The organism is Bacteroidales bacterium, from assembly GCA_013314715.1.
Lineage (GTDB): Bacteria > Bacteroidota > Bacteroidia > Bacteroidales > GWA2-32-17 > Ch61.
This window is the reverse complement of the sequence record JABUFC010000009.1, coordinates 1-47500: the sequence shown is the minus strand read 5'-3', so window position 1 is coordinate 47500 and position 47500 is coordinate 1. Positions and strand designations below refer to the sequence as shown.

General features: G+C 34.8%; 44 protein-coding genes (1 of these 44 cut by a window edge). 26 read left to right on the top strand and 18 right to left on the bottom strand.

What is annotated here, in order from left to right:
* Positions 1 to 889, top strand: the 3' portion of a protein-coding gene (locus HPY79_03475) for a DUF2079 domain-containing protein (protein NSW44874.1). The gene continues 596 nt to the left of window position 1, outside the view; only the last 889 of its 1485 coding nucleotides appear in the window; its start codon lies beyond the left edge, outside the window; it ends in the stop codon at positions 887 to 889.
* Between the two features lie 22 nt (positions 890 to 911).
* Positions 912 to 1964 carry a dehypoxanthine futalosine cyclase gene (gene mqnC, locus HPY79_03470; GenBank protein NSW44873.1) on the top strand — a complete coding sequence of 351 codons (1053 nt, stop codon included), beginning with the start codon at positions 912 to 914 and terminating at the stop codon, positions 1962 to 1964.
* Between the two features lie 2 nt (positions 1965 to 1966).
* On the opposite strand, the gene HPY79_03465 is transcribed toward mqnC, so the two are convergent.
* Both HPY79_03465 and HPY79_03460 read right to left on the bottom strand, forming a co-directional pair.
* Positions 1967 to 2872 carry a hypothetical protein gene (locus tag HPY79_03465; GenBank protein ID NSW44872.1) on the bottom strand — a complete coding sequence of 302 codons (906 nt, stop codon included), beginning with the start codon at positions 2870 to 2872 and terminating at the stop codon, positions 1967 to 1969.
* Between the two features lie 72 nt (positions 2873 to 2944).
* Positions 2945 to 3793: a peptidoglycan DD-metalloendopeptidase family protein gene (locus tag HPY79_03460; protein NSW44871.1), complete on the bottom strand. Its 849-nt coding sequence runs from the start codon at positions 3791 to 3793 to the stop codon at positions 2945 to 2947.
* Between the two features lie 200 nt (positions 3794 to 3993).
* On the opposite strand from HPY79_03460, the gene HPY79_03455 reads away from it, so the two are divergent.
* Together HPY79_03455 and HPY79_03450 are read left to right on the top strand one after the other, a co-directional pair.
* Positions 3994 to 5535 carry a YifB family Mg chelatase-like AAA ATPase gene (locus HPY79_03455; GenBank protein ID NSW44870.1) on the top strand — a complete coding sequence of 514 codons (1542 nt, stop codon included), beginning with the start codon at positions 3994 to 3996 and terminating at the stop codon, positions 5533 to 5535.
* 162 nt (positions 5536 to 5697) lie between these two features.
* Positions 5698 to 6399 carry an OmpA family protein gene (locus HPY79_03450; GenBank protein ID NSW44869.1) on the top strand — a complete coding sequence of 234 codons (702 nt, stop codon included), beginning with the start codon at positions 5698 to 5700 and terminating at the stop codon, positions 6397 to 6399.
* A 30-nt stretch (positions 6400 to 6429) separates the two neighbouring features.
* Here HPY79_03450 and asnB read toward each other — a convergent pair whose 3' ends face one another.
* The 3 genes from asnB to HPY79_03435 all read right to left on the bottom strand — a co-directional run bounded on the left by asnB (position 6430) and on the right by HPY79_03435 (position 11485).
* Entirely contained in the window at positions 6430 to 8283 is a 1854-nt protein-coding gene (gene asnB, locus HPY79_03445; GenBank protein ID NSW44868.1) for an asparagine synthase (glutamine-hydrolyzing), read from the bottom strand.
* Between the two features lie 2 nt (positions 8284 to 8285).
* Positions 8286 to 10733 carry a tetratricopeptide repeat protein gene (locus tag HPY79_03440; protein ID NSW44867.1) on the bottom strand — a complete coding sequence of 816 codons (2448 nt, stop codon included), beginning with the start codon at positions 10731 to 10733 and terminating at the stop codon, positions 8286 to 8288.
* Between the two features lie 116 nt (positions 10734 to 10849).
* Positions 10850 to 11485 carry a peroxiredoxin gene (locus tag HPY79_03435; protein NSW44866.1) on the bottom strand — a complete coding sequence of 212 codons (636 nt, stop codon included), beginning with the start codon at positions 11483 to 11485 and terminating at the stop codon, positions 10850 to 10852.
* 495 nt (positions 11486 to 11980) lie between these two features.
* Here HPY79_03435 and HPY79_03430 point away from each other — a divergent pair, with 495 nt between their 5' ends.
* The gene (locus tag HPY79_03430; GenBank protein NSW44865.1) at positions 11981 to 13222 is read left to right on the top strand and encodes a cation:proton antiporter; all 1242 of its coding nucleotides are present in this window, start codon (positions 11981 to 11983) and stop codon (positions 13220 to 13222) included.
* A gap of 615 nt (positions 13223 to 13837) precedes the next feature.
* On the opposite strand, the gene HPY79_03425 is transcribed toward HPY79_03430, so the two are convergent.
* The gene (locus HPY79_03425; protein ID NSW44864.1) at positions 13838 to 15925 is read right to left on the bottom strand and encodes a C10 family peptidase; all 2088 of its coding nucleotides are present in this window, start codon (positions 15923 to 15925) and stop codon (positions 13838 to 13840) included.
* A gap of 3 nt (positions 15926 to 15928) precedes the next feature.
* Positions 15929 to 17176: a peptidase C1 gene (locus tag HPY79_03420; GenBank protein ID NSW44863.1), complete on the bottom strand. Its 1248-nt coding sequence runs from the start codon at positions 17174 to 17176 to the stop codon at positions 15929 to 15931.
* A gap of 325 nt (positions 17177 to 17501) precedes the next feature.
* Here HPY79_03420 and HPY79_03415 point away from each other — a divergent pair, with 325 nt between their 5' ends.
* A complete protein-coding gene (locus HPY79_03415) occupies positions 17502 to 18260 on the top strand; it encodes an FkbM family methyltransferase (GenBank protein ID NSW44862.1) in 759 nt (252 codons plus the stop codon).
* Positions 18261 to 18318: 58 nt separating this feature from the next.
* Here the strand turns inward: HPY79_03415 and maf are convergent, their stop codons facing one another.
* The 5 genes from maf to HPY79_03390 all read right to left on the bottom strand — a co-directional run bounded on the left by maf (position 18319) and on the right by HPY79_03390 (position 21998).
* A complete protein-coding gene (gene maf / locus HPY79_03410) occupies positions 18319 to 18912 on the bottom strand; it encodes a septum formation protein Maf (protein ID NSW44861.1) in 594 nt (197 codons plus the stop codon).
* A gap of 2 nt (positions 18913 to 18914) precedes the next feature.
* Entirely contained in the window at positions 18915 to 19862 is a 948-nt protein-coding gene (locus tag HPY79_03405; GenBank protein ID NSW44860.1) for a geranylgeranylglycerol-phosphate geranylgeranyltransferase, read from the bottom strand.
* Positions 19863 to 20011: 149 nt separating this feature from the next.
* Positions 20012 to 20527 (bottom strand): HAD hydrolase family protein, encoded by a 516-nt coding sequence (locus HPY79_03400; GenBank protein ID NSW44859.1) that lies wholly within the window; start codon positions 20525 to 20527, stop codon positions 20012 to 20014.
* Positions 20524 to 21303 (bottom strand): DUF2520 domain-containing protein, encoded by a 780-nt coding sequence (locus HPY79_03395; protein NSW44858.1) that lies wholly within the window; start codon positions 21301 to 21303, stop codon positions 20524 to 20526. Before HPY79_03395 ends, HPY79_03400 begins: the two co-directional genes overlap by 4 nt.
* Before the next feature lie 2 nt (positions 21304 to 21305).
* A complete protein-coding gene (locus tag HPY79_03390; protein NSW44857.1) occupies positions 21306 to 21998 on the bottom strand; it encodes a Crp/Fnr family transcriptional regulator in 693 nt (230 codons plus the stop codon).
* A gap of 324 nt (positions 21999 to 22322) precedes the next feature.
* Here HPY79_03390 and HPY79_03385 point away from each other — a divergent pair, with 324 nt between their 5' ends.
* From HPY79_03385 to HPY79_03325, 13 genes are read left to right on the top strand one after another with little or no spacing between them, the layout of a single operon-like run.
* Positions 22323 to 22820: a Na+/H+ antiporter subunit E gene (locus HPY79_03385; protein NSW44856.1), complete on the top strand. Its 498-nt coding sequence runs from the start codon at positions 22323 to 22325 to the stop codon at positions 22818 to 22820.
* A complete protein-coding gene (locus tag HPY79_03380) occupies positions 22813 to 23073 on the top strand; it encodes a cation:proton antiporter (GenBank protein NSW44855.1) in 261 nt (86 codons plus the stop codon). Before HPY79_03385 ends, HPY79_03380 begins: the two co-directional genes overlap by 8 nt.
* Positions 23074 to 23083: 10 nt before the next feature.
* On the top strand, positions 23084 to 23419 hold the full coding sequence (locus HPY79_03375; GenBank protein ID NSW44854.1) for a Na+/H+ antiporter subunit G: 336 nt from the start codon (positions 23084 to 23086) through the stop codon (positions 23417 to 23419).
* 2 nt (positions 23420 to 23421) lie between these two features.
* The gene (locus tag HPY79_03370) at positions 23422 to 23670 is read left to right on the top strand and encodes a DUF4040 domain-containing protein (GenBank protein NSW44853.1); all 249 of its coding nucleotides are present in this window, start codon (positions 23422 to 23424) and stop codon (positions 23668 to 23670) included.
* Complete coding sequence (locus HPY79_03365; GenBank protein NSW44852.1) at positions 23663 to 24358, top strand: sodium:proton antiporter; 696 nt, start codon at positions 23663 to 23665, stop codon at positions 24356 to 24358. The genes HPY79_03370 and HPY79_03365 overlap by 8 nt, the downstream gene beginning before the upstream one ends.
* Entirely contained in the window at positions 24358 to 24729 is a 372-nt protein-coding gene (locus tag HPY79_03360; GenBank protein ID NSW44851.1) for a cation:proton antiporter subunit C, read from the top strand. Before HPY79_03365 ends, HPY79_03360 begins: the two co-directional genes overlap by 1 nt.
* Positions 24723 to 27857 carry an NADH-quinone oxidoreductase subunit F gene (locus HPY79_03355; protein NSW44850.1) on the top strand — a complete coding sequence of 1045 codons (3135 nt, stop codon included), beginning with the start codon at positions 24723 to 24725 and terminating at the stop codon, positions 27855 to 27857. The genes HPY79_03360 and HPY79_03355 overlap by 7 nt, the downstream gene beginning before the upstream one ends.
* Positions 27854 to 28756 (top strand): NADH-quinone oxidoreductase subunit H, encoded by a 903-nt coding sequence (locus tag HPY79_03350; GenBank protein ID NSW44849.1) that lies wholly within the window; start codon positions 27854 to 27856, stop codon positions 28754 to 28756. The genes HPY79_03355 and HPY79_03350 overlap by 4 nt, the downstream gene beginning before the upstream one ends.
* Before the next feature lie 10 nt (positions 28757 to 28766).
* A complete protein-coding gene (gene nuoB, locus HPY79_03345; protein ID NSW44848.1) occupies positions 28767 to 29429 on the top strand; it encodes an NADH-quinone oxidoreductase subunit NuoB in 663 nt (220 codons plus the stop codon).
* Between the two features lie 4 nt (positions 29430 to 29433).
* Positions 29434 to 29961 carry an NADH-quinone oxidoreductase subunit C gene (locus tag HPY79_03340; GenBank protein ID NSW44847.1) on the top strand — a complete coding sequence of 176 codons (528 nt, stop codon included), beginning with the start codon at positions 29434 to 29436 and terminating at the stop codon, positions 29959 to 29961.
* Positions 29954 to 31147, top strand: a complete 1194-nt coding sequence (locus HPY79_03335; protein NSW44846.1) for an NADH-quinone oxidoreductase subunit D — start codon at positions 29954 to 29956, stop codon at positions 31145 to 31147. Before HPY79_03340 ends, HPY79_03335 begins: the two co-directional genes overlap by 8 nt.
* A gap of 16 nt (positions 31148 to 31163) precedes the next feature.
* Positions 31164 to 32945 (top strand): FAD-dependent oxidoreductase, encoded by a 1782-nt coding sequence (locus tag HPY79_03330; protein ID NSW44845.1) that lies wholly within the window; start codon positions 31164 to 31166, stop codon positions 32943 to 32945.
* 50 nt (positions 32946 to 32995) lie between these two features.
* Positions 32996 to 33451: a ferritin family protein gene (locus HPY79_03325; protein ID NSW44844.1), complete on the top strand. Its 456-nt coding sequence runs from the start codon at positions 32996 to 32998 to the stop codon at positions 33449 to 33451.
* Positions 33452 to 33459: 8 nt separating this feature from the next.
* Here HPY79_03325 and HPY79_03320 read toward each other — a convergent pair whose 3' ends face one another.
* Positions 33460 to 33801, bottom strand: coding sequence for a hypothetical protein (locus tag HPY79_03320; protein ID NSW44843.1), 342 nt, complete (start codon positions 33799 to 33801; stop codon positions 33460 to 33462).
* A 26-nt stretch (positions 33802 to 33827) separates the two neighbouring features.
* Complete coding sequence (locus HPY79_03315) at positions 33828 to 34556, bottom strand: T9SS type A sorting domain-containing protein (protein ID NSW44842.1); 729 nt, start codon at positions 34554 to 34556, stop codon at positions 33828 to 33830.
* A gap of 60 nt (positions 34557 to 34616) precedes the next feature.
* Between HPY79_03315 and HPY79_03310 the strand changes: the two genes are divergently transcribed.
* The 5 genes from HPY79_03310 to HPY79_03290 are packed head-to-tail and all read left to right on the top strand — an operon-like array spanning position 34617 to position 39164.
* Positions 34617 to 36101 (top strand): T9SS type A sorting domain-containing protein, encoded by a 1485-nt coding sequence (locus tag HPY79_03310; protein NSW44841.1) that lies wholly within the window; start codon positions 34617 to 34619, stop codon positions 36099 to 36101.
* An 8-nt stretch (positions 36102 to 36109) separates the two neighbouring features.
* Complete coding sequence (locus tag HPY79_03305) at positions 36110 to 36613, top strand: TlpA family protein disulfide reductase (protein NSW44840.1); 504 nt, start codon at positions 36110 to 36112, stop codon at positions 36611 to 36613.
* 44 nt (positions 36614 to 36657) lie between these two features.
* Positions 36658 to 37326 carry a hypothetical protein gene (locus HPY79_03300; GenBank protein ID NSW44839.1) on the top strand — a complete coding sequence of 223 codons (669 nt, stop codon included), beginning with the start codon at positions 36658 to 36660 and terminating at the stop codon, positions 37324 to 37326.
* An 18-nt stretch (positions 37327 to 37344) separates the two neighbouring features.
* On the top strand, positions 37345 to 38313 hold the full coding sequence (locus HPY79_03295) for a hypothetical protein (protein NSW44838.1): 969 nt from the start codon (positions 37345 to 37347) through the stop codon (positions 38311 to 38313).
* 11 nt (positions 38314 to 38324) lie between these two features.
* A complete protein-coding gene (locus tag HPY79_03290; GenBank protein ID NSW44837.1) occupies positions 38325 to 39164 on the top strand; it encodes an Omp28 family outer membrane lipoprotein in 840 nt (279 codons plus the stop codon).
* Between the two features lie 12 nt (positions 39165 to 39176).
* Here the strand turns inward: HPY79_03290 and tilS are convergent, their stop codons facing one another.
* The 3 genes from tilS to HPY79_03275 are packed head-to-tail and all read right to left on the bottom strand — an operon-like array spanning position 39177 to position 43327.
* A complete protein-coding gene (tilS, locus tag HPY79_03285; GenBank protein ID NSW44836.1) occupies positions 39177 to 40517 on the bottom strand; it encodes a tRNA lysidine(34) synthetase TilS in 1341 nt (446 codons plus the stop codon).
* Positions 40518 to 41795, bottom strand: coding sequence for an anthranilate synthase component I family protein (locus tag HPY79_03280; protein NSW44835.1), 1278 nt, complete (start codon positions 41793 to 41795; stop codon positions 40518 to 40520).
* 23 nt (positions 41796 to 41818) lie between these two features.
* The gene (locus HPY79_03275; GenBank protein ID NSW44834.1) at positions 41819 to 43327 is read right to left on the bottom strand and encodes an NAD(P)H-hydrate dehydratase; all 1509 of its coding nucleotides are present in this window, start codon (positions 43325 to 43327) and stop codon (positions 41819 to 41821) included.
* Positions 43328 to 43412: 85 nt separating this feature from the next.
* Between HPY79_03275 and HPY79_03270 the strand changes: the two genes are divergently transcribed.
* Both HPY79_03270 and HPY79_03265 read left to right on the top strand, forming a co-directional pair.
* The gene (locus HPY79_03270; protein NSW44833.1) at positions 43413 to 44948 is read left to right on the top strand and encodes a peptide MFS transporter; all 1536 of its coding nucleotides are present in this window, start codon (positions 43413 to 43415) and stop codon (positions 44946 to 44948) included.
* Between the two features lie 79 nt (positions 44949 to 45027).
* Positions 45028 to 45942 (top strand): TIGR01212 family radical SAM protein, encoded by a 915-nt coding sequence (locus HPY79_03265; GenBank protein ID NSW44832.1) that lies wholly within the window; start codon positions 45028 to 45030, stop codon positions 45940 to 45942.
* Between the two features lie 56 nt (positions 45943 to 45998).
* On the opposite strand, the gene HPY79_03260 is transcribed toward HPY79_03265, so the two are convergent.
* On the bottom strand, positions 45999 to 47500 hold a 1502-nt coding region (locus HPY79_03260; GenBank protein ID NSW44831.1), incomplete at its 5' end, for a hypothetical protein.

Here is a 47500-nt window from a genome sequence, read left to right as displayed (position 1 = left end):
CAGAACGATTCGTGAAAAATTAAAACTAGAAGTTCCCTTAATTATTTTCTCTTTTATTTATTTTGTAGTTATTTCATTTTATGTAATGAAATATTTGAATCAAGGTTTAGGTACAATTCAAACAGATAAATATATTTATTTGGGTTCATCGCTTAGCGAAATTATTACAAATATATTTACTGAACCTAAATATGTGTTTTCGTTATTATTTGAATCTCCTGATACGAATCCCGAATATTTTGGCATTAAGTCTGAGTTTTATTATATGTTCTTAGTGTCAGGTGGATTTTTAGTTTTAATCAATCCAAAATATTTAATCATGATTATTCCATTAATTGCACAAAAAATGTTTTCGAATTCTGAAAGTATGTGGGGAATAAAATCTCATTATAGTATAGAATTTGTGCCAATTATTATTTTAGCAGTTATAGATTTTATTCAAAAATTTTCATACTACAAGCAATTATTTTTAGTTTCTGTATTTTCGCTTATTACTATATTAGCAACAATATCAAGCATCGATAATTCAAGGGCATTGTATTACGATAAAGTAAATGTTGCTTTTTACAATTCCAAACATTATAAATCTGACATTAACTTTAAAGATTACGAGCAATTTGAAAACGAAATACCCCAGAATGCTATTTTATCAGTATCTTCCAATTTAGCACCTCGATTGGCTTTTAGAGATAAAATATATCATTTCCCAAATATTAAAGATGCAGCTTATGTTTTTGTTTATAAGAAATCTTATTATCCTTTTCATTCTTCTGATGAGCTGAATTCATGTATAATGGGATTAATTAATTGTCGTGAGTTTATTAAAATAAAAGAATCGACCAATTTTGTTCTTTTAAAAAGAGTTAATTATAAATATACATTTTTATAGGAAATAATTATAAAGAGAATAAATGAAATTAGATACAGTTACAAGTATTTTAAATTTTTGTGAAAGATACGATTTGTCTTCCATCATGCAAATAGCTCATGAAGTACGAATGCAAATAAACCCTTCTAATGAAGTAACTTGGCTTATTGATAGAAATATAAATATCACAAATGTATGCACGGTTCAATGTTCTTTTTGCAATTTTTGTAGAGGTTCTCATAGCAAAGATGCATACATAACAACAATGGATGAGTATAGACAAAAAATTGAAGAACTTTTTGCAATGGGAGGTGAACAGATTTTGCTTCAAGGGGGCTTACATCCACGATTAGATTTAAACTATTATCTTCAACTGTTCAGTTTATTAAAAAAAGAGTTCCCAAAATTAAAGTTGCATGCTTTAGGACCGGCCGAGGTTTTTTATTTAGCAAAACAAGAAAAAAAAAGTATTGAATATATATTAAAAGCGCTTATCGATGCCGGACTCGATAGTTTACCGGGTGCCGGAGCTGAAATATTGAGCAATCGGGTACGAAAAATAGTATCGCCAGCGAAGTGTTCTGCCGATGAGTGGCTTCAAGTTATGAAAGTAGCACATAGTCTTGGGCTTGTTACCTCGGCAACTATGATGTTTGGCCATGTAGAAACCCTATCAGAGCGTTTTAAGCATCTTTTAGCATTGCGTAAATTGCAAGAACAAAAGCCACCAGATGCTCCCGGATTTTTAAATTTTGTGCTTTGGCCTGTACAATTAAATGGTACTCGTTTAGAAAAAAAGTATCGCCTTAATAAAGTAACAGCAACCGAATATATTCGTATGTTAGCTATCAGTAGAATTGTTTTAGATAATATACCTCATATTCAACCTTCTTGGCTAACAGTTGGTAAAGATGTTGCACAGGTTTGTTTGCATGCGGGTGCCGACGACATGGGCTCGATAATGATCGAAGAAAATGTGGTTTCGGCTGCTGGAGCTCATAATACAACCATTGCTATTGATGGAATGAAGCAAATGATTACTGAAGCAGGATTTATTCCTCGTCGTAGAAATCAACGATTCGAAAAGATTGATTAAAATTACTTTAGCATAAAGGTATCGCTACCAATTTGCTTCCCATCGCAAAAAATATCAACATTGTAAACTCCTTCGGTTAGGCTACCATCATTGGTCCAATATATACACATGTCGATGTCTTTGTTTTGGTAGTCAATTTCGCGTTTGGCAGAGTATAGTATAGTATTTCCCATAAACGAGAATAATTCTCCATCAGGATTTGGAAGAATTTCTTTATTGGGGCGAGCAATTCTAATATATACAAAACGATTACCAGGTTTTACAATTGCATTTTCGGTGAGTGTGAAACATACCCTAATTTTGGTGGTGCGTTTTGCTTTACTTACTTCTTTGGCTTTGTCGTTAACGGCTACTGAAGTAATGTTGATAGCTCTTAAAGTGCTGGCAATATCAACTTTTTGTTCAAGTTCTTGTTTCTTTAGAGTTAAATCTTCTTTTTCGGTTACTACTTTTTGGTAGTCGGTTTTAACTTTTCGATTTTCTTCAGTTAATAATTTATTGCGAGTATTGAGCGAATCAATTTGTACAATATAACTTCGCATAATTTCTCGAAGGGTGCCTAATTCTTTTTTATATTGGTTTATTTGATATGCATTCGCCGATTTAATGTTTTTTATCTCTTCTAATAATTCTTTTATTTTATTTTTTTCTTGTTCTAGTTCTGCTGATATTTTTGAATTATCTGTTTTAAGTGTATTATATTGATTGAGCATATCTTTGAGTTGTTCTTCAATTTGTTGTTTTTCATTCTCGGTGTCTTTGAGTTCTACTTGCACATAGACCTTTTCTTTGCGCATGGTGTAGAATTTATAAATAAAGAAAATGTTAGATAATAGTAGAAGAATGATTGTGATTAGCATCAATAACGATGCTTTTGATTTAGGATTATGATTGATTTCGTTTTCCATATTTTTTTTTGCAAAAATAGAATAATTAAACGTTATTTTGAATTAAGCATAACGTTAAAAAAAACTAACAAATTATGTATATCGAATTTTTCTACCTGGACGTAAAATGGTTTTTCTACTAATTTTATTGAGCTTACACAAGCGGGTTATTGAAACGCCATATTTACGAGCAATTTTTCCTAAGTTGTCGCCCTTGCGAACAGTATGGTAGCGTGCTTTATGAATTTCGGTAAGATAATTAAAGAGGCATTGGTCTAAGGTTATTGACGTGTATTTTAAGGATTTATTTTGAAAGTTAATGATTTCATTAGGGTTAATAGGACCTCCTAAATATCGTATTTCAAAATGTAAGTGAGGACCGCTTGAATGTCCGGTATTGCCACCAAGTGCAATTATTTCACCCGATTTAACTTCTTGATTAGGGCTTACTAAAAGCTTCGATAAATGTGCATATAGTGTTTCTAAGCCGTTGTAATGCCTCACAACAACAGTATAGCCATATGACTTGCTATATTTAGCAATCCGAACTATACCATCAAAAGCAGAAACAATGGTATCACCTATATTTAGTCCAACGTCAATTCCATAATGATATCTCCAGCGACGCCAACCAAATTCAGAAGTAATTCTATTCGATGTAGTTGGAAATGTAAAAAAATGTTCATTATTTACTAATTCAACGGTTTTGTTATTATCAAATAGGTTCATCTTACTTTTGTAGGGATGGATGTTAATCGTATCCCAAAAGAAATATTGGTTGTATGCGGGTACGTCAAAATAATGGTCTATTGTATGGGGTTGGTAATATACATTTATATTAGCGTTAAAAATGTCTTCTTCTTCATATTCTTCATCATTAATAGGTCCGGCCGAAAAAGTATCTACCGACAATGGCAATACTAGTGAGTCTTGTGCATTCATTAAAAAGGCACAAAAAATTAGAAACATTAATATTAAATGACTTACTTTCAAAATAATAAAATTATAAGGTGATAACGTAAAATCTATGTTCACAAATGTAGCTATATTTTATAAAAATTCAATAGCTTATTCAAATATTTAGATTATTTTTGTTAAAAACTATTTGTTAATAACTTTTTTAATGAAATAAGAAATATGTTATGCTGGTAAAAGTTTATGCAAGTGCTGTTTATGGAATAAATGCAACTACAATAACGATTGAGGTAAATGCTATTCAAGGTATAAAATATTATCTTGTTGGTTTGCCCGATAATGCTGTAAAAGAAAGTTTACAACGTATAGAATCGGCGTTGAAGGTAAATAATTACCGTATGCCAGGTCAAAAGGTTATTATCAATTTAGCTCCTGCCGATATTAAAAAAGAAGGATCATCGTACGATTTGCCCATTGCCTTAGGCATTTTGGCTGCAAGTGGACAAATTCATGCACCTAAATTAGATGAATATGTGATTATGGGGGAACTTTCGCTCGATGGCAAAATACAGCCCATAAAAGGAGCTTTGCCCATTGCCATTCAATCGCGTAACGAAGGCTTTAAGGCTTTAATCTTGCCTAAGCAAAATGCTCGTGAAGCAGCTGTGGTGAATGATATCGATGTATATGGTGCCGAAACGCTTTCAGATGTTATCGATTTTATTGAGCAACGAAATCCACTCGAGAAAATATCGGTCGATTTAGAGCAGGAGTTTTATGCTAATTACAATAATTATCAAATCGATTTTGCCGATGTAAAAGGGCAAGAGAATGTAAAACGGGCATTAGAAATCGCTGCTGCAGGTGGGCATAATATTATTTTAATAGGTCCACCGGGTGCAGGAAAAACAATGTTGGCTAAACGAATTCCTACCATATTACCACCACTTACTTTAGACGAAGCTTTAGAAACAACAAAGATTCATTCGGTTGCTGGTTTGCTCGATAAAAATTCATCGCTGATGACGGTACGCCCCTTTCGTTCACCTCATCATACGATTAGCGATGTTGCGTTAGTGGGTGGTGGTACTTTTCCGCAACCGGGTGAAATTTCACTCGCTCACAACGGAGTGCTTTTTCTCGACGAATTGCCGGAGTTTAAGCGTACTGTGCTTGAAGTAATGCGTCAGCCACTCGAAGATCGTTTGGTAACGATTAGCCGAGCCAAATTTAGTATTGAATATCCGGCAAGTTTTATGTTAGTGGCTTCGATGAATCCTTGTCCTTGTGGATATTACAATCATCCCGAAAAAGAGTGCGTTTGTTCGCCGGGTGTGCGTCAAAAATATTTAAGCCGTATTTCAGGACCTTTGCTCGACCGTATTGATATTCATTTAGAAGTGGTGCCGGTTCCTTTTGATAAATTAGCAGGGTACAAGCAGAAAAACGAAACAAGCGAGCAAATTCGTGAACGCGTGATAAGGGCTCGGAAAATTCAGGAAGAACGCTATAAAGAAATAACCGGTGTTCATTGCAATGCACAAATAAATAGTAAGCAAATACAAAAGTATTGTGTACTTAACGATGTAAGTAATACCTTATTGAAAAATGCAATGAATCGTTTAGGACTTTCTGCGCGTGCATACGATAGAATTTTGAAAGTGTCGCGAACGATAGCCGATTTAGAAGGAGCAGAAAATATTATGCCCGAACATGTAGCAGAAGCTATTCAATATAGAAGTCTCGATAGAGAAGGATGGGCTGGATAGGTTGTTTTATTGATGTGATGATTAGTTGATGTGATGATGAATTGATTTGGTTAAGTTTGATGAATTAGAAATCATGATATGTGTTCTTTATTAAAATTTTTTCTAAATAATTAGATGTTGATAATTTGATTATTTTTGAAAGAATTTTATTTTTTAAAATTTATGATGAAACGCAGTTTATTAGTACTTATTGGTTTATTATTCACTACAAATATTTTTTCACAAGGGAGTCAAGCGGTTGTTTTAATTTCGGGTAAGGTAGTCAACGAGCGAAATATGCAACCGGTCGAAGCTCGAATTGTTTGGGAGTTGTTACCCGAAGGCAAAGAAGTTGGCATTGCTCGTTCAGACCCCAGCAATGGAAATTATAAAATTATACTCCCACACGGTAAAAAGTATGGTTACATGGCGCTTGCCGAAGGATATTATTCGGTTACAAAATTCCTCGATTTAACTAACTTAGAACAATATACCGAAATTGACGAACAAAATTTGTTTTTAGCTCCGGTAATGGAATCGCAGGTTGCACGCTTAAATAATGTTTTTTTTAAAGATGGTAGCGATGAATTTTTGCCTGAATCTATTTGCGAATTGGATAGGTTTGTATCGTTTTTAAAGGTAAATAAAAAAGTTACAGTTGAAATAGCTGCACATACCGATAATGTTGGCGACGATAATAAAAATATGGAATTGTCGCAACGTAGAGCCCAAAAAGTAGTCGATTATTGCATAAGCAAGGGCATTAAGAAAGAGCGATTGGTAGCCAAAGGGTATGGCGAAACCCAACCCATTGCTTTTAATGGTGACGAGGACGGAAGAGCGATGAACCGTAGAATTGAGTTCAAGGTTCTTTCGGTTAAGTAATATCAGTTAGTCAAGATGGGTATAAATCTTTTAGAGCAAGGTTAAGTTAGTGTTTTTCTCCAACCACATTTGAAGTATCAGCAAATTCCAAACTCTTCCATAAAGATAATCGTTCCCCGAAGCATAGTTGTTTAATAATTGTTTTACAATATGAGGATTTAATATGCCTTGTTGTTCAATTTTTTCAAGATTCAAGTAATCGTTTATTAGAGGTTTAAGCTCTTTTTTGAGCCAATGATTGAGCGGAAGGGCAAATCCCCATTTGGGTCGGTCAAAGTAGGAAGGGGGAATATAATCGAATAATACTTGTTTGAGCAGATATTTATCGCAACCCTTTTTGTGTTTAAGTTCCGGTGAAAGATTGAAAGCGAATTCGGCTATTCGGTAGTCAAGCAGTGGTACGCGAACTTCTAAGGCATATTTCATCGAGGCTCTGTCAACTTTTACCAATAAATCGTCTTTAAGGTAATAACAAAAATCAAACATAGCTTGTTGTTCAACAATATTTAAGGCTCGATGGGTAATGTTAGGCTTGCGAAACGATGCTGACGAATGATAATCGAGGCGAAGCAAGGAACTTATTTCTTGTGTTCTAAAAAAATATTGTTCTTGTGATAAAATATGTGCTGGTAAAAAATCGTTGTTTGAGTAGCGGAGCATTTCTGCGATTCTTTTTTGTCGGCTCTTTCCTAATGCTAAGCAAGCTGCTAATGGATAACGTAGGCTTTTAATCATGGGATTGGAGAGCCTTTTTGCCCAGTGATAAGCACCGTAGCCCCAAAAGAGTTCGTCGCCACCATCGCCGCTCAATACCATCGAAACTTCGTTTTTAGCAAGTTTTGATACAAGCATGGTTGGTATGGCCGATGCATCGGCAAAAGGTTCATCGTATTGGGTAATAATATCATGAATCAGCAAAATCGCATCGTTGTGCGTAACAGTAAATTCGGTATGCTGAGTGTGTAAATAATCAGCAACTGCTTTAGCATAGGGAGCTTCATTGTATTTTGCTTCTTTAAATCCTATGGAGAAGGTTTTGATATTGCCGGTTAATTGTTGAGCGATGGCTGCCACTACCGACGAATCGATACCTCCACTTAAAAATATACCATAGGGAACATCGCTAATGAGCCTTTGTTGTACAGAACTAATGAGCAATTCCTTTAGTTCGCTTTTTGCTTGCTCTACATTTTGAATGCTTTGTTTTTTTATTTGTTCACTGATATTCCAATATTTTTGAATGGTAAAATTTCCTTTTTTTAAAATACCAAAGTAGCCTGCCGGAAATTTATAAATATTTTTATAAATGGTATGAGGTTCGGGGATAAAACCAACATGTAAATAGTCGGTAAGTGCTATTTTGTTTATCGTTAATTTGCTTTTAATAAAATCGAGGGTGAGCAATGCCTTCAATTCCGAAGCAAAAGCAAAATGGTTCCCATCCCAAAAATAAAACAAGGGTTTTATTCCAATCCTGTCTCTGATAAGGGTAAGCGTTTGTTCGTGCCTATCGTATAGGGCAATGGCAAACATTCCATTGAAACTATGAATGGCTTCTATTCCTTGGTTAGCAAGGGTCTCTAAAACAACCTCGGTGTCGGAATGTGTGTGTTGTTCAATACCAAACTGTTGTGCTATTTCGTTGTAGTTGTAAACTTCTCCGTTAAATGCAATAACATATCGTTGGTTGTGCGAAAGCATAGGTTGATTGGCATTTTCTGAAAGGTCGATGATGCTAAGGCGGGTATGTCCAAGTGCTACGGTATTTTCAGAAAAATGCCCTGTGGCATCGGGTCCACGATGTTTTAGTGCATCGGTCATTTTTTTTAGGGAATCAATCGCTAAGGGCTGATTGAAAGAAAAATACCCACAAATACCGCACATGTTTAAAATAGAATTTTAATGCCTATTACTGTAATATCGTCTGTTTGTTCGTAGCAATTCGACTCGCAATGTTGCCATTGATAAACAGCTTGTTCTAATGATTTTTTCTGTTCATTCATGCTTTGGTGAGCATGGGCAAGTAAAACGTTTTCGTATTGTTTTGCTAAGAACTTTTTGCCATGAAGTCCGCCAAATTGGTCTTTAATACCGTCGGAGTTAAGGTAAATAATATCGCCTTGTTTGATTTCGATGACATGGTTGGTAAATGATTGCATTCGCTCGTATATAGCAACTGGCATTTTGTCGCCACAATATTTGATAAGTTGATGGGTTGTTGGTTGTTCGTTTTCACACGTTCTAACTAAGTAAATAGTATTATTAGCTCCGGCAAATTGCATTTCGTGTTTGTCTTTGTCTATTGCAATAAATGAGATGTCCATGCCGTCTTTTTGTTCACCTTGTTTGCCCTTTTGATGCAGTGCATGAATAATGCCTTTTCGTAATTCTTCGAGGACTTGTGAGGCGGTAGTTACTTCTCTTTTTCGAACAATTTCGTTTAAAAGACTAATGCCTAACATACTCATAAAAGCGCCGGGAACTCCGTGCCCGGTACAATCGGCAACAGCAAAAACATAAATATTATCGATATTGGTAAACCAGTAGAAGTCGCCTGAAACAATATCTTTGGGTTTGAAGAATATAAACAAGTCAAATAGTTCGTGCAAACGTTCAAGAGCATACGATGGTTCGGGCAAAACGGCCTGCTGAATATTCGAGGCATATTCGATGCTGTCGGTTAACTTTTTGTTAATGATTTCAATTTCTTCTTTTTGAGCTGTTACAATATCGCGTTGGGTTTCAATTTCTTCTTTTTGCTTGCGAATTTCTTCGTTGGCAGTTTGCAGTTCTTCGTTCTTGAGTTCAATTTCCTTTTTCTGTTGATTTAATAAAGCATGCGATTTTTTGAGTTGCAGATATAGTTTCGATAGGAAAAATGAAAATACCACAACCGTGAAAAAAATGGCTAAAATAAAATAGATGATGATTTTTTGTCGTTTTTGTTGTAGTTCGCTTTTTTCGAGCTTAATTTGTTTTAATTCATTTTCTTTATTTAATTTTTCTATCTGTAATTGTTTTTTTTCTGTTTCGTATTTAGTTTGCATTTCGGCGAGTACTTGAGTACTGTGCTCGGAGACTAAGCTATCGCCAAGCTTCATTACTTTATCAGCATAATCGATGGCCATTTTGTAATTGTTTAAACATTTGTTAGCTCTATAAATATAAATATATGCTTCTAAACGTTCTGCATTTACCTTAGATAGTATTGAGAGTTTTTCGAGTTTTTTAGCATATTCCAGTGCTTTTTGTGAATATAATTTTTTTTGAGCATCGTTTTTAATAGAATCAGCTAATATAAGATAAGCATTTGCAATACCTCCAAGGTTATATAAATTACCAATTTTATCGCCTATTTCATGGTCAATTTTATCTGATTTTAGATAATATTCAAGTGCTCTTTCATAATTTTTCAATTGTGAATATATGGCTCCTAAATTGGAATAGCAGGTAGATTGACCTTGTTTGTCGTTTAATGTTTCGTAAATGCTCAATGCCTTAAAAAAATATGTGATGGCTTTAACTAAATCGTTTTTTTTGTAATAAACGCTACCTATGTTTGCTATAACATTGGCAATTCCTTGTTGGTCGTCTAATTTTTCTTTAATAGGAAGTGCTAAATGGTAATAACGAAGTGCCTCGTTGTAATTTTTTTGGTCTTTATAGAGGTTACCTAAATTTATATAGCAAGCCGATAATCCTTTGGGGTCATTTGTACTTTCGAGCAATTTCATTTGTTTGATATAAAACTCCATGGCTTTTTCATATTCACCTTGACGATGGTATATGATGCCTATATTGGAGTAAACGTTTGAAAGTTGGACTGAATCGCGAGTGGCGATGGCAAAATTCATCGAATACTTGTAATATTTGATAGCAAGATCGTAATTGCCTTGGTAGTAGTAGGCTATGCCAATATAACGAAACATGGCAGCCATGCCTTTTTTGTCGTCAATAAGAGAATAGGTTCGCAAGGAATGAAAATAATATTCTAAAGCCTTATCGAGTTCTGAATGAATGGTATTAATGATGCCAATATTTTTGAGTGCTATTGCCTTAAGTTGAAAGGCTCTTTTTTGGGCATCGAATTGATGAGAACTGTAATATATAACATCGGCGTAACGAATAGCTAATAAATTGTATTTGGTAGCACTATCGTATGATACATTTTCGTATTCATCGGCTATTTGAATTAAGTTTTTGACTGTATTGGTGTCAATTTTATGGCTTTTTATTTTATTAAATAAAGAATCAATTTTTTTATTATCTTGAAATGAATATGCTTTGAAAGCTACGAAGACTAAACACAATACAGTAAAGTAAACTTTTTTCATGCTTTTCAATTAAACGCTTTTTATACGGAAAAAAGCATGTAAAGTTAGAATAAAAATTTAATGAAATAAAAAAGGTTGACTTAAAAGCCAACCTTAAAAAGTGATGAATTTGTTTTTTACTTGTGTTCTGCTAAATAGTTAGCAATGCCATCGAATGTGGGTTTTAATGCTTTTTGTCCTTTGTGCCAATCGGCAGGGCATACTTCGCCGTTTTCTTCGAAGAATTGCCAAGCATCAACAATGCGGAGTGCTTCTTCGATACTACGTCCTAATGGAAGGTCGTTTACTACCTGATGGCGAACAATACCTTCTTTATCGATGAAGAAAAGGGCACGATAGGCCACTGGTGCACCATTGAAAATAGCTTTGCCGTTTTCGTCGTAATCGTATTCACCTGCAAGTATGCCATAGTTTTCGGCAATGGTTTTGCTCGAATCGGCTACTAATGGATAAGTTACGCCCTTAATACCACCGTCTTTTAATTCGGTATTGAGCCATTTCCAATGCGAAAATTCACTATCGGTTGAACAACCTACAACAGCTACGTTGCGGCTTTCGAATTCTTTTAGCTTGTCCTGAAAAGCAATGATTTCGGTTGGACATACAAAGGTAAAATCGGCGGGATAAAAGTAGAAAATAACATACTTTTTACCTAAAAATTGGTCTAAGCTAAAATCGTTAACAATTTCGCCACCGTTTACTACGGCTTTTGCTTTAAAACTGGGAGCTTTTTTTCCTACTAATACTGACATAATATTTGATATTTAATTAGTTAAACATAATAATTGATTCAATCTAAATCGGTACTAAATTACTATAAATTATTTTTTCCACCAAATTTCCAACCATGTTTTAAAGAAAAATTAACATATGTTAGTAGAAGCTTGTTTAGTTTTTTTTTATGTAATGAAGTAAAAAGTGCATTATTGTGAATAAGCGTTCATCCATTCTGTTATAGCTATGCGTCAATTAAAGAAGATACTATTATTTTTTTATCGATTAACAATTTTTGAATAGTTGAGCAATTTGACCGATGTTGCAACTAAAGGAAATGACAAGAGGTTAATGTATCTTTAGCCAATATACTATATGTTTCAATTGAGGTTTTTCTAAAATTAAATTGGTTATAACGGTAATCATTATTTAGAAGAATAATTTATACCTTTGTGCCCACTTTTGGCGATGGAGTTCGCCCTTAATTGCAATAGTGCTGATAACTCCTACTTCTTATATTTATTAGCATTTTTATGATTAGTATTTATTTAATTGCTGCTTTTTGGTTTTTAGCCGCGGTGCTATCTACCATTATGGCTAATCGCTTAAAAATCTCTATGGCTTTAATGGAGATTTTAGTAGGTTCGGTAATAGGCTTTTTTGCTTATAAGTTGGGCTTTTTCGATCATCTTTCATTACAAGCCGATTGGTTAAAGTTTTGCACAGGTTTAGGTGCCGTGATGCTTACTTTTTTAGCTGGAGCCGAACTCGATCCCGATACCATAAAAACTAAAATTAAAGAAGTTTCGGTGGTGGGCTTAGTGGGATTTTTTGCGCCTTTTGTGGGTAGTTTTTTAGTCGCTTATTATTTAATAGGCTGGGATATAAGAGCTAGTTTGTTGACAGGTATAGCCTTATCAACTACTTCGATGGCAGTAGTTTATGCTGTTATGCTGGAGTATGGTTTTAATAAAACCGAATATGGTAAAGGCATTTTAGGTGCTTGTTTCATAAACGATTTGGGTACCGTTATAGGATTGGGAATTATTTTCGCACCTTTTACATACAGAACGCTTGTTTTTGTGGTAGTTACGGTGTTATTGATTTTTATACTTCCTATTTTTACCGATTTTTTGATAAAACATTTTGCCTATAAAACGGCTGAGATAAGAGCCAAATGGATATTGTTTGTATTGCTTTCGATGAGTGTGCTTGCTTTATGGTCTGACAGCGAGCCAGTATTACCGGTATATATCATTGGAATGGTGCTTGCGAGAACAATGGAAAAAGATGGGCATTTTGTACGAAGACTTAGAACTTTAACGGTAGGTTTTTTAACACCATTATACTTTTTAAGAGCCGGTGCGTTGATGTCGTTGCCTGCACTTGTTGCTGCTCCTTTTGTATTTGTTTTACTCTTTGCTGCAAAAGTAACTTCAAAAATATTTGGTTTATATCCTACAATTCGTATTTTCAGGCATCATCAGAAAGAACGCTGGAATTATAATTTCAAAAAGTTTACACGTGAACGGTGGTATTATACACTGCTGATGTCAACTGGTTTAACTTTTGGAACCATATCAGCATTATTTGGCTTATCGCATAATATCATCAGTCAGGAACAATATTCGTTAATTGTAGGCACTGTTATTGCCAGTGCCGTTATTCCTACACTTATTGCCAATAAATTTTTTATGCCTACACATTTACTCAAGAAGCCGCGTGTTTTTGATGATCAAGTCCCTGATGAAAAAGATATTAAACGCGATTTCTAAGCTTAAAGTCAATATTAAGCATTTATTTGATCGAATCTGAGTTTTATATAGGCATAGTCTTAATATCTTATAAAGACCATTTCAAAAATAAAAAATAACGAACCCTTTGCAAAACTAAAAAACGTACTCGTTTATTGTGATAAAAATTTCAAATTTATTTTAATTATTTGTATTGCTTTTTATCTATTACATTAGAACAATCTAAATGATAAAAAAGAAGCAATGTGTAACTTTCACGTCATGGCGAGCGAACGCATCCCCTTACCGTCTTTGCGATTCTTCTCTTAAAAAAGAGAAGAAGAAGCAATCTCCACCACACACACAACACAATGAAAACGTGCATCGGAAAGATTGCTTCTCCCGATTTCTCGGGACCAAAACACCATGCCAACCCTTCATTCACAATGACGAGAAGGGATGGCAATAACAAAAAAGAGTTTTGCAAAGGTCTCATAATGTTATTCCTTATTGCGATGAGTGGAGTGACGAAGCCATCTTTTTCAACGTTCTTTGTCATTTGTCGATTGTGAATGGTGGGCAGTTTAGATTGCTTTGTCTGATTTCATCAGTTTCGCAATAACAAAAAGGAGTTTTGTAAAGGTCTTGATTAAAGAATTAATATTCTTTCGTACAAATTATCTTAATTGTGCCAAGGTTGGTTTTGCAAAAATAGATGCCGGCTTTAAGATGAGGGCATAGGGAATTCAGATTGATTTGTTGACTTGATGCAAGTTGCTGTTGGGCAATGATTTTTCCTGTTATATCCGAGACAATGATTTGATGAATGGGAGAATCGGAAGTGATTATACTTTGCTCATTTACAGGATTGGGAAATATATTTAACAAAGAATATTTTTGTGGTACTATGTTGGTAACATCTGCGTAGGTAGCTGTCCATCCAGCATCCGTAACCGAATAATTCGAAATAAAGCGAACGATGGCTTTACCTGCATCTACATATATGGCATTGGTGGGTGGGTTGTTTGCATTTAAGTTACATATTAAGTTAGAAGAAGAAATGGAGTTTTTGTAAATAAGTATGTAATCATTGGTAGTGCCTGCAGGGAGTTGAAAATCGGTGAATTGGATACTAATTGCTTGGGCATTGGGTGGCGCAAGTATCCAACGGCAGTTGGTATTGTTGTTGTAATCGCAATCGCCACTTCCATCCGAAAATACCCCCGAAGGAGCTGTAAGTGTATCTATGCCGCAGTATTTAGACGAAAAGGACAAGTTAAAACCATTACCTTCTGTAAAGTTGTCGGTTGTAAATTTTATGAATGCATGATTGGATGTTGTTTTTAAAGTAGTTGGCGATGATTCAGATGTGAGTATAGGTTGATGTTGTTGAGTAAAAAATTGCAATAGGTTGCTTTGTTCGCTAGTTCCATCGAATATAAACAAGGTATCGCCTTGAGCAAGGTCAAAAGTATTGAATTGCAACTGAACACTCGAGCCACATTCGGGATTGATAAGCCAGCTGCAGTTGCTATTGGGCAAATAGGGTTTTATGCCATTTCCTGCTGTAATTGTTCCGGCAGAATAGGTTATGGTGTCTTGTTGGCAATATAAAGGGTAATTGTAGGCAAGTGTGTCGGGAAAAATATCCACAATAAGCTCTTGACTTATATTAAAGTTTGAACCGCCCGGATTAAGTTGATTGGAATAGAAATAACCATCTAAATAACCACCCCAGCCCCAGTTAAAATGATAATAACCACTGTCTTGATAGCCATCGCATACGAAAGCATGCCCCATGGTGTAGGTAGTATCTTCCCAACCGGCATAATAAAGAGGTTTGCGAGCATCGAGGTTTGTCCTAACAAGGCTGTCCCAATGGAGTGTTGTACTATCTCTGAATATATAACGTGTTTCGGGACAATATTTAAAATATGTTTTCATAGAATTAGCGACTGAATGATTCCAAACGCCGGAGCCATCGGGACCATATACCATATCGAAACTAATACCAGTAGTAAATAATAATAAAGATGCAGAATGGTTATAATTTGTTAGTACAGGTGTCATTTCGTTGTAATCGTAATGACAAGTATCGAAGTTGGCTTCAATAAATCCGTAATTAGGGTGTGAATACCCATGGTATCCTGTTCCCGATAAGGGCCAGCGGTGGTAATACATAAGTTGAGAAACAGCGGTGGCAACGCAGCCAGTTACGCAATGTCCATCGGGACCATTTGGGTCGGCAGGACAGGCACTGTTGTAATATTTGCCTTGATCCCATTTTGTAATGACAAGAGGTGCAACAGCTTTGGTTGTCTTAATATTCTGTTGGGTCATAAATTCTTGCCATTGCTTGTTAAATGGTAGTTTTTTATTTCGATTGGATGCAATTTCGTTGGTTCGGTGTTTCATCCACCAATCAAAAGCGGGGTTATGCATGTCGCGATTAAATGAGGATTCGAAGCCATAAGCGATGATAGGAATCGAAGTGTAGTCGTTGGCTACCACTACAAATCCCTTGGGATTCATGTTCAAAATGTAATAATCGGGAATGCTTTTGTGAGAAGCATTGGGAATGATGTCTGTAATTGCAACATTTTTTGCTTGAATGTTTTGAAATGCTTGTGCTTTAGCTTTAAAAAAATTTAAAGCTACTGTTTTAATGGTGTCGGTACTAACCTGACTATATAAAAACAGTTGCACTAAAAAGTTTAATGCAACTGTTAATAAAAATCGCTTCATTTTTTATTTTGTTTTAAATTTTGAAAGCAAATCCTTAACGGCATCTTTATGAACGGTAAAGTTCATCATTTTAAGCTTTACGTAATCTTCTCTAAAAAAGTAATAGCCAAATTCTTTTGCAGTGGGATTATTGTTGCGTGAGCCAGCACCAGAATCTTTAATAAGATACCAGCGTGAACCTTTGTAATCGGTATAGCCTACTAAATGAACCCCATGGTCGTCGGTAGTAGTCTTATTAGAGAATCGAAACTGTCGTGCTTCGTCGGTTATGAAGTTTGACGGAATATCGAAAGTAGGAATAATAGCACATTGTGTTTCGGGGTCGAAGCCGGGTTCGCTTACATCGCCACCAATAGCAACAGTATAACCATTTTCTACGGCTTTATTTAAGGCTTTCATGAATTCATCTAAAGGAACATTGTAATATTCGGTACTTTTCCACCAGTTGTCGGGTACATCGTATAATACTTTTTGATAGAAAGGTTCTTGCATATACGAAAGAATGTCAACATAATTATCGGGATTGATTTTTAAGATATCGCTAGCAAATTGTTGAGGTGTCATGGTTTTACCGTTCCAATTTACTTGAGTTGGAGGTTCGCCAATATGATAATTCATGATAGATTTTACGGTAGCTACAACAGCTTCTTCGTTCCATGCATTAGCTTCTTTGACCCATTTTAAATAATTATCCATTTCGCTTTTCATTTGTTCGTGTGTGTGGTATTTTCTACCATGGATAAGTCCATTGTATTGTTCCCAAGGTACAATGCCATATTTTTTAATCATTCGAGTTACAGCATTGGCTTCGCTGCCTTCTTCTACAATCGATTTGCCACGGGTGCGAACAAATTCTTTAACTTTTTCTACATATTCCCAATATGCAATGTAAATTTCGCTTAATTTAACTTTTTGTTGTGTAAGACGATAGACTTCTGATTCGAAATAAGAAACAGTCGAAAAAGCCCAACATGTTCCTGCATTCCCTTGCGAAATGGGAGCATTATGCCATTGTTGTTTGTACAAATCTACTTTATTGGGTAAATCTTTGCCGGTCATATCGGCTTTAAAACGTTTATATGTTTGGGGCGGAGCAAGTTGCTCGTTTACTTGTTGAATGTCTTTCATTATAACATTCTGATAAAAACCCGGTTTTGATTCTTTAAAAATAGCTTTATCGGGTTGAACTTGTGCTGTTGATAAAACAGCTATGGTTACTAAACTTGAAAAAATTAACGATACTTTTTTCATATATTTTTTTTTCGCAAGGTAAAGCTTTTTTTTGATAGAAAAAATATCTTTTAAACGCTAAATCACTACCTTTGTACTAAAATTGAGTTATGTTTATTTTTAATCTTATATTGATTCTATTTATAGTTGTAGTAACTATTTTACTCATTGCTCTTGTTATTGTTCGGAGAATTATGTGGAAAGTTAAACGGACGGTGGGCAAGGTATTTACATCTAATGAAAGATATTATGAAGATAGAAATGATAGTATAAATGTGCATTTTAAAAATAAGAGAATAGTTAAGCAAGATGATGGAGAATATGTTGATTTTGAAGAAATAAAGGAATGAAAACAATAAGAAAGATTATTTATTCAATACTCGGTCTTCGAGGTTATTTAAGGCTTATAAGCAAGGTTTATATTTGTATGATTCGATGGGGGATGTTAAAAAGCAAGTACCCTGAATTGTTTTTTCTAAAAAAAATAGTAAAAAGGGGTGATACTTGTTTGGATATAGGCGCTAATGTAGGCTATTATTCACATTTTTTATGCAAATATGCTGGTGTTGAGGGAAGAGTTTATGCCGTTGAACCTATACCCGATTTTAGGGTGGTGTTGATGAAAAATATTCCATCAAATTGCCGTAATCATTACGTTTTATTTCCTTATGCACTTGGAAGCGAAGAAAAGAAAATACAAATGGGTTTACCGGTTGTAGGTGGGGTAATTCATCACGGAATGACCCATGTGCTTGATAAAAACGAAGGACAAACGATAGCTAAAACGTTTGAAGTGGAAATGAAAGTCCCTGATAAACTGTTTAGCGATATTCAAAAATTGGATTTTGTTAAGTGCGATGTCGAAGGGTTTGAATATTATGTTTTTTCGAATATGCAAGAAACTTTCAAGAAACACAAGCCTGTTATTCAGTGTGAATTGGGTGGTGAGCAAAAGAAGGCAACACTGAATTTAATGAAATCATTGGGATATTTAGTTTATGCTTTAGATAATGACCAGTTAAAACCATTGTCCGATAGCGAGGCTTTGCAATATTCTAACGATGTGTATTTTGTGCATCATGAAAATCGTCCGAAAACTTTTTAATGTTTTAAAAATTAAATCAGCTATTTGCTTTTTGAATAATAAGAAACCTTAAGGTTTTTTAGACGGTAAGCAACTTTTCTAATTCTGTGTAGAGCATTTGAATAGGTAATCCCATAACATTAAAGTACGAACCTTGTATCTCTTTTATTGCAATGTAGCCAATCCATTCTTGAGCTCCGTAGCTACCTGCTTTATCGTATGGCTTATATTGATCAACGTAATACTCTATTTCTTGTTGACTTAAAGCACGAAATTTTACTTTTGTTTCAGCAAAGAAACTTTTATTTTTTTCTTTCATTTTAATGCAAACACCTGTGTAAACAATATGTTCGTTATCTGAAAGAGCATTTAGCATTTGTATAGCATCGTTGCGGGTTATAGGCTTACCTAAAACTTTTTCATTAAGCCAAACAATGGTATCGGCAGTGATTAAAATAGTTTTATCGTCTGTTATATAATTTTGATAAGCGTTAGCTTTTAATTCTGCCAAAAAAATAGCTATTTCTTGTGCTTTTAAATGGGGAGGATAAATTTCGTCCACCTCAAGAGGTTCAAGTAATTGAAACTTAAATCCGGCTCCCTCCATTAATTGACGGCGGCGTGGTGATTGTGAACCTAATAATAATTTGTAGTCGTTTAATTTTTCGAGCAACATTACAAAAGCAACCAAAGAAATGAGACAAATAAAATTCCAGCAAACATTACCCACTTAAGTTGTTGGCTAATTTTGAAAAACTCTTTTTGAGCTTGGGCTTTCGATAATTTATACATTAAATAAATAAGAGGAAAAATAATGGTTAGCGTAAAATAAGTGATGGAATATATGTCTTTAAGAAAAATAATATAAATAAAAACAATACTTAAAATCGTAATCATCGATAAAGCATATACAAAAAGTTTCGATTTGGGAATGCCAAAAGTTAAAGGTATAGTATTGCGATTAAGTTCCATATCGCCTTGAACATCTTCCATATCTTTGATTATTTCGCGGATAAGCGTTAATAAAAAGGCAAAATAGGCATAACCCAAAGCAAAAAAGAAAATAACACTGATGGTTTTGGCTTCAACGGGTGGTCTTTTAGGACCGATAAGGTCGTTCCAAAGAGGAATTTCGAATAAGACGGGCATGAGAGGGACTAATGCAGCAAAAGCAGCAACAATAATGTTTCCCCACAACAGCATTTTCTTAAAATACGAGGAGTAAAACCATAGTAAACCCGAAACTACAAGGAAAATAAAGCCTAATTTGGTTAAATGAATATGGTAGGCAACATAAAATCCTAAAGCAACGCCGATAAAGTTAAATAAATTATTGATGGTGAGGGCAGTGCGACGAGGTATTTTAGTCCCTACAATTACACTATCGGGATGATTGGTAATATCGGAACGGATGTCGAAATAATCGTTGATGGCATAACCGGCAGCAGCAATGGAAACTGTGGCAATAACAAGTAATATGAAATGTAGTTCGTCTAATTGAATTTCGTAGGCTATACTATGTAAAAAGGGATAAATAATACCATAGCGAATGGCATACATTGTAAGTGCAATAATCAAAAGATTTTTATAACGGATAAGCTTAAGAATATCTGATATTTTCATACAAAAAAGTTTATAAAGTTGAAAGTACAAAATTTGAAAAATAAAGATTTGAAGATAAGATAAAAAAATCTTGAAAAGTTGGTACTGAATATTATTAACAGGATGATTATTATAATATTTTCAAATTTCCACATTTCCAAATTATTTTTTTACCAATGGAACGATTCGTTATCAAACCACTTGCCTTGTGCACGGAGCACTTGTTCGATAACATCGCGAACGCAACCCTCTCCGCCTTTGATGTGCGATATATAGTTGGAAATAGTTTTTATTTCTACTGCTGCATCGGCAGGACATACCGGAATGCCTACTTGCCTCATAACTTCGTAGTCGGGAATATCATCGCCCATGTACATAATGCTTTGGGGATCGAGCTGATAAGAGTTGATAAAATGCGTAAACGCTTCTGTTTTTTTACTTGAACCCATGTAAATATTTTTTACTCCTAACCCTTCGAAACGGAGACGAATACCATCGCACATGCCTCCTGTAATGATAGCAATGGGAAATCCTTTTTTTATGGCTAACTGAACAGCATAGCCATCTTTTATGTTCATCGAACGCCATTGTTTGCCATTAGATGATAAAAAAATATTGCCCGAAAAAACGCCATCAACATCAAAAACAAAGGCTTTTACGTTTATAAGTTTCTCTTTAAAATTCATTCTTTTTTTAAATTTGACATGATACTTTGAGTTACAAAGCTATATAAATTTTTTAGTTCATCGTAATGTTCGAGTGTTTTTAAATGTTTTTCAATGGTAATTTGGTCGTTGCGAATAGCAGGTCCTGTTTGCGATTGGCGAGATCCTTGCTCCATAGCTTTTTGTATGGTTTCTGTAATGAGCGGTTTTAATAAATCGAACCTTAGCTGATGAATTTCGAGCCAATATTCTGCCTGTGCTATCATATGGTTTACAAAATTGCAGGCAAAGACAGCTGCAATGTGATATTTTATTCTGTCGGCTGAGGTGCAAAAATAACTTTGTGTTTGCAGTTTCGTTGTCCAGTTTTCCAAAATGTTTTTTATGTCATCATTGGAATATTCGATTAGGATTGGAATCTGATTAAAGGCGACATCCCTATGTTTGCTAAAAGTCTGTAACGGATAAAAAACACCTGCATGATGGTGCGTTTGGTTTAATATATCGATGGTGGTGCTTCCCGAAGTATGAATGATGCCAGCCTGACGATTTATTTTTTTTGCTACCGGTTCTATTGCTGCATCAGAAACTGCAAGAATAAAAATTCCGTCTAATTGGCTAAGATGATTTTCTTCTATAATAGGAATGTTGAATGTTTGGGATATCTCGAGAGCAGCTTGATGGTTTCGGCTCCATATTCCACGAATGCTGATTTGGGCATTTGTGAATGCTTTAGTCAAGTTCCAAGCAATATTACCTGAACCAATAATATAAATAGGTGTGTCGAGTGTAAACATGATTAGCCGTATTTACTGTAACTCTCGAGCTTAGCTTTGTCGAGTATTTTAAAGATGTTATTGCTTTCTTCGGCAATGATTTTGTTTTGAGCAAAATCTTTAAGCGTTCTTACAACACTCATAACGCTCATGCCGGCAAGCTCAGCCAGTTCTTTTCGGGTCATAGAAAGTGTAAAGGTATCACTATGGTACACTTGATTGGCAAGATGTAAAAGAGCATCGGCCATACGCCCGTTGAGTTGTTTTTGTGAGGCTGAGATAAGACGGCGATAATGAAAAAGTGTACAATTATTAAGGGTTTGAATAATGGTCTTTGCAAATTGCCCGTTTTGAAGAACAAGATTTTCAATGACCGTTTTATCGATAGCACAAATAATGCTGTCTTCAATAGCTGCTACACTGTATTGAAGGGGAGCATTGGTAAATAAATTGGGTAAGCCAATATAATCGCCACCTCTAAATATGTTTAAAATAATGTCGTTTTCTTGTTCCGTTTCTATGTATATTTTAATAAGTCCTTTTTGTAAATAAAGTACATGGGTTACAAATGAACCTTGTTTCGCAATATGTTCACCTTTTTTATATTTTAATTCTACTCTGTGAGCATCGGCAAGTTCTAGTTCAAGCAGTGAAAGTTGCTTGAAACATACCGACTTGGCACCACAAATGGCACAACTCTTTTCGTTTACGTCCATAGTTTCTTTTTAGAGAATGTAAAAATAGTGAATTTTATTAAAAAGTATGATATCTATAGGCTATTTATAATTATCAGTTATTCAGATAAATATATTTATATCTATAAAAAAATAAACTTAGGATTATTGTTATTTTAATGTCGATATATATTTTTATTTTTCATTTTTAAGTACCAATAAAAAAAATGACCTAAAAAGTAATGTACTTTTGAAACAACAAAATATAATTGTTTTATGAGAACTCTAAACATTCTAAAATGCTCGATTTACGCAATGCATAGGGATGTTTTTTTTATGCTTAAAACGAACAATAAATTATAGTATATGATGAATTATAAAAACATTTTTTTAACTTTTGTCTTATCTTTTTTGACGTGGCTTTTGCTGAATGGTTCGCTGGATAGGGATATTTTAATTTCGGGTTTTGTCATAGCAACATTTATTTCATTTGTATTTTGCCGTAAATGCGATGTAATGCAATATGTAAATTTAAGCCCGAAAGGTTTTCTTTATGCTTTTGCATATGTTTTTGTTTTTGGATGGGCTTTAATAAAATCTAATTTGGATGTGGCATTTAGAGTTATTAAACCTTCGTTGCCCATTAATCCGGGTATTGTAAAGGTTAAAACCAAACTCAAAACACCGATTGGCAAAATGATGCTTGCCAATTCTATTACCCTCACTCCGGGTACTATAACGGTCGATATAAAAGACGATACTTTATATATCCATTGGATTGATGTTACCAGTACGGATATAGAAGAAGCTACTAAAAACATTGTTTCATCATTCGAAAAATATTTGGAGGTAATGTATGGTTAATACAATTTTATACACAGCAGGCGGCTTAATACTAATAGGTATGCTTTTATCGCTTTGGCGATTTTTAAAGGGTCCGCATATGGTCGATCGTGTTTTAGCTTTCGATGTTATGACGGTTTCGTCTATTGGGTTGATTGCGTTGATTGCCTTTTTTAGCAATCGCATCATATACATGGATGTTGCTTTGGTTTATGGTCTTTTAAGTTTCACCGGCGTGCTGGTTATAGCTCGCTATATAGAGAAAGGGCTTTAATATGGAAAATATAGTAGATATTATTGGAAGTCTGGTAACACTGCTTGGAGCTATTTTTGTTTTTCTTGGCTCCTTGGGGATTGTACGTATGCCCGATTCATATAACCGAATGCAAACAGGTACTAAGGCAAGTACATTAGGAACAATGCTAACCCTACTCGGACTGGGAATTATAGCTCCATCGTGGTTGGGTAAGGTTTTTATATTGATTATGTTTGTTATGATTACAAATCCCGTGTCGTCGCATACATTGGCAAGAGCTGCACATTTTATCGGAATTAAACTAACCGATAAAACTGTTTCAGACGTTTTAGCCGACGATGAAAAAAATAATAAGGAGGTATAAGCATGAATATTACCATTGTTTTTGCATTAATACTTGCAATAATCATAGTTACCATGGCAATAGCTGTATTAGTGGTAAAAAAAATTAAAACAGCCGTACTTGTTTCGGGAGTTGTGAGCCTTTTAGCTTCAATTGTTTATTTATTATTAGCATCGCCCGATGTGGCCATGACCGAAGCTGCTATTGGAAGCGGTTTAACAACCATTATATTTTTCTATGTTTTAAATAAAATGAGGAGTTCCGATGTTTAAGAAATTATTTGTCATAGCATTAGTGGCAGGATTTGCCGTTTTGCTTTGGTCGTATCTGCGTCATTATTCCGAACGCACTACGTTGAACGATTTATCAACTTATTATGTTGATAATACAGCTCGCGAAATTGGAGCTGCCAATGTGGTAACTGCTATTGTGGTAACCTACCGTGGTTTCGATACATTGGGCGAAGTTACTATTTTATTTGTAGCTGCAAGTTTAATAGCTATGTTTTTAAAATCAATGGGAAAAGAAAAATCGCGTAATGCTCGTCCTGCTTCGCTTATTTTAGTTACTGCACAAAAACTGCTTTTCCCTCTTATATTGTTATTTGGTGTGTATATTTTCATCAATGGGCACTTAACACCAGGTGGCGGTTTTCAAGGAGGTTCAGTCATTGCAACTGGATTCCTTTTGTGGCTAATGGCTAATCCCGAAGGGCATGCACCTCAAAGTTTGTTAAATACGATTGAAAGTATTTCGGGTTTTGGATATGTAGCTGCCGGATTATTTGGTTTGATTTTAGGTTTGGGCTTCCTCGATAACCGTTTTATGGGTCTGGGTACTTTAGGGCATCTTTTTAGTGCTGGCGTTATACCTATTATATATTCTTTTATTGGATTAAAAGTAGGCGCCGAGCTTTCGAATGTATTGCATCATTTAAACGAAATTCAAAACGAAGAATAATGGAACTGTTAACTTTACAAAATATCAGCATTGTTACGGCTTTTTTGCTTATGCTGATTGGGCTTTATGGAGCATTGACTACGAAAAATATTTTACGAATCATTATTGCTTTCGATGTGTTCGATAGCGGACTTAATTTGTTTTTAGTAGCCCTTTCGTATATGAATAATCGTGTAGCTCCAATTATCGATGCTACTACAGGCACCGAAAATTTGTCGTCAAAATTTGTTGACCCCATACCTCAAGCATTGGTTCTTACTTCAATTGTGATTGGTGTTGGTGTTACAGCTGTTATGCTGACCTATGCCTATAAAATGTACAAATATAAAAATACACTGAATATTAACGAATATAAAGACGCAAGATGGTAAATCCAATTTTTATTGTAGCGATTGCATTGGGTGCAGCTTTTCTTATTGGCTTAGGCACCTCTAAAATGCTAAACATTAGCAGAGGATTTATGCTATTGGCAGTTGCCGCTATGGCAGCTATTTCAGGGTCATGGTTGTATGGGCTCTACAACGGAAGCCTTCAAGGAATCGATGTGTTTACAGCAGGGTTTAAGCCACCTTTTGCTATTAACCTTAGAATGACCATGAATGAAGCATTTCTGACTTTTATGATTAACTTCTTTGGTTTAATGTCGGCTATTTATTTGTGGGATTCATTGAAAGCAGCCGGAAAATATGCACATTCCATATTCCTGATATTTTTGTTAGGCTTGAATGTAGCTGTGATGACCAGAGATATTTTTAATTTATTTGTGTTCCTCGAAATTACTTCTATTGCAACATCGGCAATGGTTATTTACACACAAACATTAAAATCTACTTCGGCAGGTTTTAAATATATGATAGCTTCATCGATTATTTCAGGATTGTTGCTTTTGGGAATTGTGTTTGCTTATACTTTTGGAGGCACATTGAATATTGATTTTATGGGCAATATCCAAATGATAAAAGGTGGATTTATTGCTTTGTTCTTAATTTTGATAGCACTTGTTTTAGAATCAAAACCCTTCTTGGCTAACGGTTGGGCTTTAGACATGTACGATTCGGCTAATCATGCTGTTGGAGCCATGTTTTCGGCTATTTCGGCACCTGCTATTATTTTTGTAATTTATAAAGTGATGCCGATTATGCCAACTCCTTGGCATACTATTATAGGATTGTTGGGAGTTGTAACTTTTATCGGTTCTAACTTTGTTGGTATTCGCCAGACTCAAGTTCGTCGAATGTTGGGATATTCATCTGTTGCACAAGCTGGCTTACTTTTAACCGTTGTATCTATAAGCGAATATCTTGGCGATAAATTTATGTTCATTGTTCTTGGGTTATTATTAACGAATTATTTTGCAAAAGCAGGCTTATTTTGGATTGGAGGAGTGATTGGCTCCGATAACTTTAAAGATTGGACATTGCTTCGTTCTAAACCTATTATGTTTTTATTATTTGGTGTTTTTGTTTTTGCTTTAGCTGGCTTTCCTCCATTTCCTGCATTTTTTGCAAAATGGGATTTAATTATGCAATTAGCAGCTTCAGGTGGATGGTGGTGGATAGCATTAATTTTATTGGGAAGCATTTTCGAATTGGTTTATTTGCTACGTTGGTTTAATACTGTATTTCGTCAAGATGAAACAACTCCCGAATCATTTCATTGTACATGGAATAAACGCTTTACTATTTTGTTATTAGGTGCAAGTTTCTTGTTTGTTTCTGCTCTGTTTATTTATTATCTGCATTTCGATTTTCTTTTAGTTGTCTTACCTCTCATTGTTATTGCTGCTTTGTTTGTTATAGATGTGATGCCAATTTTTGTTAAAAATTCTATAACAATTGCATCGATTGCTATTTATGCATGGAAAGTATATCCTTTAATTGCCGATGATTGGTTAAAAATGATGTTTGCAGCAATTTTCTTGATAGGTGGTTTATTAACACTTATCCCCGGTTATAGTTTTAAAGGCAGACGTTTGGGCTTTTATCCTTTTGCTGCAATGACCATATTTGGACTTTTTATGCTGGTATCGGCTCAAACTAATTTGATTTTCTTTATGGGTTGGGAGTTAATGGCATTAGGTTCATTTATTTTGATACTAAGAGGCAAAAATGCTGAAATTCCTGCGTTTAGATATTTAATGTTTTCCGCAGGCGGTGCTTATTTACTTTTAGCAGCTTTTGCACTAATTACAGCTTTTGCAGATGGAACTTACTTCGCTGCTATCAGCGGACATTTTACACACGTTAGCATCACTTTTGTATTGCTTATCTTTGGTTTTCTAACTAAAGCTGCTGCTATTGGTTTGCATATTTGGATTCCCGATGCTTATGCCGAAGCCGAAGACGATGCCACTCCTTTAATATCGGGTGTTTTAATAAATGCTGGAGTTTTAGGGTTAATTCTTACTGTATTTGCTTTTGGGAGAATAAACATTGGACATATAAATCTATATTATTGGTTAGGTTGGATGGGTGCATTAACGGCAGTCGCCGGTAATATGCTTGCTATATACGAAGAAGATATGAAACGACTTATAGCGTATTCGAGTATGGCAGCTATGGGTTATATTATTTTTGCATTGTCAATCAATACTAAGTTGGGTATTTTAATAGCTCTGTATTATACCGTTCTTCATTTCTTGTATAAAACTTTGTTGTTTTTATCGGCAGCCGGAGTTGCTTATAGAACTAAAACGCATTTGATGTATCAAATGGGAGGCTTGATAAAAACCATGCCAATATCGTTTATAGCTGTTCTAATAGGTATTATTGTTGCTGCAGGTATGCCTCCATTAGCAGGATTTGCAGGGAAATGGATGTTTTATAATGCTGTTGTGATGAAAGGATGGTATTTACAAGGTTTGTTGGTATTTTTCTCAGGAATAGTTGCTTTCTTATATTTATACAAACTTATAGCCTCTGTCTTTCTTGGACAAATAAAAGATAATTTGCGTAAAGTAAAAGAAGCACCCATGGGGTTTATCATTCCTCAAGTTGTGTTGTTGGTGGTCTTAATGATATTATCGGTTCAACCTAACTTATTATTGCAACCTTTATCACAAGTTATTCCTGATAAAGTTATAGGCGAAGGCTTACAGTGGGATGGTAATTTGGCATTTACAACTTTTGGTTATTGGAATGCATTTGCCATTATGTCTGTTGTAGTTATAATGTTTGCAATTTTATTCTTGTGGTTATATGTTAATAGTCGTAAAGCTCAGAAAGTTAAGCAATTTAATATTGTATTTGCGGCCGAACGTCCTTTTAGACCCGAAACTACCCATGTTTCATATAATATGTTTGCAGGCTATAACAAGGCGTTAGGTTTTATGGTTCATCCATTGGCTACAAAATTTTGGAATGGTTTATCGAATTTATGCGAAGCTATTGCCGATAAAGTACGTTCATGGTACAATGGCGATGGCCAAGTTTATGCCATTCATTTATTAGTATATGCTCTTATTGTTTATTTAAGCTTATTTGGAGGAAATATTCTATGACATTCGATTGGACAAAATTGCTTTATACCTTATTAGGTTTGTTTATTGTAATTAATTGGGGACTTTTACAATATGGCATAGTTAGACGAATAACTGCCCGTGTCGCTAAACGTATAGGAATGAAAGTATATCAGCCTTATATCGATTTAGTAAAAAATTACAGTATGAGAAGCCAAATTTCTCATGGTGTTATGTATTATTTAGGTCCTGTTTTTCGTTTAGCTGGTGGTTTAGGAATATTTTTATTTATGCCATTAGTTTTTAATTCACCTTTTAGCAATTATTCGTTCGCCGGCGATGTGATTCTTATTTTGTATTTTATGTTTTTTGGAATGTTAGGAATGGCTTTAGGTGCTAGTGAAGGTGGTCATCCTTATTCTTTTATAGGTATTAGCCGTGGATTATCGCAGTTTACTACAATAGAAGTGCCTTTTACCTTAGCTGTTTTAGCCATTGCTGCACAACATCATACTTTTTCCGTTACCGGAATTGTTGAAGCACAGCAAGGCGGTTTTTTGCATTGGAATGTATTTACCAATCCATTTGCAACTGCTGCAGCTATGTTAGCATTTTTAGGTATGATGGGAGCTTCTCCTTTTAATGTTGTTATGGCTCCGCAAGAAATTCCTATTGGACCTCCAACCGAATATCATGGAACCTATTTAGGTGTTTTACAAACTAATAGAGCAATACTGTATGTCAGTGAATCTATTTTAATGGTAAACTTGTTTTTTGGAGGTGCTACAAGCTGGCCTGAACTAATTATTAAAGGTTTTCTGGTTTATATGTGGCCTGTTTTTGTAGGACAAGTATTCCCACGTTTTAGAATTGATCAAAGTGTGCCCTGGTTTTTAAAATTACCTTTATTATTAGGCGTTCTTGGTTTATTATTTATTTAAATCAAATGTTATGAGCGAAAAGAAACAATTTATAGATCCCGATTTGCAGCCAAGAACCGTAATTGGTCCTAATGGCGAAGAAATAAACATCAATCCGTTAGAAGATTATTTTTGTTCGGAGCGTCCAAAAGTGCACGAACCTAAAAGATGGAAGATTTTTGAAGATTTTGTGAATTGGGCAAGGGCAGAATCTATATGGGTGCTTGGATTTGGTACAGGTTGTGGAAGCATCGAGCTTTACCCTTTATTAACACCTCGTTTCGATGCCTACCGTTTTGGAGTTCAGATGCGTCCTACACCTCGACAAGCTAATTTGATGATTATTTCAGGTTATTTAAGTGTAAAGACCTTAAAACGAGCTATTCGCAGTTACGAGCAAATGCAAAATCCTAAATACGTAATGGCTTTAGGCAGTTGTACCATTAATGGGGGCATGTACTTCGATAGTTACAATACCATTAATCGCCTTGATAAATACATGCCAGTTGATGTATATGTAGCTGGTTGTATGCCACGTCCCGAAGCTATCTTAGCTGGTTTTGAAGCATTAAAAAAGAAAATTAAAGAAGGAAGAGCCGAAGGTGCTAACGAATATGCAAAAAATTTTGATTACTATAAAGCCAATCAAAAAAAGATTATAAAAGATTGGAATATGCCCGATTATAATTGGTAAGATTATGGAAAATATTATAAAGAACATAGAAAAAATAGCGTCAGTTAAAAATGTTAAACACCAAAGAGCTAATCTTTCTTTTTTAACTGTCGACAAAGATCAAGCCATTTCCGTAGTTACGTATTTACGCGATTACGAAGGTTTTTCACATTTCGTTATGTTGAGTGTAGCCGATTGGATCGAAGAAGGAGAATTTGAGCTAATGTACCTACTTAATAATCCTACAAAGAGGATCGATATTGGTGTTTGTACTCGAATTTCGCGTGAGAACGCTACTATGCATACAGCTCATCATTTATGGGAACAGATATGGTCGTATCAACGCGAATTAAAAGAAATGTATGGTATTGATTTTCCCGGTAGTCCACGCGTTGATGAGAGCTTCTTGCTCGAGGGGTGGGATCAAATACCTCCTATGTGTCGTGAATTTGACACATTAAAATATGCTGAGGAAACATATTTCCCCCGTCCTGGAAGGGAAACACATGACCCAGCGACTTATATGAAACAAAAATTATATCCCAATGAATAGTAAGTTTAAAATAGAACCCGATAGAAGTTTATATCCATCAGTGGGTGCCGATGGAAAACTTGAAATAGATTTGAGTTCAGGCAAATATATTAAAATATGGCATGGACCTAATCATCCCGGAGTTACGGGTAATATGTCATTGGAATTGACTATTTGCGGAGATGAGATAGTAGAAGCAAAAACACATGTTGGTTATTTGCATCGTGGCTTCGAAAAAATATATGAGCGTAGAACATGGATGCAATGTTTTCCTACTGTTGTTCGTATGTGTGTGCCCGAACCCGATACGAATGAGTATTGTTTTTCAGCAGCATTAGAAGAATTAAGCGGTATTGAAGTCCCTGAGTATGCACAATGGATGCGTACATTAGCACTCGAAATGGCTCGCTTGACTAATCTTTTGCGAACAGTCCCAGGGTTAGGAGGAACCATGGGTTTGGGATTAGGTGTGCAGTGGGGAGTTTATCTTCGCGATTTATTGCTCGATCGTTTCGAAGAACTTACCGGAGCTCGAATTTATCATATGTATATGATTCCCGGTGGTGTTCGAGGTAAAATGCCTCAAGGCTTTAAAGAACGATTGCTCGATAATTTGAAACAAATTGACGATTTTTCTGTTCGAATAAAAAAACTAATTTTCGATAATGCAGTAGTAAAAAAACGTGCGGTAGGAACTGGATATGTTCCGGTTGAATGGATTGATAAATTTGGAGTTGTTGGCCCCAATGCTCGTGCTGCTGGTGTAAATCGAGATGTACGAAAAGATTACCCTTATTTAAAATACGCTGAATTAGATTTTGAACCTTACGTTGATGAAAAAAAAGGTTCTGATGTGTATTCACGATTCTGGGTTCGATATATGGATATGGTGAATACGGTTGCTCTAATACGACAAATACTCAATAAAATGCCCAACGATGGCGAAATATTGGCACGTATTCCCAATGCACTGCATTGGAGTGTTCCTAAAGGGCAAACTTATGTCCGTTGCGAATCATCGCGAGGTGAATATGGTTTTTATGTAGTGAGCGATGGTAGTGAATACCCACGACGAATAAACCTCAGAGGACCAAGTTATACTCATGCTATAGCTTTACTCGAAAAATTATTAATAAACGCTAATATTTCTGATGTTAGCCCAATTATGGTGTCGCTAACAACTTGTCCACCCGAAATAGAACGTTAAAAAAAGAGTGTACATTATGATGAAATTTAAAGATATTCTTAGCCCCTTTTCTGCTTGGGGAAACATTAACAGAAAACCTGTTACAGTCAAGAATCCATTTACTGAACGACCAGGTGCCGATCGATATAGAGGTTTTCATAAAAACGACATAACTAAATGTATTGGCTGTGGAACTTGCGAAGCCATTTGCGAAAATAAAGCTATCGATATGGTACCTGTTGAAGGAATTGAAACCAAAAAAGGTGATAGTGGATTGCGTCCGTTAGTAGATTATGGCAGATGTTGTTGGTGCGCCCTATGTGTTGATGTTTGTACAACCGGTTCATTAACGATGTCGAATGAATATACCTGGGTTTCTGAAAATCCCGATGATTTTAGATATATACCCGGTGTTGATAATAAGCCTTGGGATAAAAGCGAAAAAGGGTGGACCAATCCAGGTTATTCTTTATACAATCCCGAACGGGTAAAAATGGAAGAACTTGAACCCAGCGAACGTATCTCAAATTTTCTTGAGTTGGTAAAAGGTTATTCTAAAGAACAAGCAGAAAAAGAAGCCGATCGTTGTGTTAGCTGCGGTATTTGTATTGCTACTTGCCCTGCCCATATGGATATTCCAGGATATATAAAAGCCATTCGCGATAATAATCTTGAACTTGGTTTAAAACTCTTATACGATACCAACCCATTGCCCGAAATATGCGGTAGAGTCTGTACACATCGTTGCGAAGAAGTATGCTCAATCGGTGTCAAAGGCGATCCTTTAGCAATTCGTTGGCTTAAACGTTATATTGCCGATAACGTTCCATTTGAAAAATATAAAGAAATCCTTGGTTTAGACTCTCTCCCAGAAGGGAATAAGCATATTGCTATTATAGGTGCAGGACCTTCGGGAATTAGTGCTGCATATTATTTAAGAACCTTGGGTTATAAGGTTACTATTTTTGAAGCCAAATCGCGTCCAGGAGGAGCAACGATGTACGGTATTCCGAAATATCGCTTGCCTATGGAGATTTTGGATAAAGAAATTGGTATGCTCGAGGAAATTGGGGTAGAATTTCGTTTTAACACCATGATTGGTCGTGAAGTTAAATTTGACGAACTATATACCGCTTTTGATGCTGTATTTATGGGAATTGGATTTGAAAAGCCATACCTACTCGCAATTGAAAACGAGGGAGCCAAAGGTTCATTACAAGCCATCGACTTTTTGCGCGAAGTAAACGAAGGCAAGAAACCAGAAATAGGGAATAAAGTGGTTGTGATTGGCGGGGGTAATGTTGCTATGGATGCTGCACGTGTAAGCCGTCGCTTGGGTGCCGAAGTTTCCATACTTTATCGTCGTCGTATCGAAGATATGCCTTCAGACCCTGAAGAAATCGAGGGGTGCGAACAAGAAGGCATACATATTATCACTCAGGCCATTCCTACCAAAATTATGGTCGATGCTAACAATGTGGTAACTGGTATAGAATATCTTAAAGCCAAAATGGTACCCGATGAAAGAGGTGGACGCCCCAGACCAGAACCTATTGAAGGAAGTGAGACCATAATAGAAGCAACGGCAGTTATCGGCGCTATTGGGCAAGAAGGTGCATATGAATTTTTAGGCAATGAATGGCTTCAAAAATTGAATATTAAAAAAGGTCGTATTGTAGTTGATGATGCTATGCAAACATCCATACCTCGATTATTTGCTGGAGGCGATTCTGTTAACCCAACTGCCGATGCAATCAGCGCTATAGCCGATGGACATAAGGCCGCACGAGGAATTGATAAACTTTTGAAAGGAGAATGAACTTTTGTTATAACAATTTTTTAATTAGAAAAAATAAAAATATTACTATGATAAACCAATTTAATTCAACTAATGATATTCTCGAGTTTGCCATAAATCGAGAACAGGAAAGTATAGATTTATATGAAAATCTTTCTAAACAGGCACCAACGCCACAAATGAAAGAAGTGTTCAGCTCTTTTGCAGCAGAAGAAAGAGGGCATAAAAAAAGATTGCAAAACATTAAAAGTAGTGGACAATTTAAGTTAATGGAAAGAAATATTAAAGATTTAAAAATAGAAGATTATCTTGTAGATGTTAGCGAAACGGTTGGGTTAACCTATCAGGCAGCTCTTATTCTTGCCATGAAAAAAGAAAAGGCAGCCTTTAAATTGTATATGAATTTAGCATCGAAAGTAGATGATCCCTTAATGAAATCGCTTTTCGAATCTTTAGCCCAAGAAGAATCAAAACATAAACTTCGTTTCGAGATAGAATATGACGAAATGATTAATAAAGATAATTAAAAGCGATATTATTGGTTGCTGTAATTATTTTTAAGGTAATATTCTAAAATTCCACGACCCACTTTAAAAAGTTCATCGTCGAATTTTAACCCTCTTAAAGGTGAGTTAAATGCTTGTTGATTCCCTTTTATAAAGTCTATAGTTTTATTAACCCATTCAAAATTTTTCAATTTTTTTTCAACTATTGCTTCTACTCTTTTTATATATTCAAAATCTTTTTCTGATAAGTAACTCGTATCGGCTTGACTATAATCAGAAGGATTAACTCCCAATTCTATTTCTGCTTCGTATTGAGCGTAACGAATTATTTTTTTGCAAAGACGTTCTAAACTGTTATATTCGTCAGGCATGTTTGTAAAGCATAATTATTATATTACTAATGCTTTACAATGATTTTTTCAGTGCTAATGGAGTTCCCATTAACCTTCAATTGTAAAAAGTAAATTCCATTATTATATGCATTTACTGGAATGGTTATCATGTTTTGCTTGGGATTTAAGGCAATAGAAGTCTTTAGCTTTCCTATCATGTCATATATTTCTATGCTTCCTTTTTGCGAAGAACTTAAATAATAGGGAACATTAACAACCGAGTTTGCTGGATTTGGGTAGGGGGTAGAAAGTTTTGCAAAATTATATGAATTAATTCCCGAACCAGTAGCATCGTATTTAATAACAATCCAAGCCGAATCGCCATGGTAAACATTAAAAGTATAACGTATGTAACTAATACCAGCATTACCTGTGGGATAATAATCGCCCGAAAAATCGGTTACAATTTCTTGTGGTGCAATAGTCTTCATAGGCGATGTAAAGGTGTTAGGAGGATAGCAGTTGTTAGCCCAACAAAATGTATTGCTACTACCTGGTACTATATAAAGATATGACTTAGTACAAGAGACCTGAATAGTATTACTTGAGATGTTTTTAACATGTACGTGTCCGATAAGCTCCGATGATTGAGGTGTGCCACTTACAGTAATGGTATCACCATATTGAAGTAAATTACCACTAGTGGTATATAGCTCCAATGTTTGAGCATTTAAATATAACGAAAAACAACTGAATGCTGCTAGATATAAAAAAAATATAAAAAATTTTTTCATAAACTTTTTTTTTACAAAAATACATCATATTTTTGAAACTACAAACTAAAACGGTTTAGCATGAAAAAAAATTTATTAACATTAGCAATTAGCTTTTTAGCTATAACTGGTATTGTAAGCACTTCGTTTGCTCAATTACCAAATGGCAGTATTGCTCCAAATTGGACCTTAAAAGATATTAATGGTACCAATTATACTTTGTACGATTACCTTAATCAAGGTAAAAAAGTAATAATCGATTTCTCGGCTGTATGGTGTGGTCCTTGTTGGAGTTATCATACGAGTGGTGCCTTAGAAGGTGTATATAATTCGTATGGTCCAACCGGAACAGTTAATCAAACAATGATGGTTTTCTTTATCGAAGGTGACGAAGGCACTTTGGCACAATTAAATGGAGGCTCTGGCTCACAAGGGAACTGGGTTACAGGTACACCATATCCTATTATTGCAACTTGTGCTGCTCCCGATGGTAATGGCTCTACTGGTTTAGCTACGGTTTCTGCTTATAATATTCAATATTTCCCTACAGTTTATACAGTGTGTCCAGATAGAACCATTTATGAATCAGGTCAGCTAACCACATCACAGCATTATTCTTTTGCCAATAGCCATTGTGCAGCTCTTACTACAAATGTTAATGACGTAAAAGCATTTAGTAGTACATCGCCTGCCGGAACTTATTGTGTAGGTAATGTAAGTCCCAATTTGACTATTCAAAATTATGGAACTGCAAATTTAACCTCTTGTACTATTCTTGTAAAACTCGATGGTACTACAATGCAAACAATTAATTGGACAGGTAATTTGGCGATGTACGAAGTGGCTAATATTTCTATAAATCCATTAACTAATATTCCCGATGGTAATCATACTTTAAGTTTTGAATTACTTGATCCCAATGGACAAACAGATGAAAATCTATCCAATAACACCATAAATAATCCTTTTATTGTTAATTCAAATGGTGCTGTGGTTCATTTTGATTTATATACCGATGTTTATCCCAGCGAAACAAGTTGGAATTTAAAAGTACAAGGAACATCAACGATTATTGCTGAAGGAGGTAATTATACTTCCGGACATCATCACTATACCGAAGATTGGTGTTTAAATCCAGGTACTTGCTATACATTTACTATTTTAGATTCATACGGAGATGGTATGAATAACAATTCTTCATCAACTTCAGACGATGGCAATGTTACTATTACCTATGGTGGTCAAACTTTAGCAACTATAGCTGGTGCTACCATCGGTAGTTCTAAATCTGTAAACTTCTGTGTTCCTTCGGTTGGTGTTGATCCTAATTCATTAAATGGTAGATTAATGGTTTATCCTAACCCTGCTACTACCGAAATTAATATTGCTAATGTCCAAAATGCAACGATTCAGTTAATTGACATGTTGGGTAATGTTCTTTACACCAAAACAGCTGCATCTGATAACGAAATAGTATCTACCTCTCAATTAGTGAATGGTACTTATTTTGTTAAGGTTACAACTTCGAATGAGTCAGTTAGTCGTAAAGTGATTATTACAAAATAATAATATCAATGAAAACTTTAATTAATATAGCATTTGTGCTTCTAACACTTGGGTTAGGAGCACAAAATGCTCAATTTAGCATACCTTCTGTGGAGTTAAAAACCGTTGATGGAAAAAAGTTTAATACTTCAGAAATCAAAAACAATGGTAAGCCCATCATTATTGATTTTTGGGCTACTTGGTGCAAACCTTGCGTGATGGAATTGAATGCCATAGCCGACAAATATTCCGATTGGCAAAAAGAAACCGGCGTGGTTCTTTATGCTATATCTATCGATGATGCTAAAAGCATGAGTCGTGTTGCTCCTTTTGTCAACGCTAAAGGGTGGGAATATGTCGTTTTGCTCGATCCAAATAGCGATTTTAAACGTGCTATGAACGTAATCAATGTCCCTCATACTTTTATCATCGATGGTAAGGGCAATATTGTAGAGCAACATACTACGTATGCCGAAGGAGACGAGAATAAGATGTACGAGGTGATAAAACGATTAGCAGAAAATAAAGAATAAATTCGTATTTCTTTATTTAGATCATATAAATAAACAATAATAGTATGAATATTTTTGTAAAATTAACGTTGGTGGGATGTTTAATTTTTGAACTTAATACAATATTGTATTCTCAAAACTCCAATCAAGGCGAGATTCATGGCAATATTCAGATCGATGCGCAAACCTACAAAGCCGATAGTACCATTAATGCCCCAAAAGTTCCTGAAAAAATGCTACTCAATTCATATGCTAATCTTGTTTATACACGCGGAAAATTTACAGCCGGATTGCGTTACGAAGCTTATATGAATACCTTGCTTGGATTCGATGCTCGCTACAATGGCAATGGCATTCCTTATAAGTATATTACCTATACAGACGATAACTTGGAAGTTACCGCTGGAAATTTTTACGAACAATTCGGAATGGGTTTAGTACTTCGAACATACGAAGAAAAAGCCATTGGATACGACAATGCATTCGAAGGAGTTCGTGTGAAATTCGTGCCATATAAAGGGTTAACGGTCAAAGGGCTTACAGGCAAACAACGCAACTTTTTTGAGTTAGGTTCCGGCATTGTTCGGGGTGCCGATGCCGATTTAGCATTAAACGATGTTTTTAGTTTTTTGCAAAATTCTTCGACCATCATCAATTTAGGAGGAAGTTTTGTTAGTAAGTATCAACCCGATAAGGACCCGTTATACAAACTACCTGAAAATGTGGGAGCATAGGCATCGCGTTTGCAAATTATGCGAGGTGGATGGAGTATATATACCGAATATGCTAACAAAATAAATGACCCTTCTGCCGATAATCGTTATATTTATAAAGATGGACAAGCATTGCTCGTCAATTTGGGCTATACAACTAAAGGTTTTGGTTGGATATTAAATGCTAAAAGGGTTGACAATATGAGCTTCAGGAGCGATCGTAATGCGAGCCTTATGCAGTTGAATATAAACTATATTCCCATTTTTACCCGAACATTTACTTATACCTTATTAAATAAATATCCTTATGCAACACAAGCCAATGGCGAAATAGGAGGAGGAACCGAATTGTTGTACAAATTTAAAAAAGGTACCATGCTGGGCGGTGAATATGGAACTAACCTTTCTTTAAATTACAATCGTTTGCACAGTTTAAAGAAAAACAACCCTACCGACACCAATGCCATCGGAATTGCCGGAACCTTGGGCTATCAAAGTCCATTTTTTGAAATTGGTGATGAGCTTTATTATGAAAATATTACAGCCGAAATCAATAAAAAATTTACAAAAGCCTTTACCGCAAATTTTATTTATCAGTATTTTGCTTATAACTTTGATATATTGCGAGGTATGACAGGGCATGGAATGGTTTACGGACATGTGGGAGTTATAGATGCTATTTATCGTTTTAACGATAAGCATGCTTTGCATGTTGATGCTGAAATGTTGTTTACAAAACAAGATAAAGGCAATTGGGCAATGCTAACAGCTGAGTATAGCATAGCACCCTCATGGTTTTTCTCTGTTTCAGATCAAATGAATTATCAAAATCCAGAAGGCAATGAGATTAATCATTTTTATATGGGCAGCATTGCTTTTGCTAAGGGAGGTTCGCGTTTGCAAATAGGCTATGGACGGCAGCCCGAAGGAGTGATGTGTATAGGTGGTGTTTGCCGCAATGTGCCTGCTTCTAATGGTGTTATGGTCTCATTAAGTTCAACTTTTTAATTTCTTATTAAATGAAAAATGTCAGATATATATTTCCGGTTTTAATTCTTGCCGTTTTAACCTCTTTTATGGCATGTGATAAGATTGATGCGCCTTATAAAGAAACTCATAATACAGGAACTGACACAACTACTTATGTTCAAAAAGTGTTGATTGAAGATTTTACCGGACATCGTTGTGGCAATTGTCCTCGTGCACACGAAAAACTGCATCAACTTATTGTATTGTATGGTAATAAAATAATTGGTATAGCCTTGCACAGTGGTTTTTTTGCAACTCCTTTGCCACCGAGTTACCCTGCCGATTTTAGAACAAACGAAGCAGAAGAATTAGCTACTACTTTTGGTGTTACGCAATGGCCTATTGGTATGGTAAATCGTACGGCATACAACGGAAGTGTTTTACTCTCGCACGATGCGTGGTCGGAGGCTGTGGCTAACCTTATCAATCAAACACCCAAAGTTCATATTGCTATTCAAGCCAATTATCAAAATGCTTCCAGCAAAGTAGATGCTTCTATTTCCATTAAACTCCTACAAAACATAGATGTTCCCCTGAAGTTATGTGTATATCTTACTGAAGATAGTATTATATCTGCTCAAACCGACTACGATGTGAATCCAAACTTAATTCCAGATTATGTTCATATGCACGTATTCAGAGCTTCGTTTAATGGAACTTGGGGTAATGAGCTTTCACTCTCCGGCAAGCAAGTTGGCGATACTTTATTACGGCAGTTTAACCTGTCGTGGAATACAGCTTGGATAAAGAAAAATGCACATGTTGTTGCTTTTATTTATAATGCTAATGATAATACTGTTATTCAATCCGAACAAGCTAGTATTCAATAAAAAAAATTATTATTATTTAATCCATTCAATATTCAATATATTTTGTGTTTGTGGGGTAACTTTATAACGGTCATCGATACGATAGCCGATAACCCAAACAATTTCACCTTTGTTTTCTAATATCCAAATATTTTCTTTTTCATAAATGGGAATTTTTTGGTCAATCAGAAAATCACTGATTTTTTTTCGTTGATTCATTCCAAGTGGATAGAAAAAATCGCCTTTTTTCCATTTTCGAATATATAGCGGAAAAGATAAATGAGCTGAATCAATAAAAGCGACGTGTTTATAACGAGGAATTTCGAAGTCTTTATTGATAGCAAATTGATTAAAAATAAGATGCATAGGTTCTAAAAGCTCTTTGGTGTTTTTTTCAATTATGTAATAGGGTTGTAGTATATTTGAATTATGGTTTTTAATAATGGTTAAGTAAGGCTTATAAATATAAGCTTTGTAATTACTGGTGGTAAATGTTTTACCATTTTGATGATTTTGTTCTAAAATTTGTTGTATTTGTGAAAGATTAAAACCAAAGGGTTGTAAATAATGATAAAGCAATAATTTTGCTTGTGATATTTTTTTGAGTTCATCAATAAGTATTAAAAGCGTATGTTCTTTTTTTTGAACAAAGGCATGCATTTTTTCATTAACTAGTTCTTCTAATAATTGGTAGCTGGTTGTAAAATGTTGTAGATTTTTAATAAAAATGTTGTGAATATCAGGTTGAATTTCTTGAATTTTAGGTAATATATGATGGCGTATATAATTACGAGTATATTTATCCGTTTGATTAGAAGAATCTTCACGCCATGCGAGATCGTTATTAAGTGCATATTGTTTTATTTGTTCGCGAGTAGCAAATAATAAGGGTCGTACAATTTGATTGTTTTGAATGGGTATGCCACATAATCCTTTTAGACCAGTACCACGGATTATATTCAAAAAAACAGTTTCAATATTATCGTCTAAATGATGAGCAGTTAAAATATAAGTGCATTTTTGTTGTTTAGCCAAATTGTAAAAGTATTGGTAGCGAAGTACACGAGCTGCTTCTTGAATGGTAATCTTATTTTCTATTGCAAACTCTTTGGTGTCGAATGTTTGACTATGAATAATAAGTTGATGTTGATTAGCAAAAGTGTAGGCAAATTGTTCATCTTGGTTCGATTCATTGCCTCTAAGTTGAAAATTGCAATGAGCAAGTTCAAAACAGTAGTTATTTTTCAAAAGTAAATGAGCTAAGACAACCGAATCAATACCTCCACTAAATGCCAATAAAAGTTTATCGTTGGTTGTAAAAAGTTGATTTTGTTCGATATATTTTTTAAACCATATTTCTAATGACGACGACATTTATTCTATTTTTGTTTTTAATGCATTTAATAGGCCCTGAGCTTTTACAAAACATTCCGAATATTCATTTTCGGCTTCAGATTGAATAGTAATAGCACCTCCTGTAATAAAATTGGCATAATTATTCGCTTGATTTATTTGTAAACTTCGAATTACAACATTAAAGTCGAAATCGTTATCGGGTGTAATGTATCCAACAGATCCAGAAAATAAACCTCTTTTGGTTTTCTCGTATTGTTCAATGATCTCCATTGCTTTTATTTTAGGTGCGCCTGTCATGCTGCCCATCGGAAAGGTTGTTTTTATAATATCGGTAAAGGGGATATGAGGAGATACTTTCGATTCAATAGTAGAAATCATTTGAAAAACGGTTGGAAAAGCATAAACTTTACACAATTCTTTAACTTTAACTGAATTTTTGTTTGCTGTTCGCGATAAATCGTTGCGAACTAAATCGACAATCATCACATTCTCGGCATGCTCTTTAGCATTATTTTCAAGTATATGTTTATTTTGAATATCGTTAGCAGATGAGCGTTTTTGTGTCCCTTTTATAGGTTGGGAACATATTTTTAGTCCTTCTTTTTTTAAATAACGCTCGGGTGAGGCGCATAATAGAAATGAATGATGGTGCCTATAAAATGCAGAAAAGGGCATCGGGGTGGTTTGAGCCAATTCATTAAAACACAAAGCCGGATTAGCAATAAAGTTTTCGCAATAAAATTCTTGACAAAAGTTTATTTCGTATATATTTCCAAGTTGAATATGTCGTTTTATTTGGTTAAATCGATGAAAATATTCTTCGCGGCTCATGCGTTGTTTAAAATTTGGAATGTTGACTATTTTTTCAACGGGAGTAGATAAAATGTCAGAATGAATTTTTTGAATTTCTTTTTTTGTTTGTCTTTCAGGGTATTGATAACAAACATGTGAGTTATTTATAAAAATTATGATTTGTGGCTGGAAAAAGCTCATTAAAGGAAAATGAATGAAATCGGGATTATTTGATTGTAGCGGTTCTATCTCATTTTTTAAATCATATGATAAATGCCCAAAAACCCAATCATGTATGTTTTTTTTCCAATAAAAAAGCGAATCAAAGAAGTCTTTTTGTGGAGTTAAAATGGAAATTGCTCCCAAAGCAGCAATGAACGGAAATTTGGAGGGGTAATGATGCGAATTTAAAATGGCAAAATGCGGATAGTTTAAGGCGTATTGATAAAGTTGATGCTTATATAAAGCAACATTGTCAACTTTTATGTTAAGTTTTCTTCGCATTTATTATTACAGGCAAAGATAATTTAAAAATAGTAAAAAGTAGTGTTAAACGCTTTTCCTAAATATTTTATAATATCAGATGCAATGAGCGATTCGTAACTTTGTTTTTTAAGGGCATAATCAGCTGCTAATCCATGAATATAGGTAGCAATAATGGCTGCATTTTGGGGTGAGTAGCCTTGTGCTAAAAGTCCAAGCAATATTCCTGTTAGTACATCGCCACTTCCAGCGGTTGCCATACCTTGATTCCCCGTAGAATTAAAATAAGTAGTTCCGTCAGGCAAATGAATTTGTGTATATGCTCCTTTTAATATAATGATGAGCTTGTATTCTTGTGCCTTTTTTTGAGCCGTTAAAAATCGTTCGAAATGACTGTAATGTTCACCAAATAATCGATCAAATTCGCGTATATGGGGCGTAAGAATAGTGTTGGGTGAAAGTTGATTTAGCATATCTGGGTATTTTGATATTAGGTTTAAAGCATCGGCATCTAAAACGAGAGGCTTTTGTTGTTCTTTTAAAAGTATTTGAATTTTATCAAACGCTTGAGAATCGGTACCAATAGCACAACCTGATGCAATGGCGTTAAATATATGAAAGTCGTATTCGTAAGTATTATCTTTTTCCTTATAGGTTTTGAGCAATATTTCAGGAACGGTAGATTGAATAATGAAGCGTTCAGATTCAGGTATCCATACGCTGATGAGGCCGGCACCCGATCGTATAGCCGCTTTAGCCGCTAAAACAGCAGCTCCCATTTTTCCTTTGCTTCCAGCATACAAAAGCCCATGACCAACTTGACGTTTTTCTGTGAATTTTGAGCGTGCCTTAAAAATTGACCTTAATAATGAGGGCGTAATATAAAAGTAATTGGAGTGTTCTTTTTCTTTAGCATCGGGATGTAAAAATATAGGTATAATTTCCCATTTGCCAACATAGGGTTCGTTTTCAGGAAAAAAAAAGGATAGTTTGGGAAACTCTAAAGTGAGCGTAAGATGGGCTTTAATAATATTAAATGAATTATGGGTGCGATTATCCTCGCCCATTAATCCACTTGGTATATCAATGGCAATAACCTTGCATCCAGATTCATTAATTTTTTGAATTATAGATACAATAGGGCCTTCTAATGGATTTTTTAAACCACTTCCAAAAAGAGCGTCTATAATTATTTCATCTTTATCGAATTGATAATCAGTTGCATGAACTGACTCTACGATATGGATACCTAATTCTTTACAGCGGTTATAATTTGTTATATTATCAGGCGATTGTTTTTCTTTAATGTTAAAATGTAAAACCCTTACGCGGTAATTTTGTTGGTGAAGTATTCTGGCTAAGGCTAAGCCATCTCCACCATTGTTCCCAAATCCACAGCAAATAGCAAAAGATTGTGTTTTAGGAAAATGTTTTAAAACATATTTGCAGAGTTGTTCCGAAGCTCTTTCCATTAAATCTATCGATGGTATGGGTTCGTTTTTAATGGTGTATTGGTCAATTATACTGATTTGTTTTGTTGTAAAAATTTTCATTTTTTATTTATCTTTTTTGAAAAAGGATTTAATTTTTCAAATTTTAAAATTATCTTTGCCCCGTAAAGATATAAAAAAAGGAAATATGTTTAAGCAACATCCCAAAGGATTGATCGCTGCTGCTCTTGCTAATATGGGCGAGCGTTTTGGTTTTTATACCATGATGGCTATTTTAGTTTTGTTTTTACAAGCTAAATTTGGACTAAGTGGAACACAAGCCGGTTTAATTTATTCTATTTTTTATTTTTCAATTTATATATTGGCCTTTGTAGGAGGTATAATTGCCGATAGAACTCGAAATTATAAAGGCACCATTTTAACAGGTTTAATTGTAATGTCGTTGGGATATGTAATGATTGCTATACCAACACCTACTCCTGTTCCTAATAAAACTTTATTTTTAATTATTTCGTGTATAGGATTGTTTGTTATTGCCTTTGGAAATGGACTTTTTAAAGGAAATTTACAAGCATTAATCGGTCAGATGTACGATAATGAGCAATATGGTAAACTCAGAGATTCTGGTTTTTCGATATTTTATATGTTTATTAATGTAGGTGCATTATTTGCTCCTCTTATGGCTATTGGTATGCGAAATGGTTGGTTACAGCATTTTGGATATAAATATAATTCAGGATTGCCAGAACTATGTCATCGATATTTAGATGGAACTATTACCAACGAAGCTATGATAAAGTTAAATACCTTAGCAACCGAAGTGAGTGGAAAGGCTGTTACTGATATTAGTGCTTTTGTTAATGATTATTTGAATGTATTTACACAAGGCTTTCATTATGCTTTTGCTATATCTGTTGGTGCTATGATAATTTCTTTAGTTATTTACCTTACAAATAAAAAGAAATTTCCAACTCCTCAATCGAAAGCTAAATCAACCGATTCTAATAATACTTCACAAGTTCAAATGGACGCAAAAGAAATAAAACAACGATTGTATGCATTGTTTGCGGTATTTGGAGTTGTTATATTTTTCTGGTTTTCGTTCCATCAAAATGGTTTGACGTTGACTTACTTTGCCAAAGATTATACCGATTTGAGTGGCATTGCTATTAATCTGGGGTTTGTGAATATTCAAGGAGCCGAAATATTCCAATCTATTAACCCATTTTTTATTGTGCTTTTAACTCCAATACTTATGGGGGTATTTGGGTGGTTAAGGGCTCGTGGTTTAGAACCATCTACACCTAAGAAAATTGCAATTGGAATGTTAATAGCCGCATCAGCATATTTTGTTATGACTTTAGGCTCTTTGGGATTACCCTTAAAATCAGAATTAAATGCTATGGGTGGATTAGCTGATGCTGATAAAGTTACGCCATTATTGTTAGTTGCTACGTATTTTATACTTACAATAGCCGAATTATTTATTAGTCCATTAGGAATATCGTTTGTGTCAAAAGTAGCACCTCCACATTTACAAGGTATTATGCAAGGTGGATGGTTGGGGGCAACGGCAATTGGTAATCAGTTATTGTTTATCGGTGCTATTTTATATGAAAATGTTCCTATTTGGTTAACATGGTCTGTTTTTGTTGGTGTTTGCTTAATTTCTATGACAACCATGTTGTTTATGCTTAAATGGCTTGAAAGAGTGGCTAAATAAGTTTACTGTTTTATTAAATAATTTTTGTTGATTAATTTTATACAACACATTTACACATAATTTCTTTTCATAATTAAGAATGAATGTTTACAGGAATTTTGCAACATATTTAAAAGAGAAATATGGTACTCGAGTACAAAAAATTTCTGTAAATGCTGGATTTACATGCCCTAATAGAGATGGAACAAAAGGATTAGGAGGATGTATATATTGCGACAATCAAACATTTTCACCCGATTTTACCGATTATTCTATTGATATAAAAAATCAGCTCGAAAAAGGGATACAATATTTTTCAAAAAAGTATCCAAGCCAAAAATACATAGCTTATTTTCAGAATTATACTAATACTTATGCGCCTCTTGAGGTCTTAAAACAAAAATATATTCAATCTTTGGCTATTCCTAATGTTGTTGGTATAGCCATTTCTACCAGACCTGATTGTATTGACGAAGCATTGTTGAAGTTTTTAGCAGAGTTAAATAAACAATACGAGGTTTTTATTGAGTTAGGAGTAGAGTCAACATTCGATAAAACATTGTCATTATTAAATCGTTGTCATTCATACAAGGATGTTGAAAAAGCGGCAAAGATAATTAACCAATATAACATTTGGACAACCATTCATCTTATTTTAGGATTACCAGGTGAAACTATGGACGACATTAAAGTTCATGCACATAATATTAATAAACTTCCGATAAAAGCGATTAAGTTTCATCAGTTACAGGTAATTAAAAATACTAAGCTTGCACAGTTGTATGAATCTAAAGAAGTTGATGTGCAACCCTTGTGTATTGATAAGTATATCGATTGGGTCATTTTATTTTTAGAGCATTTGCGTACTGATATTTATATTGAACGTTTCACAAGTGAATCGCCTAATGATATGGTTATTGCTCCACATTGGGGGAATATTAAAAATTATCATGTAGTTGAAATGATAAGAAAAAAAATGAATGATTTAGAAACATTTCAAGGCAGATGGGTATAAAAAAAGAGGCTGTCTCAAAATTAAGTCAGCCTCTTTTGATGATTATAATGATTTTATTATTTAATGTTGTTTTGGTTAGGATTTGTATAAGAAGGAGTATCATTTAATTTTTTTTCTAACTGTTCAATTCGCTTTAAAAGTTGATTGATAAGCTCATTTTGTTGCTTATTTTTTGCAATAAGTTCTTTAATAGCAGCTAGGCTAACGCCTGCAACATCCGAAGCAGCGAGCGATTTACCTAAGTAATGGGGTTCATCTAATACGCCCGTTCCAAATGCTTGGTAAAAATCTTCGGCAACGGGCCCAATATGACGTTCTTGAGTGCCTTTATAGTACCATGCTTTTATGTCTAGTTGTTCAATTTTACTAAGTAAGTCATTTTTGTTTAATTCTTCAAATCGGTCTTTAAGTGTTTTTGAAGAAGCATTTGTCCATGTACCACCACCAGTTAAATAAGCACCGTTACCATCAGTAGAATTAGTACCAATTTGGAACGGATAAGTATTTGCTAATCGATTTATCGCAAATTTATTAGTTGCAAAATCCCCATTTATGAGTGGTTTAAGTGTGTCTAACGAATTTTCAATAAATAATTTATTGTTTTGATGAATTCCCCAACCTGCTCGATAACCGATTAAAACATTATTATTACCAATACTTTGCGTACCTGCCATAGAACCTATTATTGTATTAGCCGAACCTTTCATTTCGGTATAAGAACCTATATAAGTGTTATCAATACTGGTAGAATCACCATCACTTCCTCTACCTATATAAATGTTGTGGTATCCACTTATATTAGTAGAACCTGCATTGTCGCCCATAAAAATATTACAGAAACCTGTTTTGTTTGATTTTCCTGCCCAATTACCAAGAAAAATATTATAGTTTCCGTTATATCCTGTTAATGAACCTAGATTATTCATACCAGTGTAGGTACCTATAAAAATATTGCTATAACCATCTTTATTCATTTCTCCGGCACGTGTCCCAATAAAAACATTATCTTGCCCATTTTTATTATAATTGCCCGCATATTCTCCTATAAAAATATTTCTAACTCCTGCACTATCGTACGAGCCAGCTTTACTTCCAAGAAAAACATTACCACCACCAATGGTATGATTTGTTCCTGATAAATATCCAATAAATGTATTATCATTACTGTTGTTGTTTTGTCCAGCATTATATCCAAGAAAAGTGCAATATTGGGAAACAGAACCAGCATATCCAGCTCTATTACCTAGATATATATTATATGAGCCCGTTGTATTAGCATAACCGGCATTATAACCTATAAAAGAGTTGTATAGACCACCACTATTATGTGCACCGGCTTCGTGTCCGATAAAATAATTTTCGGGTGTTAGTTGCATATAGCTGGTAGCATTACCTCCACTCAGGTCTCTAACTCCGAATCCGGCATTGGGATCTTCGGTATAAATACGTGAGCTATCGGGCGAAATTCGGAGATAGTTTGTTCCTCCGGCTTTGGTTTGTGCTTTCCCGTTGACAATGAATACGCCCTTATTTGATTTATTAGATGAATTATCGACCG

Excerpts from the sequence above, each read along its gene's own strand:
- nuoB (NSW44848.1), top strand. The coding sequence starts at position 28,767 with ATGAGCGAAAAGAAACAATTTATAGATCCCGATTTGCAGCCAAGAACC.
- HPY79_03465 (NSW44872.1), bottom strand. The coding sequence starts at position 2,872 with ATGGAAAACGAAATCAATCATAATCCTAAATCAAAAGCATCGTTATTG.
- HPY79_03440 (NSW44867.1), bottom strand. The coding sequence starts at position 10,733 with ATGAAAAAAGTTTACTTTACTGTATTGTGTTTAGTCTTCGTAGCTTTC.
- HPY79_03405 (NSW44860.1), bottom strand. The coding sequence starts at position 19,862 with ATGAAAATATCAGATATTCTTAAGCTTATCCGTTATAAAAATCTTTTG.
- HPY79_03400 (NSW44859.1), bottom strand. The coding sequence starts at position 20,527 with ATGAATTTTAAAGAGAAACTTATAAACGTAAAAGCCTTTGTTTTTGAT.
- HPY79_03290 (NSW44837.1), top strand. The coding sequence starts at position 38,325 with ATGAAAAATGTCAGATATATATTTCCGGTTTTAATTCTTGCCGTTTTA.
- HPY79_03435 (NSW44866.1), bottom strand. The coding sequence starts at position 11,485 with ATGTCAGTATTAGTAGGAAAAAAAGCTCCCAGTTTTAAAGCAAAAGCC.
- HPY79_03455 (NSW44870.1), top strand. The coding sequence starts at position 3,994 with ATGCTGGTAAAAGTTTATGCAAGTGCTGTTTATGGAATAAATGCAACT.
- HPY79_03370 (NSW44853.1), top strand. The coding sequence starts at position 23,422 with ATGAATATTACCATTGTTTTTGCATTAATACTTGCAATAATCATAGTT.
- mqnC (NSW44873.1), top strand. The coding sequence starts at position 912 with ATGAAATTAGATACAGTTACAAGTATTTTAAATTTTTGTGAAAGATAC.
- HPY79_03295 (NSW44838.1), top strand. The coding sequence starts at position 37,345 with ATGCGAGGTGGATGGAGTATATATACCGAATATGCTAACAAAATAAAT.
- HPY79_03415 (NSW44862.1), top strand. The coding sequence starts at position 17,502 with ATGAAAACAATAAGAAAGATTATTTATTCAATACTCGGTCTTCGAGGT.
- HPY79_03450 (NSW44869.1), top strand. The coding sequence starts at position 5,698 with ATGATGAAACGCAGTTTATTAGTACTTATTGGTTTATTATTCACTACA.
- HPY79_03380 (NSW44855.1), top strand. The coding sequence starts at position 22,813 with ATGGTTAATACAATTTTATACACAGCAGGCGGCTTAATACTAATAGGT.
- HPY79_03265 (NSW44832.1), top strand. The coding sequence starts at position 45,028 with ATGAATGTTTACAGGAATTTTGCAACATATTTAAAAGAGAAATATGGT.
- HPY79_03460 (NSW44871.1), bottom strand. The coding sequence starts at position 3,793 with ATGAATGCACAAGACTCACTAGTATTGCCATTGTCGGTAGATACTTTT.
- HPY79_03320 (NSW44843.1), bottom strand. The coding sequence starts at position 33,801 with ATGCCTGACGAATATAACAGTTTAGAACGTCTTTGCAAAAAAATAATT.
- HPY79_03360 (NSW44851.1), top strand. The coding sequence starts at position 24,358 with ATGGAACTGTTAACTTTACAAAATATCAGCATTGTTACGGCTTTTTTG.
- HPY79_03330 (NSW44845.1), top strand. The coding sequence starts at position 31,164 with ATGATGAAATTTAAAGATATTCTTAGCCCCTTTTCTGCTTGGGGAAAC.
- HPY79_03350 (NSW44849.1), top strand. The coding sequence starts at position 27,854 with ATGACATTCGATTGGACAAAATTGCTTTATACCTTATTAGGTTTGTTT.
- tilS (NSW44836.1), bottom strand. The coding sequence starts at position 40,517 with ATGTCGTCGTCATTAGAAATATGGTTTAAAAAATATATCGAACAAAAT.
- HPY79_03430 (NSW44865.1), top strand. The coding sequence starts at position 11,981 with ATGATTAGTATTTATTTAATTGCTGCTTTTTGGTTTTTAGCCGCGGTG.
- HPY79_03365 (NSW44852.1), top strand. The coding sequence starts at position 23,663 with ATGTTTAAGAAATTATTTGTCATAGCATTAGTGGCAGGATTTGCCGTT.
- HPY79_03425 (NSW44864.1), bottom strand. The coding sequence starts at position 15,925 with ATGAAGCGATTTTTATTAACAGTTGCATTAAACTTTTTAGTGCAACTG.
- HPY79_03340 (NSW44847.1), top strand. The coding sequence starts at position 29,434 with ATGGAAAATATTATAAAGAACATAGAAAAAATAGCGTCAGTTAAAAAT.
- HPY79_03420 (NSW44863.1), bottom strand. The coding sequence starts at position 17,176 with ATGAAAAAAGTATCGTTAATTTTTTCAAGTTTAGTAACCATAGCTGTT.
- HPY79_03315 (NSW44842.1), bottom strand. The coding sequence starts at position 34,556 with ATGAAAAAATTTTTTATATTTTTTTTATATCTAGCAGCATTCAGTTGT.
- HPY79_03270 (NSW44833.1), top strand. The coding sequence starts at position 43,413 with ATGTTTAAGCAACATCCCAAAGGATTGATCGCTGCTGCTCTTGCTAAT.
- HPY79_03305 (NSW44840.1), top strand. The coding sequence starts at position 36,110 with ATGAAAACTTTAATTAATATAGCATTTGTGCTTCTAACACTTGGGTTA.
- HPY79_03385 (NSW44856.1), top strand. The coding sequence starts at position 22,323 with ATGATGAATTATAAAAACATTTTTTTAACTTTTGTCTTATCTTTTTTG.
- HPY79_03280 (NSW44835.1), bottom strand. The coding sequence starts at position 41,795 with ATGCGAAGAAAACTTAACATAAAAGTTGACAATGTTGCTTTATATAAG.
- HPY79_03355 (NSW44850.1), top strand. The coding sequence starts at position 24,723 with ATGGTAAATCCAATTTTTATTGTAGCGATTGCATTGGGTGCAGCTTTT.
- HPY79_03300 (NSW44839.1), top strand. The coding sequence starts at position 36,658 with ATGAATATTTTTGTAAAATTAACGTTGGTGGGATGTTTAATTTTTGAA.
- HPY79_03390 (NSW44857.1), bottom strand. The coding sequence starts at position 21,998 with ATGGACGTAAACGAAAAGAGTTGTGCCATTTGTGGTGCCAAGTCGGTA.
- HPY79_03310 (NSW44841.1), top strand. The coding sequence starts at position 34,617 with ATGAAAAAAAATTTATTAACATTAGCAATTAGCTTTTTAGCTATAACT.
- asnB (NSW44868.1), bottom strand. The coding sequence starts at position 8,283 with ATGTGCGGTATTTGTGGGTATTTTTCTTTCAATCAGCCCTTAGCGATT.
- HPY79_03275 (NSW44834.1), bottom strand. The coding sequence starts at position 43,327 with ATGAAAATTTTTACAACAAAACAAATCAGTATAATTGACCAATACACC.
- HPY79_03395 (NSW44858.1), bottom strand. The coding sequence starts at position 21,303 with ATGTTTACACTCGACACACCTATTTATATTATTGGTTCAGGTAATATT.
- HPY79_03335 (NSW44846.1), top strand. The coding sequence starts at position 29,954 with ATGAATAGTAAGTTTAAAATAGAACCCGATAGAAGTTTATATCCATCA.